The organism is Acinetobacter genomosp. 33YU (genome assembly GCF_001990725.1).
In the GTDB taxonomy this organism is placed as follows: domain Bacteria; phylum Pseudomonadota; class Gammaproteobacteria; order Pseudomonadales; family Moraxellaceae; genus Acinetobacter; species Acinetobacter seifertii.
The window spans coordinates 1-57671 of sequence record NZ_LFZQ01000001.1; the positions used below are offsets into that span (position 1 = coordinate 1).

At 38.0% G+C, this 57671-nt stretch carries 54 protein-coding genes, 1 tRNA gene and 1 pseudogene (1 of these 56 running past the window's edge); 25 read left to right on the forward strand and 31 right to left on the reverse strand.

The genetic code is table 11. The features are described from left to right. Window positions 1-107: 107 nt before the first annotated feature. Window positions 108-245, forward strand: a pseudogene (locus AC056_RS00005) (DUF2007 domain-containing protein); the annotation flags it as partial. A 55-nt stretch (window positions 246-300) separates the two neighbouring features. Here AC056_RS00005 and AC056_RS00010 read toward each other — a convergent pair. Then, a complete protein-coding gene (locus AC056_RS00010; RefSeq protein ID WP_039253035.1) occupies window positions 301-1674 on the reverse strand; it encodes a dihydrolipoyl dehydrogenase in 1374 nt (457 codons plus the stop codon). Between the two features lie 147 nt (window positions 1675-1821). Between AC056_RS00010 and AC056_RS00015 the strand changes: the two genes are divergently transcribed. After that, complete coding sequence (locus AC056_RS00015) at window positions 1822-3306, forward strand: Ig-like domain-containing protein (RefSeq protein ID WP_077162366.1); 1485 nt, start codon at window positions 1822-1824, stop codon at window positions 3304-3306. Between the two features lie 290 nt (window positions 3307-3596). Here the strand turns inward: AC056_RS00015 and AC056_RS00020 are convergent, their stop codons facing one another. Then, entirely contained in the window at window positions 3597-3932 is a 336-nt protein-coding gene (locus tag AC056_RS00020) for a TIGR01244 family sulfur transferase (protein ID WP_004705641.1), read from the reverse strand. A 192-nt stretch (window positions 3933-4124) separates the two neighbouring features. Here AC056_RS00020 and AC056_RS00025 point away from each other — a divergent pair, with 192 nt between their 5' ends. The 3 genes from AC056_RS00025 to AC056_RS00035 are packed head-to-tail and all read left to right on the forward strand — an operon-like array spanning window position 4125 to window position 5877. Further along, window positions 4125-5021, forward strand: a complete 897-nt coding sequence (locus AC056_RS00025) for an alpha/beta hydrolase (protein WP_039253040.1) — start codon at window positions 4125-4127, stop codon at window positions 5019-5021. Continuing rightward, window positions 5022-5459 carry a thioredoxin TrxC gene (gene trxC, locus AC056_RS00030; protein ID WP_002051446.1) on the forward strand — a complete coding sequence of 146 codons (438 nt, stop codon included), beginning with the start codon at window positions 5022-5024 and terminating at the stop codon, window positions 5457-5459. A 1-nt stretch (window position 5460) separates the two neighbouring features. Further along, window positions 5461-5877, forward strand: a complete 417-nt coding sequence (locus AC056_RS00035) for an acyl-CoA thioesterase (RefSeq protein ID WP_002051216.1) — start codon at window positions 5461-5463, stop codon at window positions 5875-5877. A 49-nt stretch (window positions 5878-5926) separates the two neighbouring features. On the opposite strand, the gene AC056_RS00040 is transcribed toward AC056_RS00035, so the two are convergent. The 3 genes from AC056_RS00040 to AC056_RS00050 form a co-directional block, all read right to left on the reverse strand. After that, a complete protein-coding gene (locus tag AC056_RS00040; protein WP_004705646.1) occupies window positions 5927-6433 on the reverse strand; it encodes an ester cyclase in 507 nt (168 codons plus the stop codon). A gap of 75 nt (window positions 6434-6508) precedes the next feature. Continuing rightward, a complete protein-coding gene (locus AC056_RS00045) occupies window positions 6509-7003 on the reverse strand; it encodes a DUF4442 domain-containing protein (RefSeq protein WP_049063462.1) in 495 nt (164 codons plus the stop codon). Window positions 7004-7038: 35 nt separating this feature from the next. After that, window positions 7039-7527, reverse strand: a complete 489-nt coding sequence (locus tag AC056_RS00050) for a YajQ family cyclic di-GMP-binding protein (RefSeq protein ID WP_002051423.1) — start codon at window positions 7525-7527, stop codon at window positions 7039-7041. Between the two features lie 91 nt (window positions 7528-7618). Here AC056_RS00050 and AC056_RS00055 point away from each other — a divergent pair, with 91 nt between their 5' ends. Beyond that, a complete protein-coding gene (locus tag AC056_RS00055; protein WP_019457454.1) occupies window positions 7619-7933 on the forward strand; it encodes a rhodanese-like domain-containing protein in 315 nt (104 codons plus the stop codon). A 52-nt stretch (window positions 7934-7985) separates the two neighbouring features. On the opposite strand, the gene mnmC is transcribed toward AC056_RS00055, so the two are convergent. From mnmC to AC056_RS00075, 4 genes are read right to left on the reverse strand one after another with little or no spacing between them, the layout of a single operon-like run. Continuing rightward, window positions 7986-9857, reverse strand: a complete 1872-nt coding sequence (gene mnmC, locus AC056_RS00060; protein ID WP_077162367.1) for an FAD-dependent 5-carboxymethylaminomethyl-2-thiouridine(34) oxidoreductase MnmC — start codon at window positions 9855-9857, stop codon at window positions 7986-7988. A 23-nt stretch (window positions 9858-9880) separates the two neighbouring features. Continuing rightward, complete coding sequence (locus AC056_RS00065) at window positions 9881-10360, reverse strand: hypothetical protein (protein WP_077162368.1); 480 nt, start codon at window positions 10358-10360, stop codon at window positions 9881-9883. A 4-nt stretch (window positions 10361-10364) separates the two neighbouring features. Continuing rightward, window positions 10365-10667, reverse strand: a complete 303-nt coding sequence (locus tag AC056_RS00070; protein ID WP_002051453.1) for a YciI family protein — start codon at window positions 10665-10667, stop codon at window positions 10365-10367. A 34-nt stretch (window positions 10668-10701) separates the two neighbouring features. Further along, window positions 10702-11316: a septation protein IspZ gene (locus AC056_RS00075; RefSeq protein ID WP_004705653.1), complete on the reverse strand. Its 615-nt coding sequence runs from the start codon at window positions 11314-11316 to the stop codon at window positions 10702-10704. 44 nt (window positions 11317-11360) lie between these two features. Here AC056_RS00075 and AC056_RS00080 point away from each other — a divergent pair, with 44 nt between their 5' ends. Then, the gene (locus AC056_RS00080) at window positions 11361-12212 is read left to right on the forward strand and encodes a PHP domain-containing protein (protein WP_077162369.1); all 852 of its coding nucleotides are present in this window, start codon (window positions 11361-11363) and stop codon (window positions 12210-12212) included. Window positions 12213-12219: 7 nt separating this feature from the next. Here AC056_RS00080 and AC056_RS00085 read toward each other — a convergent pair whose 3' ends face one another. After that, window positions 12220-13131, reverse strand: coding sequence for a bestrophin family protein (locus AC056_RS00085; RefSeq protein WP_019457460.1), 912 nt, complete (start codon window positions 13129-13131; stop codon window positions 12220-12222). 62 nt (window positions 13132-13193) lie between these two features. Then, complete coding sequence (gene radC / locus AC056_RS00090; protein WP_077162370.1) at window positions 13194-13913, reverse strand: RadC family protein; 720 nt, start codon at window positions 13911-13913, stop codon at window positions 13194-13196. Between the two features lie 100 nt (window positions 13914-14013). Here radC and coaBC point away from each other — a divergent pair, with 100 nt between their 5' ends. Further along, a complete protein-coding gene (coaBC, locus tag AC056_RS00095) occupies window positions 14014-15267 on the forward strand; it encodes a bifunctional phosphopantothenoylcysteine decarboxylase/phosphopantothenate--cysteine ligase CoaBC (protein ID WP_049063470.1) in 1254 nt (417 codons plus the stop codon). A 62-nt stretch (window positions 15268-15329) separates the two neighbouring features. Here coaBC and secF read toward each other — a convergent pair whose 3' ends face one another. The 7 genes from secF to queA all read right to left on the reverse strand — a co-directional run bounded on the left by secF (window position 15330) and on the right by queA (window position 22935). Further along, entirely contained in the window at window positions 15330-16295 is a 966-nt protein-coding gene (gene secF / locus AC056_RS00100) for a protein translocase subunit SecF (RefSeq protein ID WP_077162371.1), read from the reverse strand. Between the two features lie 8 nt (window positions 16296-16303). Then, window positions 16304-18205, reverse strand: a complete 1902-nt coding sequence (secD, locus tag AC056_RS00105) for a protein translocase subunit SecD (RefSeq protein WP_077162372.1) — start codon at window positions 18203-18205, stop codon at window positions 16304-16306. Window positions 18206-18256: 51 nt separating this feature from the next. Further along, window positions 18257-18586 carry a preprotein translocase subunit YajC gene (gene yajC, locus AC056_RS00110; RefSeq protein ID WP_000051669.1) on the reverse strand — a complete coding sequence of 110 codons (330 nt, stop codon included), beginning with the start codon at window positions 18584-18586 and terminating at the stop codon, window positions 18257-18259. Window positions 18587-18684: 98 nt separating this feature from the next. Beyond that, window positions 18685-19818 carry a tRNA guanosine(34) transglycosylase Tgt gene (gene tgt, locus AC056_RS00115; protein ID WP_002157357.1) on the reverse strand — a complete coding sequence of 378 codons (1134 nt, stop codon included), beginning with the start codon at window positions 19816-19818 and terminating at the stop codon, window positions 18685-18687. 243 nt (window positions 19819-20061) lie between these two features. Then, window positions 20062-20631: a LemA family protein gene (locus AC056_RS00120; protein ID WP_004705661.1), complete on the reverse strand. Its 570-nt coding sequence runs from the start codon at window positions 20629-20631 to the stop codon at window positions 20062-20064. Between the two features lie 84 nt (window positions 20632-20715). Then, complete coding sequence (locus AC056_RS00125) at window positions 20716-21744, reverse strand: hypothetical protein (protein WP_077162373.1); 1029 nt, start codon at window positions 21742-21744, stop codon at window positions 20716-20718. 153 nt (window positions 21745-21897) lie between these two features. After that, window positions 21898-22935: a tRNA preQ1(34) S-adenosylmethionine ribosyltransferase-isomerase QueA gene (gene queA / locus AC056_RS00130; protein ID WP_077162374.1), complete on the reverse strand. Its 1038-nt coding sequence runs from the start codon at window positions 22933-22935 to the stop codon at window positions 21898-21900. A gap of 182 nt (window positions 22936-23117) precedes the next feature. Between queA and AC056_RS00135 the strand changes: the two genes are divergently transcribed. The 6 genes from AC056_RS00135 to AC056_RS00160 all read left to right on the forward strand — a co-directional run bounded on the left by AC056_RS00135 (window position 23118) and on the right by AC056_RS00160 (window position 31302). Beyond that, a tRNA-Leu gene (locus AC056_RS00135) sits at window positions 23118-23204 on the forward strand. Window positions 23205-23432: 228 nt separating this feature from the next. Then, window positions 23433-24470: a DUF4747 family protein gene (locus tag AC056_RS00140; RefSeq protein ID WP_077162375.1), complete on the forward strand. Its 1038-nt coding sequence runs from the start codon at window positions 23433-23435 to the stop codon at window positions 24468-24470. A gap of 839 nt (window positions 24471-25309) precedes the next feature. Continuing rightward, window positions 25310-26581 (forward strand): sensor histidine kinase, encoded by a 1272-nt coding sequence (locus AC056_RS00145; protein ID WP_077162376.1) that lies wholly within the window; start codon window positions 25310-25312, stop codon window positions 26579-26581. Between the two features lie 67 nt (window positions 26582-26648). Beyond that, entirely contained in the window at window positions 26649-29399 is a 2751-nt protein-coding gene (gene glnE, locus AC056_RS00150) for a bifunctional [glutamate--ammonia ligase]-adenylyl-L-tyrosine phosphorylase/[glutamate--ammonia-ligase] adenylyltransferase (RefSeq protein ID WP_077162377.1), read from the forward strand. A 24-nt stretch (window positions 29400-29423) separates the two neighbouring features. After that, complete coding sequence (locus AC056_RS00155; protein ID WP_004705670.1) at window positions 29424-30350, forward strand: branched-chain amino acid transaminase; 927 nt, start codon at window positions 29424-29426, stop codon at window positions 30348-30350. A gap of 67 nt (window positions 30351-30417) precedes the next feature. Beyond that, entirely contained in the window at window positions 30418-31302 is an 885-nt protein-coding gene (locus tag AC056_RS00160) for a mitochondrial fission ELM1 family protein (RefSeq protein WP_077162378.1), read from the forward strand. Here AC056_RS00160 and AC056_RS00165 read toward each other — a convergent pair. Next, complete coding sequence (locus AC056_RS00165; protein ID WP_228144344.1) at window positions 31287-32861, reverse strand: phosphoethanolamine transferase; 1575 nt, start codon at window positions 32859-32861, stop codon at window positions 31287-31289. The two genes, AC056_RS00160 and AC056_RS00165, sit on opposite strands and share 16 nt — an antisense overlap. A 125-nt stretch (window positions 32862-32986) precedes the next feature. Here AC056_RS00165 and AC056_RS00170 point away from each other — a divergent pair, with 125 nt between their 5' ends. The 4 genes from AC056_RS00170 to AC056_RS00185 are packed head-to-tail and all read left to right on the forward strand — an operon-like array spanning window position 32987 to window position 36574. Beyond that, window positions 32987-34015, forward strand: a complete 1029-nt coding sequence (locus AC056_RS00170; RefSeq protein ID WP_077162380.1) for a glycosyltransferase — start codon at window positions 32987-32989, stop codon at window positions 34013-34015. Then, the gene (locus AC056_RS00175; protein ID WP_077162381.1) at window positions 34012-34767 is read left to right on the forward strand and encodes a polysaccharide deacetylase family protein; all 756 of its coding nucleotides are present in this window, start codon (window positions 34012-34014) and stop codon (window positions 34765-34767) included. The genes AC056_RS00170 and AC056_RS00175 overlap by 4 nt, the downstream gene beginning before the upstream one ends. Further along, window positions 34764-35528: a glycosyltransferase family 2 protein gene (locus tag AC056_RS00180; RefSeq protein WP_077162382.1), complete on the forward strand. Its 765-nt coding sequence runs from the start codon at window positions 34764-34766 to the stop codon at window positions 35526-35528. Before AC056_RS00175 ends, AC056_RS00180 begins: the two co-directional genes overlap by 4 nt. Before the next feature lie 11 nt (window positions 35529-35539). Further along, window positions 35540-36574, forward strand: a complete 1035-nt coding sequence (locus AC056_RS00185; RefSeq protein ID WP_077162383.1) for a glycosyltransferase — start codon at window positions 35540-35542, stop codon at window positions 36572-36574. On the opposite strand, the gene AC056_RS00190 is transcribed toward AC056_RS00185, so the two are convergent. Continuing rightward, complete coding sequence (locus AC056_RS00190) at window positions 36571-37458, reverse strand: hypothetical protein (protein ID WP_077162384.1); 888 nt, start codon at window positions 37456-37458, stop codon at window positions 36571-36573. The two genes, AC056_RS00185 and AC056_RS00190, sit on opposite strands and share 4 nt — an antisense overlap. Before the next feature lie 83 nt (window positions 37459-37541). Here AC056_RS00190 and AC056_RS00195 point away from each other — a divergent pair, with 83 nt between their 5' ends. Next, window positions 37542-38303 (forward strand): glycosyltransferase family 25 protein, encoded by a 762-nt coding sequence (locus AC056_RS00195; RefSeq protein WP_077162385.1) that lies wholly within the window; start codon window positions 37542-37544, stop codon window positions 38301-38303. 29 nt (window positions 38304-38332) lie between these two features. Here AC056_RS00195 and AC056_RS00200 read toward each other — a convergent pair whose 3' ends face one another. Together AC056_RS00200 and AC056_RS00205 are read right to left on the reverse strand one after the other, a co-directional pair. Then, complete coding sequence (locus AC056_RS00200) at window positions 38333-39106, reverse strand: glycosyltransferase family 32 protein (RefSeq protein ID WP_077162386.1); 774 nt, start codon at window positions 39104-39106, stop codon at window positions 38333-38335. Between the two features lie 26 nt (window positions 39107-39132). Further along, window positions 39133-39348, reverse strand: a complete 216-nt coding sequence (locus AC056_RS00205) for a hypothetical protein (protein ID WP_077162387.1) — start codon at window positions 39346-39348, stop codon at window positions 39133-39135. 201 nt (window positions 39349-39549) lie between these two features. Between AC056_RS00205 and AC056_RS00210 the strand changes: the two genes are divergently transcribed. Beyond that, window positions 39550-40578, forward strand: a complete 1029-nt coding sequence (locus tag AC056_RS00210; protein ID WP_213033459.1) for a stealth conserved region 3 domain-containing protein — start codon at window positions 39550-39552, stop codon at window positions 40576-40578. 55 nt (window positions 40579-40633) lie between these two features. On the opposite strand, the gene aspS is transcribed toward AC056_RS00210, so the two are convergent. Beyond that, on the reverse strand, window positions 40634-42418 hold the full coding sequence (gene aspS / locus AC056_RS00215) for an aspartate--tRNA ligase (RefSeq protein WP_004705679.1): 1785 nt from the start codon (window positions 42416-42418) through the stop codon (window positions 40634-40636). Window positions 42419-42588: 170 nt separating this feature from the next. Beyond that, window positions 42589-43353, reverse strand: a complete 765-nt coding sequence (locus tag AC056_RS00220; RefSeq protein WP_077162388.1) for a DUF4184 family protein — start codon at window positions 43351-43353, stop codon at window positions 42589-42591. A gap of 125 nt (window positions 43354-43478) precedes the next feature. Between AC056_RS00220 and znuD the strand changes: the two genes are divergently transcribed. Then, window positions 43479-45479, forward strand: a complete 2001-nt coding sequence (gene znuD / locus AC056_RS00225; RefSeq protein ID WP_077162495.1) for a zinc piracy TonB-dependent receptor ZnuD — start codon at window positions 43479-43481, stop codon at window positions 45477-45479. 74 nt (window positions 45480-45553) lie between these two features. After that, window positions 45554-47017 (forward strand): phospholipase D family protein, encoded by a 1464-nt coding sequence (locus AC056_RS00230; RefSeq protein ID WP_039253098.1) that lies wholly within the window; start codon window positions 45554-45556, stop codon window positions 47015-47017. A 272-nt stretch (window positions 47018-47289) separates the two neighbouring features. Here the strand turns inward: AC056_RS00230 and AC056_RS00235 are convergent, their stop codons facing one another. After that, window positions 47290-47736, reverse strand: a complete 447-nt coding sequence (locus tag AC056_RS00235) for a hypothetical protein (RefSeq protein ID WP_004705683.1) — start codon at window positions 47734-47736, stop codon at window positions 47290-47292. Window positions 47737-47899: 163 nt separating this feature from the next. Between AC056_RS00235 and AC056_RS00240 the strand changes: the two genes are divergently transcribed. Then, complete coding sequence (locus tag AC056_RS00240; protein WP_019457489.1) at window positions 47900-48262, forward strand: RcnB family protein; 363 nt, start codon at window positions 47900-47902, stop codon at window positions 48260-48262. Window positions 48263-48309: 47 nt separating this feature from the next. On the opposite strand, the gene AC056_RS00245 is transcribed toward AC056_RS00240, so the two are convergent. The 4 genes from AC056_RS00245 to AC056_RS00260 all read right to left on the reverse strand — a co-directional run bounded on the left by AC056_RS00245 (window position 48310) and on the right by AC056_RS00260 (window position 53334). Then, a complete protein-coding gene (locus tag AC056_RS00245; protein WP_004705685.1) occupies window positions 48310-48792 on the reverse strand; it encodes a phosphate-starvation-inducible protein PsiE in 483 nt (160 codons plus the stop codon). Window positions 48793-48911: 119 nt separating this feature from the next. Continuing rightward, window positions 48912-50693, reverse strand: coding sequence for an acyl-CoA dehydrogenase C-terminal domain-containing protein (locus tag AC056_RS00250; RefSeq protein ID WP_004705686.1), 1782 nt, complete (start codon window positions 50691-50693; stop codon window positions 48912-48914). Window positions 50694-50860: 167 nt separating this feature from the next. After that, a complete protein-coding gene (locus tag AC056_RS00255) occupies window positions 50861-52663 on the reverse strand; it encodes an acyl-CoA dehydrogenase C-terminal domain-containing protein (RefSeq protein ID WP_004705687.1) in 1803 nt (600 codons plus the stop codon). A 293-nt stretch (window positions 52664-52956) separates the two neighbouring features. Continuing rightward, window positions 52957-53334 (reverse strand): hypothetical protein, encoded by a 378-nt coding sequence (locus tag AC056_RS00260; RefSeq protein WP_077162389.1) that lies wholly within the window; start codon window positions 53332-53334, stop codon window positions 52957-52959. 132 nt (window positions 53335-53466) lie between these two features. Here AC056_RS00260 and baeS point away from each other — a divergent pair, with 132 nt between their 5' ends. After that, window positions 53467-55128, forward strand: a complete 1662-nt coding sequence (gene baeS, locus AC056_RS00265; protein WP_019457494.1) for a sensor histidine kinase efflux regulator BaeS — start codon at window positions 53467-53469, stop codon at window positions 55126-55128. 19 nt (window positions 55129-55147) lie between these two features. Next, window positions 55148-55834 (forward strand): response regulator, encoded by a 687-nt coding sequence (locus tag AC056_RS00270; protein ID WP_019457495.1) that lies wholly within the window; start codon window positions 55148-55150, stop codon window positions 55832-55834. A 70-nt stretch (window positions 55835-55904) separates the two neighbouring features. On the opposite strand, the gene AC056_RS00275 is transcribed toward AC056_RS00270, so the two are convergent. After that, window positions 55905-56486 carry a L,D-transpeptidase family protein gene (locus tag AC056_RS00275; protein ID WP_077162390.1) on the reverse strand — a complete coding sequence of 194 codons (582 nt, stop codon included), beginning with the start codon at window positions 56484-56486 and terminating at the stop codon, window positions 55905-55907. Between the two features lie 64 nt (window positions 56487-56550). After that, window positions 56551-57671: the 3' portion of a protein adenylyltransferase SelO gene (locus AC056_RS00280; RefSeq protein WP_077162391.1), read on the reverse strand. Its footprint extends 322 nt past the window's final position; 1121 of the gene's 1443 nt are visible here — the last part of the coding sequence; its start codon lies beyond the right edge, outside the window; it ends in the stop codon at window positions 56551-56553.

Below are 57671 nucleotides of genomic sequence, written 5' to 3' on the forward strand. Positions count from 1 at the left end.
GGAAGAAAAGCGGAAAGTTAACTCCTAATCCTTTAGAGATTAAATTTAATTCAATTTATAAAGAAATAAAGCTATTCTGAAACTATTCACCTTATTATAAATTTAATATGCAATGGATCTTAGTTAAAACTTTTTCGTTTCCGTATGAGGCACAAATTGCAAAAACTCAATTAGAGGCTTTTGGAATCCCTGCTCGTATTGAAAATGAACATACAATTAATATGGACTGGTTTTATTCAAATGCTTAATGAGAAATGAATAAGAGCTAACTTTAAAATTAAGAAAGCTCTTCTAAATGTATTATTTTAACTGTCTACGTGCATGTTTTAGAGCAGTGCGCAGACCCTCTTCGAGAGTGGGATGATAAAAAGGTTTTTCTAAAATGTCATTTAAAGTTAATTCTTCACCAATGATCCAGCTTAATAGATGAGCCATATGTTCTGTTGCTTCTGTAAATAACTCGGCGCCAAGTAGTTTTTGAGTTTCTCGTTCTATATAAACTTCAATAGCACCTTTATTTTTTCCGAGAACAATAGCTCTTCCTTGTCTTTCATAAGAAACTTCGCCCGTAACAAACTCTACTCCATTATCTTTTAGCTGCTTATAACTTTGCCCTACAATTGCCATTTCTGGATGACTGAATACTATTCCTAATGGAGTGAGGGTCTTAACTGGATTAACTTGTGGATAATTCAAACAGTTATAAACAACTTTTTTCCCTTCATGCGCTGCTTCATGTTGTAAGGGTGTTGAAGTATAAGCATCTCCTACAATAAAAATTGGATACTTATCTAACTGTTTTGTCTTTGCATCTATGGGTAACAACTTAATATCAATAAAAGATTTATCAATATTATCTAGCTTTAGGGTATCAAGTAGGCTTGAACGACCTGTTGCAGATAAAACATAGTCAGTTTTAATTGAATATTCTTTTTCGTCAACTTTATAATTTAATATAACACCACCAGAAGTAGACTTTACTTCGGTCGGTAATGTCTCAAATAAAATCTTTAATTCTTTCCCTAGTTCTTCTTGAGCAAGTTGCTGTAATTTAGAGCTAGTAAATATTCCAATTCTTTTACTACGAGCAAATATAGTTGTTTCTACACCCAAGCGATGCATGGCTTGGGCAATCTCTAGGGCAATTACTCCACTTCCAATAACGGCAATAGATTTAGGTAGAGTGTCTAATTCAAATATTTGGTCTGTAGTAATAAGGCGATCACCTAATTCTTGTTTCCATTTTTGATCATAATTAGGAGTGGAACCAACCGCCAGAATAAAGCTTTTTGATTGGTATTGTTTACCATTCACTTCAATAGTTTTTGAATCAATGAAACGTGCTTTACCTGAAATTCTATGTTCAGTCGGCCATTGTTCTATATCTTTTAGGGTAGCTTTTGTAAAACGGTTACGTAGAGTTTGTACATGTTGCATAACTTGGTCAGTATTGATATCTACTGAAGCACTCAATCCAACTTCTTGAGCATTTTGTATGTCATACATACGATTTGCTGTAGAGATTAAAACTTTACTTGGCATACACCCTACACGTGCGCAAGTGGTATCCCATGGCCCATCATTTATAATTAAAATATTGTTTGTGTATTTCACTGCTTCTTTATAAGCGCTAATACCGGCCGTACCTGCACCAATGATAATAATATCGAACATTATAAATCCCAATATTTATGAATTTTGCATTTAATAATTTACATAATAAAACACAATGTAATTTATGTTTACAGAGTGTGGCGAATATGATTACACTAATAATATAAATAATTAAAAAATCTTATACCTTTAGGAAAGATTGGGGAAATGAAAAGTATGTATAAAAAACAACTTACCTTGAAGTTGTCGGCTATTGCTGTATCAATTATGTTAGCAAGTTGTGGTGGGGGTGGTGGCGATGGCTATTATCAGAATGGTTCATCAAATAGCAGTAACTCCTCATCTGGAAGTGATAATAGCGGATCGCAGCAAGTAGCAAATGCTACAGCTTTAAAGATAGAACTAGATAAACTATCAGTTGCGGCAACGAATGATACTTTAACTGTGACCGTTAGAGCTTTAGATGCAAATAAAGGTGGCATTGCTGGCGCTAAAGTTACTTTGAACATAGATGATCCAACAAATAATGTAATTATAGAAGGAACATCGGTCCAAACTACAGATGCCGCAGGTAACGCTGTATACATTATAAAAACACCAAAAACATCGAGCTCAATAAATGATTTGGTGAAAAATGGTTTTAAATTAACAGCATCTACGAATAATGGTAGCCTTACTCAAGAGCAAACTGTAACTGTAACGGGTAGTAATAGTACTGCTGAAGCTGATACTACGAGTATTGTATTGTTTGATGCTACAAAAACCTCTCTAAATGTTAGAGGTGATCAAACAACTGTTACATTAACAGCTGTAGATGCAAATGGTGCAACTTTAGCAAACCAAGCGATCACCCTTAAGGTCACAAATTCAGTTTCAAATGGAGTTAGATTTACACCAAATGCGACTCGAACTGATGCAAATGGTCAGATCAGTTATACTTTATCTTTTAATGAAAATCAAAGATCTTCATTATATAGTGCTGCACAATTTGTGGCAGATGATCTTGTTTTAGAAGCTAATTTTGGTCAATCAACAAAAGTTTATACGTATAAACTCGATGTTGTTAATTCTGATGTACCGGTAGCAGTAGGTGCTATTTCTGTAGCATACAATCCGACAACAATGGAAGACTCGAGTGATGGAGTTTACTACTATAAAAATATCTCAGTACAAGTAACTGATGTTGACGGTAAGCCAATACCAAATCAAGATGTAACAATGGGCGTTAATGCACTTGCTTATTATAAGGGGCAATTTGCTTTTGTTGACACATCTACTCCTGCAGATGGTAAGCCAGATGAATATTTACCAGTTTCTAGAGTTGCTTGTACGTCACCAGTTCAAGCTGTAAATGTTAACGGTGAGGTTATTAATCAATTAAAGCCGCTTAAAGAAAATTCTACAGTCCAAGTTGTATCTTATATTAATAGTGCAGGTACTGCTGCAACTAATAATAAATACACAACAGATGGAAATGGTCGTTTTGATCTTAAGATTCAATACCCTAAAATTTATGCATCTTGGTTAACTGTTCAGTTAACTGCTAAATCTACAGTTTCGGGAAGTTTGCTTAAAGGATCTACATCTTTGACTTTAGGTTATTTAAATAAAGATGTTACTGTAAGTGATCTTATTGCTCCGAATATATTAAGCCCATATGGAACAGATCTAAACTGTTCAAATGGTAATTAATATAAAAAGAAGCAGCATTTAAGCTGCTTCTTTTTTAAAGGTGTGTACCCATACTTACACCGACTGTAGGTCGAACTTGCATAGATGAGCATGCACTAAGAATGAGACAACTTACCAGTAAGAATATAAGTTTATTCATAATAAAACTGAAAAATTTAAAGTGATTTGAATATTTTAGTTGAAAGGTAGTGATATATCTGTTGAATTGATGCAGTTATATATATTCTTTTATTAAAAAAAGGCTCTATTTTTACTCGAAAATAGAGCCTTTAATAATTGTATTCAAAGAATTAATCGTCTAACAAATCCATTTGTTTGGCTAATTGATAAAGATTGTTTGAACGGTTTCCTGTACGGCAGAACATAAGTACAGGTTTTGGAAGTTCATTATAGTGATTTGCAAAAGTACGGACATCAAGCTCAGTAATTTGACCTGCAACTACAGGTTGGTAAACGTAATCTAGACCTGCTTGACGTGCTGCTTCTTCAATTTGAGCACTTGTTGGTTGCTCTGGACCGCCTTCCATGTCAGGACGGTTATTTATAATAGATTTAAATCCTTTTTCTACAACTTGCTCCACATGTTCTGGACCAATTTGACCTGCGAAACCAACATTATCTGACATTTCGTCACTCCAAAATTTAATAAAACCTCTTATGCTGTATCATAGCATTAAGCTTAACCTGAGATACAAGACACTAAAACGTTGTTCCTACATAGATAAAAATTATGTAAAAGAACAGCTATAGATTTTTAAAAGGCGATCAGGATGTTTTTTGTAAATTCATTACTTCGACCATAATGCCACGGAGCACATATGCACGCTTATACGGTTGAGCCTTTATATGTTCCATGTGATCAGGAAATGATCGCAGCTGACTTTTATATTCCAAAAACAAATAATAAATCCGCGGTAATTATCATGGCACATGGTTTTGCCGGATTACGTCAATTCAAGCTTATCCAATATGCCCAGCGTTTTGCTCAGGCAGGCTATGCCGTTATTTTATTTGATTATCGATATTGGGGAGGGAGTACAGGTAAGCCAAGAGAGATGATTTCTATCAATTCTCAACTTGAAGACTGGAAGACCATTATTCAATACGCGTCTACCTGTAAATTAATAGATAATCGAAGAATTGTTTTGTGGGGCACATCTTTAAGTGGAGGATATGCTTTAAGTCTAGCTTCTGAACTGAAAAATATTCAGGCCATTATGGTACAAATTCCATATGTAGATGGTGCAGAAACTGCAAAACTATATCCCTTACAGCGTTACCCACAAGCTTTGAAGCTATCGAGCCAAGATTATATGGGTTCAAAAATGGGTCTTAATCCAAAGAGATTACCTGTTGTTGATCAACTTAAATTATGTTTTATGCCAACAGCAGATAGTTACTATGGGTATTTGTCGATTGTAAATCCAGATTATTATTGGAGTGGCGAAGTACCAGCACGTGTCTTTTTTAATTTGATGCGTTACCGTCCAATTCAACTCGTACGTCAGATTAATATTCCCGTTTTATTTATTGCTGCTCAGCATGATTCTTTGATCCCGATTGAGTCGAGTCGTGAAGCTGCGACTAATATTGCACCTTTTGTGAGTTATCATGAATGGGATATGAAACATTTTGATATTTATCATGGCTCATGGTTTGAAAAAGCAGTGACGACCCAATTAGAATTTTTACATCAGCATATAGGAGTGATGTAAATGATTATTGTATGTGCATCGTGTGGTGCAAAAAATAGAGTGCCAGAGGAAAAACTTAGCGCGCAACCGAGTTGTGGCCAATGCCATCAGCCATTACTTCCGCTTGCACCGATTGAGTTAAATGAACAAAACTTTAGTAACTACATCACAAATAGTGATCTGCCTATTTTGATAGATTTATGGGCAGAATGGTGTGGACCTTGTAAAATGATGGCGCCACATTTTGCACAAGTTGCAAAACAGAATCCACGTGTCATTTTTGCCAAGATTAATACCGAAGAGTCTCCTCGCTTAAGCCAAGCATTTAATGTGAGAAGTATTCCTACCCTTGTATTAATGAATAAAACCACAGAGGTTGCTCGAATGAGCGGTGCATTACGCGCGCCTGAATTGCAACAGTGGTTAGATCAACAACTTCAAACAAATTTCGGGAGCTAAGGTGTCAGAAGCTTATACCAAACCAGAAGGAATTTTATCCTTACAAACGATTGCCATGCCAGCAGATACAAACTGGAGTGGTGATGTGTTTGGTGGGTGGATCGTGTCACAAATGGACTTGGCTGGAGCAATTCACGCGGAACGCTTTAGTCGTGGACGTTGTGCTACGATTTCCATTAATCAGATGACCTTTTTGGTTCCGGTAAAAGTAGGCTTTGTGATTAGCTGCTATACCAAAATCTTAAAAGTGGGTAATACCTCTATTCAAATGCAAATTGAAGTTTGGGATAGTCATGATGATTCTCGTGCTCCAATTCGTATTACCGAAGGGGTCTTCACTTTTGTCGCTGTTGATGTAAAAGGTAACAAGCGCCAAATTCCAGAAGAGGCGAAACAAAAGTTTTTAGAAACTCAATAAAACGTATTATAAAGCCTGAATATCAGTATTCAGGCTTTAATTTTTGTCACTAAAACATTGTATTAGAGTTTTTACTTTGCTCTGGAATGTTTTGTATCACATCCCAATGCTCTACGATTTTTCCATTTTCTACCCGGAAAATATCAACAATTGCTCTGCCTCGATCTTTTTCGTTTTCAGTAGAATGGACATGTAAAACAACCAAGTTGCCTTCTGCGATTGCACGCTTAATTTCATTTTTTGCTTGTGGATTTTTCTGGAATTTCTCAGTAAAGAAATTAACGAATGGTGCTTTCCCATCAGGAACATTAGGGTTATGTTGTATATATTCATGACCAATATAACGGTCGGCATATTCTTTAACTTGATGTTTTAAAAAGACACCTTCATAGAAATCGGTTACGATTTTTTTATTCTGGGCGCTTATTTTATCTGCTGCTTCAGTTTTAGTTTGAATAATTTTACTGGTTTTGTTTGTAGGTTCGGCAGCTTGAGTAGCCACTGCTGTAAATATAAAACTGGTAAATAACGAGGATAGAATCAGTGTTCTTTTCATTGTGACCTCAAGATATAAATTTGTAGTTTTATATCTTGAGGTAAATAACAATCTAAAAATATTTTAAATTAGTTATCATTTCTTACGTTTAGGTAACCATGCCCAGAGCATTTGGCATTGGATTGGTTCGTTGCCTGCATCATCAATGACAGTAACAGGAATGACAAGTTCGCCTTTTTCATGATCAGCAATATATTTTTGCTGTTCGATAGAGAGCGTAGCCGTTGCTGTTAAACCACCTTCAACCACTTTTAAATAATCAACATGTAATGATTTGATTAATAAAATACGGTTATCAGGAATATGTAAACCCGTTAAAAAACCTGTTGCAGTCTCTGCTAAAAGTGCCATTGCAGCAGCATGAACACCTTTAATATGGTTCTGCATGTTTTTCTGGTTTTCTAAGCGAACAGTCACATGGTTTACATCTACTTCTAGATAGCGAATATTGGCTGTACCCACCATTGGCACAATACGGCCAAATGCCTTGCTCCAAAGCGTACTTCGAACACCTTTAGGAAATTTTGAAGTTGCTTTTACCAGTTTTAATAGTCGATTGGATTGAGACATGGGATTACCTTAACTTTGAATGTCACTAAAAGATATTAATCTTTAAAGTTATTAAACTGTAATGGCACACCAAATTGTTGTTCACGTAAAAAAGTCATGACTTGTTGTAAAGTGTCACGTTTTTTATCGGTTACACGGATTTTGTCGCCTTGAATAGAAGATTGCACTTTAACGCCGCTTTCTTTAATGGCTTTATTAATTTTTTTTGCTGTATCAGAGTCAAGGCCATCTTTAAGTTTAATGACTTGTACAAAATTTTTACCTGAAGCAGCAGCTTTTTGCGGATCTAGTGCTTGCACATCAATTTTACGTTTATAAAAATGGTTTTCTAACATGTTATAAACTTGTTCACACTGGAAATCGCTTTCAGTGCTGATTTTAATCTCTTTATTTTTTTCGTTTAGTTCGATAGAAACATCGTGACCACGGAAGTCAAAGCGTGTTGCAATCTCTTTTTGTGTGTTTTGAACGGCATGATTAACTTCAAATAACTCTAATTCAGAAACAATATCGAAAGAAGGCATGGTTTAGACCTTTACAAAGTGAAAGAATATTTGAGATGCTAAGAGGGTTTTCTTCATTTGCCAAGTGTTGTTTACATCAAAGGAGTGCACAATGATCCGTAAACAAGAAATTACAACATTTGAGTTCCCAGAAAATGCTGTTATCTGGGATGTCCGTGATTCAAGTGCTTATGCAGAAGGGCATGTTAAAGGTGCGATAAGTCGCCCGATTAATGATTTAAATGCTGATATTTTGAGCCAAGTCGCTGCGGATCAGCCGATTTATATTTTATGTGGTGGTGGTAGCAAAGCTCCTCGTGCAGCTGAGAAACTAGAAGACTTAGATGCCTCGCGTGAATATGTCGTGCTGATGGGGGGGACGCGTGCAGCTCGTGATGCAGGTTTACCTCTAGAGCAGGGCGCATAAAAAAAAGCACCTTCGGGTGCTTTTTTATTGGAACTAAATTTTCTCAAGCGTACTATTGAGATTTAAAATAAGGTTTCTTTGGTTTAACTTTCTTTTGAAAGCGTCGAGTACTTAATTTCTGTAATAGACTTTCCGGGACAGGACAAGTCTCTCCTAAAATTTGGGCGACAAGTACTTCACTGCAAAGCGGTGCAAATAGAAAACCTTTTGATCCTAACCCTGCAAAAGTTGAAATACGACTTTCACTCTGCATTTTACCTATCACAGGGAAATAATCTGGGCTTTGGGCCCGAACCGCTGCTCGACCTTGCCATTGTTCTACAGGTGGCAATTGTTTTGCATAAGTAGGGAAGATGCTGTGGATTAATTCAAAGTTATGCACATGGTCGTCGCTAAGTACATCTTGATCTTCTCGGTTCGGATAGAAAGATGCCCCTAAAATGAGTTGAGATGAGTCAAGCTGCATGCAGTAGCCACCATAGCTATATGCTTCATGCAAAGGTAGAGGTGCAAATGAGTTATTAACCCAGCTCACTTGTCCACGTATTGGCTTTAAAGGCGGGTAGTTCTCAAATAAAGCGGCACTTTCTCGGGCACAGCAGACCACAACATGATCTGCCTCTGCAATAACATCATTATTAGTCTTTAATTGAACTGTATTGTCAAAAGATGTGAGTGCCGTGATATTAGCAATTTTTAATTCAATACCTGAATGCTGCAAAATTTCATCACGTAACTGGTGTGGAGAAACTGCTCCAGCCTCATTTAATACAATATGGGGATAGTCTGATTCAAGTGAGCTTGTTTGATGCGTAACAATATCAGCATGATATTGATCAGCAAGATCGAGAAGATCTTGGGCATTTTTTAATGCCATTTGCTGTATTTGAATTGGGCGAAATGCCTGAAAGTTTTTATAGAAATTCAGCGCATGTTGCCAGCTTAAAGTCATTAGATGCTCATGACTTTGTTCAATTGGGCAGAGCTTTGGGTTGAGCAATGCTAGAGGGTTGCCAGAAGCTCCTGATAAAGGCGCTGTACGCTCGAATAGGGTAACTTGGTGCCCACGCTCAGCAAAAGCCCATGCTGTGCTTAAACCAGCAATTCCTGCGCCAATAACGGCAATATGCTGCTGTTTAAAATTGAAAGTATGGTTATCTGGTTCTAGTGCTGTGTCTTCACTTAACGGTGCTTTCCACACTGCTTTAAGCATTTCACGTTTATGCCCGAAGCCGCGTGGACGTGAAATATCAATACCATGAGCTTTTAGCCCACGTTTGAGAACACCCGCTACACTAAATGAGGCAAAGGTAGTGCCATAGTCAGAAAGACGAACAATATTGTTTAAAACGTTTTGTTCCCACATGTCTGGATTGCACGAAGGTGCAAAACCATCTAGGAACCAAGCATTCACTGCTTTCGTTTTTACCATACTTGGAAAAATATCTTGCGCATCTCCTAACCATAGGTCAATGCTAAAACGTTCCTCGGGAAAACTTAAACGATGGCAGCCAGCCAGAGGTAATGGATATTGTTCAATAAGTTGTTTAGCGAGCGGTTTAAGTTCATCCCATACATTCAGAGCACGAATGAGGTCTGTTTTACTTAATGGAAATTTTTCTACACTAATTGCATGTAAATGACTGTGGTTATTGGGGCGAACCTGTTGCCAAAGTTGCCAAAGTGCAAGAATATTTAAACCAGTTCCAAAACCGGTTTCTCCTACACTAAAATATTCAAAGTCTTGTAAATTGGCTAATCTTTCTGATAGGTCATTGCCATTTAAAAATACATGTCTTGTTTCAAGTAGACCATTATCTTTAGAAAAATAGACATCACCAAATTGTTTGGAAATGGGCACCTCAATACCATCAATAGATACCCAATCCAGCTCAGCAGTTTGTATACGATTTGATTTGTTCATTCGGTTTAATAAGTCGCTCAGGTTTACCACTGACGACGACGTTTTGTATGAATATAACTAGCGATAAAGAAACCAAGGAGTACGCCACCCGCTAGAGTTACCGCACCATATAGAAACATTTGTGCGCTACGTTCGCTCTGTAAAACTTGTACCTGAACAGACAAGTTATCATTTTTAAGCTGTAACTCTTGGTTTTGTGCAAGTGCTTCAAGGTTTGCATGTTCTAGCTGTTTAAGGCGAGATGCTTGATCTTGAACTAAAGCTTTGATTTTTGCATCTTGCTGCTGCTTATTCTTTGCGATTTGTTCTGCTGTAAGCGGCTGTGTTGTGGCTGCCGTCGTGGTAGCCGCAGGTTTAGCTACAGTTGCAGAAGTAGGTGCTGGTTTGGCCGCCTGAGTTGAAGGTGCAGTTGTTGGTGTTGCTGGTGTCGCAGCAGGTTCAACTGCGCCAGCAGTTGAACAGATCAAACACAAGCCAAGAAAGCTTTTGGTTGCAAGCTGCATGCGTTTACCCTTTTGGAAATGCTTTATTAAACGGTTTGACATCAATATGGCTATAGATACCTTCTTTCAAGAATGGTTCTTCTTTTAACCATTCATCTAAAGCTTCACGGCTATCAAACTCTACGATCATGGTACTGCCATAAAAACCAGCCTGAGGGTCATTCGGATCTTTAGGCATAGCTCCAGCGGCAACAAGACGACCTTCATCATCAAGCTTTTGTAAACGTTCGATGTGTTGAGGGCGAACTGCTAAACGTTTCTCTAGAGTTCCTTCGTTATCGGTACAGCTTAGAACAAAAAAAGGCATGTCATCGTATCTCTATAATCAAACCGAAATAACATTAAGCTTCTGGTGACTTAAAATGTTTACGTAAAATAATGAACTGAATAATGATAAATGAAAACATGACGATCATGTCACCAAATGCGGTAAATTCGCCCCAATATTTTCCGCCGTGAAATAAAAACGCGAAGAAAATATGTAAACCAGACATGACGACAAACATTGCAGCCCAAGCAAAATTTAAGTTTTTCCAAGCTTTTTCACTTAGGTCTAAAATCGGGTCAAATAATCGTTTAATAAGCGGCTTACGTTCTTTACCAAACCAAGGTGAAACCAAGAAAGCACCAGCAAATACCAAGTTCAAAATTGCAGCTTTTAAACGAATATAAAAATCATCGCTTAACATGAGCGTAATACCACCAAAAATAACGGTCATAAACAATACAAACCATTGTTGTTTATCTAGACGGAATTTTTGGAAAATAAATAAGGCGCCATATACCACAAGCATTGAAATAATTAAGCCTGTTGTTGCGACAAGAATATTATTGTTATTTACACCGCCAGCGGAACCGATCAGTTTAAGCAACGGGTGATGAGCATTTGCAGGATCAACAGTTTTATATAAATAGAAGAAAATAATTAATGGAACAAAGTCCAGAAGTGCTTTCATGTTAGAGTATCTGATCAGGTTTGGTGAATGGCATAGTATAAAAGATGCAAGGCATAGATTTACATACACATAGCAATATTTCTGATGGAACTTTGTCTCCGGAATTGTTGGTGCAAGCTGCTGTGGATGTGAAGTTGAATACTTTAGCACTCACGGATCACGACACAATGGACGGCTTGCAACGTGCGAAAAATGCTGCACAAGCTTATGATTTACAAATTATTTCTGGTGTGGAAATTTCAAGCCAATGGTCTAGACCAAGTACAAAAACAAGCTATGGTGTACATATTGTGGCTTTGAACATGCAGGATGAAGCACCAATTTTGGAAGCATTAGAACAACAAAAAAGAATTAGAGCACAAAGGGCTGAAGTTATTTGTGAACTATTAAAAAAGTGTATTGGTTTTGATATTTACCAAGATGTGCTTGATAAAGTTGAAAATCAACCAGACCGTATTACCAGAACCCACATTGCCAAAACCTTGGTTGAAAAGAATGTGGTGAGTCGTCCTCAACAAGCTTTTGATCGTTTTTTAAAAGAAGGTAAGCGCGCCTTTGTAAAGTTTGAAGGATTGGGCTTAAAAGAAACAATAGAGGTCATTCATAATAGTAAGGGTTTGGCAGTTTTAGCTCATCCAACTCGTTATGATTTGTCGGCAACCAATACGCGGTATCTGATTGAGTTATTTGCCAGTTGTGGTGGAGACGCTGTGGAGTTGCCGCCTCCTGTAGATCCATTATCTACTCGCCAAATGATTGATCGTATGATTGATCAGCATCATTTGGCTGTTTCAATTGGCAGTGATTTTCATGGTGAAAATATGCCATGGATTAAATTAGGTAATACCCCTAAACCAAAAAGTGACCAGCAGGGGATTTGGGAGCGTTTTCTCTAATACAGCTCTAGAGCAAGTTGTTATCTTGAGCTTGAATTGGAGGAGGTGTTGGTTTCCCCAGCGTTCCTAAGAGTTCAATTTCGATATTACGTACCATTGCATCTAAAGGTAAATCATTACTTTGAGTACCAAAAGGCTCTTCAATTTCAGAGCTTAGGGCATCTAGACCTAAAAATGTATATGCCAAAATTCCAACCAGTAAAGGTGTAGCTAATCCAAGCAAAGAACCCAAACTAAATGGCAGCATAAAACAGAAAAAGTAAACAGTGCGGTTGAGCAAAACTGAATAGGCAAAAGGTATAGGCGTATTTGCAATACGGTCACAGCCAGTCTGTACCACACTTAAATCTGCAACATTCTTATTCATTTGAGCATAAATAATATCTGAGATTTCGCCTTCTTTAAGCGCTTGTAATAATTCCCACTGAATAAGGCTAAGCGTATATTGTGGCGCGTTATTTTGTTGATATAACTGGGTTAATGCTTGTTGACTCATGCCACTAGTTTGAATTAACTCAGTTGGGTTGGCTGTTTGGCGGCGTAAACGGTCACGTAATACATTTGCAAAAACAATAACATGGTGAATGACACGTTCGCGGCGAGCCTGAGTTAAAATACGGCAGTCACGATCAAAATGACGTGAAGTCGCGATCAGGACACCCCATAGTTTGCGCGCTTCCCACCAACGGTCATAACATGCAGTATTTTTAAAACCTAAAAAAATAGAAATGACAACGCCAATTAGGGTAAAACTAACTAAAGGAATTTCTGGAAAACGGTAGAGATTGATATATTCAACTCCACCAATGATTGACGAGATCAACATGAGTACCCCTAAAGAGGGTAGAATTTTTGGTAATATCGTCCCTCGCCAAGAGAATAAAACTTTAAAAATACCAGGCTGTTCACGAACAATCATTTTATTTTAAACGTCGCTATTTTTGTTTTTGATATTCTAAGCTTAGTGAAGCTTTGTCAATATCATTGAACGGCTATTCGGATGGGGTTGAGCAGTTGTTGTTCAGCAAATGAAAAGCTACCTTCTGGTGAGATAATAAAATGATCCAGTAAAGGTATTTCAACCAACTGACAAGCCTGCTGAAGTTGCTGTGTAAGTTTAATATCTTCAGGAGAAGGCTGAGCGGAACCAAAAGGATGGTTATGTGCTATTACCAGTTGGCAAGCATGTTGTTGTAAGGCATAACGTAAGGTTTGATTCACTGAGACTGCACAGTGCTGAATTGATCCAAAAAATAATTTTTTAAAATGCAGTTTTCTTAATTCAGCATCTAAGCAAAGTACTGCGAAGACTTCTTGTTTTTCACCTTTTAATTCATAGCGCAAATAATCCAAAACTAAATCAGAAGAGTGAAGACTAAGATTATTTTTCTGAAAGTGATGATCGAGATAACGCCGTCCAAGTTCTTTTACGGCCAGTAATTGCGAATACTTGGTGGCTCCAATACCATTAAATTGAGTCAATTCATTTAAAGATGCATCAAAAACGGCATTCAGACTTCCGAATTGTTGAATCAGTAAGCGTGCGAGTTCAACTGCTGAATGTTGACGTGAACCTGAGCGAAGAAAGATCGCAAGTAATTCAGAGTCAGAGAGGCTTTGTGGGCCTTGTTGTAATAACCGTTCTCTTGGCCGTTCTTGTTCTGGCCAATTTTTAATAGAAGTATTCATATTCCCCAGCAATATTCTGCTTAAAATTTTATTTTGTTTGCCCAATCAATCTTGGGTCTGCGCGTATTTAATGCTATTGTGAGCGCCACTGCAACAGTAAGGTATCCTGTTCGTGAGCTTTGATTTAAGTGTTATTCCTCATAAAAACATTGTTTTAGCTGTTACAGGTGGGATTGCTGCCTATAAGAGTGCCATTTTGGTCCGTCGTCTTAAAGATTATGGCTTTGACGTTCGGGTTGTGATGACACACGGAGCTCAAGCATTTATTACCCCTCTAACGTTTCAGGCTCTTTCTGGAAATCCTGTACATACCGAGCTTTTAGACCCTGAGGCTGAAGCTGGAATGGGCCATATTGAATTAGCTCGTTGGGCTGATTTGTTACTGGTTGCTCCTGCAAGCTGTGACACCTTGGCTAAGTTTGCTAATGGTTTGGCAGATGACTTACTTAGTACTTTGTTTTTAGCGACTAAAGCACCTGTGTGGGTTGCTCCAGCGATGAACCAGCAAATGTGGGCTGCAAAAGCTACACAGCGTAATTTGCAAACGCTAGTTGAAGATGGCGTGCATGTGATTATGCCGGATTCAGGTGAACAGGCTTGTGGTGATGTCGGTTTAGGCCGTATGCCAGAACCAGAAGAAATAGCCCGTCAAGTGGCTGGTTATTTCCATCAAGCCCAACGTGCGATTGCTGAAAAATTTGGTTTGTTGGCTGGTAAGCGAGTTGTGATTACTGCTGGACCAACACGTGAAGCGATTGATCCGGTTCGTTATATTTCAAACCATAGTACTGGAAAAATGGGCTTTGCTTTAGCGGCTGCTTGTTATGCGGCAGGTGCAAAAGTCACTTTAATTGCTGGTCCTGTAAGTTTAGATACACCAAATGGTGTTCAACGTGTCAATGTTGCATCTGCACGTCAAATGTTAGATGTCAGCATGAACTCACTTGAGACTGGTTGCGACATTTTTATTGCGACAGCAGCAGTAGCTGATTATCGCGTTGCGGAAGTCGCTGAGCACAAGATTAAGAAAGCAGGGGATGAGCTGAATGTTTCCCTTGTGAAAAATCCGGATATTGTGGCAACCATTGCAGCTCAGGAAAAACGTCCATTTATGGTGGGCTTTGCTGCCGAAACGCAAAATGTTGAAGAATATGCAGCAGGTAAACTGGTTGCTAAAAAACTAGACATGATTGCGTGTAACGATGTTTCTCGTGCTGATATTGGTTTTGCTTCGGATGAAAATGCGATGACTGTTTTCTTTGCTGAAAGTTACCATATGAAAAAGCGTGAGTTAGAGAAAGCATCTAAGCAAGAAATTTCTCAACAATTGGTTGAAGCTATTTCGGATGCATTACGCCGTAAATAAATTTTGAGCTTAATAAAAAACCGCGAATAAATCGCGGTTTTTTTATAGGCTTATTTAGACAATCAAGGAATTTCATCTTCAAATTCAGGTTTAACCTGAACGATGAAGTCTTGACGGTTAAGACCACGCCACAACGCAAATGCTGTACCGATATAAATCGAAGAGTAAGTACCCACAAAGACACCCACAAACATTGCAACAGAGAACCAGTGTAAGCCATCACCGCCCAAGAACATCATTGCAAGTACAACAAGCAATAAGGTCATTGAGGTATGAACTGTACGACGTAAAGTCTCAGTTAAAGCAATATCCACGATTTCACGTGGAGTCGCGCCGCGAATCTTACGGAAGTTTTCACGGATACGGTCTGAAACAACGATGTTATCGTTAAGAGAGAAGCCAATCACCGCAAGTACCGCAGCTAAAACTGTAAGGTCAAATGGCCATTGGAATAATGCAAATGCACCAATAATGATGATGATGTCATGGAATAAAGACATTACAGCACCCATCGCGAGTTTAAACTCAAAGCGAATGGTCACGTAGATCAACATTAAGATAAGCGCAAGAGCAACCGCTCCAGCCGAACGTACATAAAGCTCATTACCCACTTGACCGCCTACAGAATCCACTTTATGAACTTCGGCAGCGTTATTTGGTAATTGCACAGCTTTGGTAATCGCGTTATTAAGATCTTCAACCTTAACTTCTTGTACCGGCATACGTACGAGTAAGTCTTTATTACTACCTAGCGTTTGTACAACCGCATCTTTAAAACCAGCTTTGTCGAGAGCCTGAATAACTTCAGTCTGATTTGCTGGTTGCGCGTAGTTAAGCTCGGCAGAAACACCACCTGTAAAGTCCAAACCTAAGTTAAGACCTTTAGTCGCGATAAAGAAAATACTCGCTAAAGTAATAAGGATCGAGAAGATTGCTGCTGGTTTAGCAATCTTCATGAACGGGATGATTTTTGCATCATCCGGACGACCATATTGTTTTGAAGGCTGTTGAGTCACTTTAGTCATCATAGATCTCCTTAAATGCTCAACTTTTTCAAATTACGGCGTTTACCATAAATGAGCTGTACGATTGCACGTGTTACTGTAATTGCAGTAAACATCGAACATACAATACCAATCATTAATGTTACGGCGAAACCTTTAATTGGGCCCGTACCAATTGCAAACAGAATGAATGCAACGAGGAACGTGGTTAAGTTCGAGTCAAAAATGGTGTTATAGGCTCGATCATAACCTGCCACAATGGCCTGCTTGGGTGAGGCACCCCAGAGCATTTCCTCTCGAATACGCTCACATATCAGTACGTTGGCATCGACAGCCATACCAATGGTAATAACGATACCAGCAATACCTGGTAAGGTGAGGGAAGCCCCTATCCAAGACATCACGGTTAAAATCATTGCCAAGTTAACAACAAGCGCAAAGTTCGCAATTAAACCGAATACGCGGAAGAACACGACCATCCAGATTGCAACAAGCAAGAAACCGATTTGAGTTGAAAGTACACCTTTATCAATGTTTTCTTGACCAAGGCTTGGACCAACAACACGTTCTTCAACGAAGTACATTGGCGCAGCTAAAGCACCAGCACGAAGCATTAATGCAAGTTCAGATGCTTCTTGAGGAGAACTTAATCCAGTAATACGGAAAGTTGAACCTAAAACAGCTTGAACTGTTGCAGCATTAATGACGACAGATTCGGTATATGGCGTACGAACTTCTGTTTGAGCACCAGTTTTTGGATCTGTAACGTAAGTAATCTTTTGCTTGTTTTCGATGAACAATACCGCCATGCGTTTACCAACAGCATTACGGGTTGCATCTGACATGAGCTTACCACCAGCACTGTCGAGTGTAATATTTACTTCGGCACCGCCAGAGTCTTGGCTAAAGCCAGAACTTGCATTTTGAACACGTTCACCAGTCAAGATACGGTTACGTTGCAACAAAAGTTGACGACCGCTATCTAAAGATTGATAAGCAAAAACTTCTGTACCCGGAGGTAACGGTTGGCCGTTATATTTACCTGTATACGGGTCAATATATTGATCATTTAAGTCAGATACCAAACGGAATTCGAGGTTAGCAGTACGGCCTAAAACACGTTTAGCTTCTGCTGTATCTTGAACACCCGGTAATTCAACGACAATACGGTTGCTACCCTGACTTTGTACTAATGCTTCTGCAACACCAAGTTCGTTAATACGGTTACGTAGTGTTGTTAAGTTCTGATTGACTGCATATGCCTGAATTTCTTGACGGCGTACATCGGTATAAGTGAGTTTTAAGGTAGAACCTGTCGTACTCGCTAATGCCTGTTGGGTATATTCATTACCATTACGGCGTAAAAAATCCATTGCTGCATCACGATCAGCATTGTCAGCAAATTGAACAGTGATCACATTATTATTTAACGCAAGGTTGTTAAATTTAATTTTGTTTTCACGGAACTGACGACGCAAATCAGTTGCAGAGGTTTCCATACGTTGGGAAATGGCTTTGTCCATATCTACTTCTAGCAAGAAGTGGACACCACCACGTAAGTCCAAACCAAGTTTCATTGGTTTAGCCCCAATTTTTTGCAACCATTCTGGTGTAGTTGGTGCAAGGTTTAGGGCAACAACATATTGATCACCTAAGTCACGACGTAATACTTCTTTTGCTTTTAACTGCGCTTCAGAAGAGCTGACACGCAAGAGAGCTGCATTATTTGTAAAAGTATTATCGTGGCTCGCAATATTTGCTGTTTTTAAAATTTGCTCTGCTTTTTGCACCACACTTTGATCAATTTGGGTGCCAGCTTTGGCACCGGAAATTTGAACTGCGGGCTCATCCGGATATAGACTAGGCAGTGCGTATAATGTACTGACTACCAGAACAACCAGAATCAGTAAATATTTCCATGCAGGGTAACGCATTCGCTTTCTTCTTAAATGAAAAAGCCGTGCTAAAGCACGACTGTTTTATGATTAAAGGTTATTTAGAGTGCCTTCAGGTAATACAGAAATTACGCTGGCACGCTGAATTTTTACTTCTACACCACGGTTAAGTTCAACAACCGCATAGTCACCTTCAAGTTTGGTTACTTTGCCCATTAAACCACCAGCAAAAACAACTTCGCTACCTACACCTAAGCTTTCGATTAAAGAACGGTGTTCTTTTGCGCGTTTTGCTTGAGGGCGCCAGATTAAGAAATAGAAGATTGCAACGAATACAACAATCATCAAAATGTTTGGCAAAAGACCCGGGCTTTGGGCTGCTGCTGGAGCTGCATGTGCAGTAGAAATGAACAAGCTCATTTTAATTTCCTAAAGTTAAAAAATATGAGTCAGATACCTGACATAATCCTAATTCGTTTTGCAATTTACCTTGTCTTGCGGTTGAGCGCAAATCTCGCTTATTCATCGACAGGGCAAGGTGGAACTTCTAATCCGCGGCGGGCATAAAAGTCCTGAACAAATTCATCAAAAGTGCCATTATCTAATGCATCACGCATACCTTCAGTTAAACGTTGGTAATAACGTAAGTTATGAATGGTACCGAGCATAGAAGCTAACATCTCTCCACATTTTTCAAGATGGAACAGATAAGCACGGGTAAAGTTCTTACATGTGTAGCAATCGCAGTGTGGGTCAAGAGGGCCTTGGTCATGGCGATATTTACTATTACGAATACGTACCAGACCATCAGTGACAAAATAATGACCATTACGTGCATTACGTGTTGGCATTACGCAGTCAAACATATCTACACCGCGGCGCACTGCTTCAACGATATCTTCAGGTTTACCTACGCCCATTAAGTAACGTGGTTTGTCCTGTGGCATTTTGTTTGGAAGATAATCTAAAACTTTGATCATCTCTTCTTTTGGTTCACCAACAGATAAACCACCAATTGCATAGCCATCGAAGCCGACTTCAAGTAAGCCATTTAAAGACTCATCACGTAAGTCTTCATACATACCGCCTTGAATAATGCCGAATAAAGCATTCTTATTTTTAAGTTCATCATGATGATGAGTTTTACAACGCTTTGCCCAGCGCAAGGAAAGCTGTAATGATTTTTGTGCTTCTTCATGTGTCGCAGGATACGGCGTACATTCATCAAAAATCATAACGATGTCAGAGTTCAATACATGCTGAATTTCCATTGAAATTTCAGGCGATAAAAATACTTTTGAACCATCGATCGGAGAGCGGAAAGTAACACCCTCTTCCTTAATTTTACGCATAGCGCCAAGACTAAATACTTGGAAGCCGCCAGAGTCAGTCAAAATTGGCTTATTCCATTTAATAAAGTCGTGCAATCCGCCGTGTTGCTTGATTACTTCAAGGCCCGGACGCAAATATAAATGGAAGGTATTACCTAAAATAATTTGTGCCTGAATATCTTCGATATCACGCGGCAACATGCCTTTGACTGTACCGTAAGTCCCCACTGGCATAAAAACAGGTGTTTCAACAACACCATGTTCTAAAGTTAAACGACCACGACGAGCACGACCCGACTGACCTAATTTTTCAAACTTCATCTAAAAATCCTGAACAATAGCAAGCAATACCGTAGGGCAGTGCAAGGGCGAAAAAACAGTTCGCTGCTAAATAAGGGCTATAACATGATGAGTTTTTAAACAGGAAGACCAATTTAAAAACACAAATAGCCCTAAAAATAAGAGGGCTATTTTCCTTGATTCTGCCAAGTAGTTCTACTACTAAATGTAGCTGGCTATAAAATAGGTCAATTTTCCGATTGAATGACCATTTTTTTATTTAGACTAAAAGTTAGGTTTGTAGTCAAAATTGTCTGTAGCCAAATTATCGCGGAAAGGACGAATTGCTTTTTTAGATAACGTCACTGTATTAATCAGATTATTTGGGAACACTTCAATCTGGTTGTTAAATACTTCGACGTTGCGGTTAAAAATGCTGATAGCAGCGCCAACATTTTCGTTTTGTTCCTGAATATCATCCATCATTTTGCTATAGAGCGTATCTGCTTTTAATTCAGGATAATTTTCAACCACGACATTTAAGCTACGGATCAGCTCTTTGCTCATTTTTTCAATCTGCTGTAATTGAGCAATATCAGTATGATCGACATTTAAACTGAGAATTTGCTGACGTAAAGCAGTCACTTTTTCTAAAGTCGATTTTTCAAACTGAGTATATTGATTTAGTGTGCTTTCTAGTGCTTCAAGTGTTTTTACTTTTTGGCGTTCGAAATTTGCAACCTCAGCCCAAGCGCGCTTGGTCGCGTTAAAATAACGGACTATGTTGTTACGAATGTGGATGCCCCACGCAATCAGTACGACGAAAATCCCCAAGAAAATGAATAAGCCTTTCATTTTTACTCCACTTATTTTTATTCCCTCATTGAGCCTTTTAACTTCTTATTTTTTATAAGTTGCTAGTTCGGCACTATGAGAGATTTATTTAATTAAATTAAGCATGAATTGTTGAAATTTTTCATATTGTGGCATGGTCATGGTACGTAAATGTCCACGTAATGCTGGAATATCATGAATTTCACTACGTTTGCTGGTGGTTTGAAAAAGATCTTGCTCACCGAGATAACATAATATTTGCTCTTCATGATGATAAATTAAATCACCTTTAAAATGTTGAAAAAAATCATGAAGTTTTAAAGTTAGACTTGGGCTAATTTCTTTAGCTAACTGGTGTTGGTCAGTACCGAAAATATTGAGCTCTTGGTTAATCAGAATGTCAGTACTTTGCCATTCGCTTAAGTACGGTGCAAAAAAGCGAGAACGTTGATTACTTACGGCAATACCTAAGGCTGGTATTTGAAAAATAAAAGCACCCCATAAATCTTTATGAATCTCTTTTACTATTTTTTTATCGCTGTTCTGATCTTGAAGAATAGGTAAGTTATTTACATAGTGATATTTAAATAGCAGGACTTGATGATCCGTAATGCCATCATTCCATGTCACTGAAGCAAACTCTGTAATTTCATTTGCTTCATTGCCTCGATTAAACAATGGGAAATATTGTTTTAGTCTGCTCAAGACTAAAATGGGTTGGGCTTGAATTGGAAGATAAGCTGGTAAGTGTTGAAACTGTAAGCCATAACGTAAAGCAGTCATACGCTGCTCTAAATAGTGAATGACTTCGCTTAGAGGTTTTTGCGGTTCATAGAGCAAATAGGCCAGAAAACCAGTTAAAAATGCCCATAGGAGACTTAAAATATATTGAATATGAGGATGAAAAAAGTATCCAAATAATAAAGTCGTAATACTGCAAATACCTAACAAATAAGGCAGTAAATTTACAAAACGAAGGTTATGATCTTCACGCCATGGATGTAACGCGTTTAAGAGCTCTTGATCTGTTTGTGACTTTTGCCCCGCATCCCAAAGTCGAGCAATATTACGAAAGACCTGTGTGTTTTTTTTACGTCTTATATGGAGTGCTTGTTGTACGGTATCAATTGGCATGAAATTAATGAGTTGATTATCATAAAGTGCTAACTCTAGATTATCTTTTAAATTGAAAGAGATAAATAGAAATATCAAGAGTATTTTTATTTTAATGATAGAGGCTGGGTTAAACCTAAAATTAACTTAGTAGGTTTAACCCATTTATAAATTTTAAACTTCTAGCTTATCAATCAGCATTGCATCGCCATAGCTAAAGAAACGATAGCGGCTTTTAACTGCATGTTCATAGGCAGCCAAAATGTTGTCTCGATTCGACAATGCTGAAACTAGCATGAGCAGGGTAGACTCAGGTAAATGGAAGTTAGTAATTAAACGATCTACGATACAGAATTCATAACCCGGATAGATAAAGATTTGCGTATCACCATTCCACGCTGCGATTTTTCCGCCGTGTGCTTGAGCTGCACTTTCTAAGGCACGTGTTGCGGTTGTACCGATAGCAATTACTTTATTGCCGCGCGCTTTAGTCGCCAAAATTAAATCAATGGTTTCTTGAGGAACGTCGCACCATTCACTATGCATGACATGATTGGTAATGTCATCAGTACGAACAGGCATAAATGTGCCAGCACCGACGTGTAAAGTCACAAAAGATTTTTGAACATTTTTTTGCTCTAACTTTGCTAGTAACTCTTCGTCAAAGTGCAAGCTTGCTGTTGGTGCAGCCACACTGGCAATTTTTTCTGGGTTATGGAAAACCGTTTGATAGCGTTCAGTGTCAATTTCTTCTGCTTCACGGTTAAAGTAAGGCGGAATAGGTAACTGACCATATTGCTCAAGTACAGGCAAAATTGGCTGCGAAAATTCAACGACAAATAAGTTTTCGTGACGGCCACGCACAATCACAGGAATATTATCTGCACCTACATAAAGCTCGGCACCAGCTTTAGGCGAGTTACTCGATTTGATATGACAATACGCAGTGGTGTGGTTCAACATACGCTCAACCAAAATCTCAATCGCACCGCCTGTCGAGCGTTTTCCTTTAAGTCGAGCTTTCATGACTTTGGTGTCATTCAGCACTAACAAATCACCTTCTTCAAACAGATCGATAATGTCTGTGAACATGTGATCGTGATATTGACCCTTTGAATCTAGGTGCAATAACCGTGAAGCACTACGTGATTCAAGTGGGTAACGGGCAATAAGTTCATCAGGTAATTCAAAGGAAAAGTCAGACAGTTGCATATTTGAGAAAAAACACCGCAAAAATTGGGCCTAGTATAAACTTTTTCGCTTTTTTATGGCTGTGCTTATAGTCTAAATCATGAAAAATGTTTAAGTGATCTAAAAGTGAACGATAATATTCACTTAGGGTTTGACAAGTTTTACAAACGCGCTAATATACGCAACACAAACATACTTCCTCTCCCGAGGTGGTGAAATTGGTAGACGCGGCGGACTCAAAATCCGCTGTCAGAGATGACGTGTCGGTTCGAGTCCGACCCTCGGGACCATATTCAGAATCGTAAGATTCTACGAAAACCCCTAAGCTAACGGCTTAGGGGTTTTTTGTTAAAATATTTTTATAAAAATTTATAATGCTTTAAATATAAAAAGACAGAAATCTAAGATTAATTATTAATAAGTGAGGTTTATGGTGAGTGAGAAATTGAAAATATTGCGATGAATGAAAGTAATATTAAAATAAGTTTTAAACTACTGATAATTTAAAGGTATAGGGCATGAGTGTTAATGCAGAGTTGGATTTAAATATAATTGTAAATAAATTGATTGGTAATACTTACGGTGTTGTTTTTCTTTGTTTAATTGGTGTTTTTATAATAATAGTTGTTTCTATTTATTTTGTAGCGAAATCAGGATTTCTTACTGAGGTTAGAGCATTTTTGGAATATAAAATTAAAAATGAAATTAATAAAATAAAAAATAAAGAAGATATTATGAATGAGCCAGCTATAAATTATATAAAAGAAGATATTCAATATCATAATAATGTTGAGAAACTTCAAAAATATTTAAATTTCAAACATCCAGATATAGATTTGCTATGTTATATTATTTCTTGTAGAAACAAAAAGGCAGCAATTCAATATTTTCAAGCTTCTTCATCTTGTCTTACTAAAGATAGAAATTTAAAAAAATATATTTTGAAGAAAGAATATAGCAATCATCGTATTAAGGTTCTTTATTGGATAGGAACAGTACAATATTTTGGTCTGATCGCAGCTTCTCTTTTTCCAACATACTGGGTTTTTTATATTTTATGGACAACCAATGAAAATATTAATAATTTGCCACCAGTATTTTTTGGATTACAATTTATATTGTCAATTGTTGCGATTGGAATAGCATTTATATTACTGGGCTTTTTCTTAAAGCCATGGAAGGCTAAACAGTTTTTAAAACTTGAAAAGGTTAAAAGTCCGAATAATAATGATATAGGTACACTTGATGATATTTTTAAAGTTAATAAAATTTTGAAATTGCATTTAGTGATTAATCGTCCAGAAGGCGATAGTTTGTCAACCTTTGAGAAAGAGGTTTTAGATAATATGGTGAAGAAAAATATTTATAAATATCAAAAGATAGTAGAATCAGGAGAAGGGGAGTTTATATCCTTGACTCAAGGTCTTATGGATGAAATAGTATTGGCTGCTAAATATGGTTACATAGAGTATAAGTCACAGAATGACCAAGGTTATACTTTTATTAAGAGTATTCATCCTTCAACCATAAATGAACCTGCCTCAAAAGTTATATAATTTTAGTAGGTAGAAAAAGAAAAATGGCGGTTAAACGCTATTTTTCTATTCAAAACTAGAAATGGATCTTATATAAACCTTAAAAATATAAAGCTTATTGATGCGAATTGAGAAATTGTTGCACCCTATCTGCAGATTCATCTTCTTGGTCATTTTTCCTTTTTCATGTAGCCAATTTGGTATTGGTCTAGCTATCTTTTATGATTATAAATAGCCGTTTGTAACTTACGATATTGATCTAGAAGTAAAACACTAGTTGTATTTTTTGAAATAGTACAGTCTATTAAGCTATTATTAATATCTCTTAATTTATCCATCTACTTTATTTGTAGTTCTCTATTTTAAAAATAGGTATATTATTAAGTACCTATTTATGCAGTTATAAAATTTAAGAAACTGCATGATAACCAGTAATTCGAGTCCGGGGGCGGGCTCGAATTTTGAGAAGCTAAGCTTGAGCTCCTAAGAAGCTTTAATTTTCTAAACTTAAGATGTACTGAGGCAAATTCAAAACAAGTTTAATAAAAGCTCAGTAATAATTGACCCTAAGTATGACTGAACATAAAAACTTTAAACCAAGTTGTACTTTTTACTAGTATTCTGAACTCGCATTTCTTACATCTTACAATTCTTCAGCTTCAAACATTTGTTGTATTTTTCTCAAGCATACCCACTTTATGTATCTGAAAACCTTTAATTGAAACTTCACATTTCTATTTTGAAAAGAACGTTGCTCTTTTTATGTACTGTGTTAAAGTTTGTATTAGATCATAATGATTATAAGTACATTTCTCGAAAGCGGTTCCGACCAACAACGACAAAATCTGTGAGGCGGGCAAATGACATTCCAGCGTTTAGAACTACATCAGATCGAGCAGTTAAGTGCTTGTAGAATATCACTATTACTTGGATTAAATGCCGAGCAGAACTATATCGAGCAATTTTTCCGATTTAGTCTTCGTCTGTTGAAGTGTCAAAAAGCCTTATTAACTTTTAATCAGGAACCTTACTTTTGGCACCGTTGCCCTGAAGGTATAACTGCAATTTCGTTTAAGCCTTCGAAACATTTGAAACAGTGCTTTGCTAAACAACAGATCATTAATCATCTGCATCCTTCCTATCAAAACTTAACCAACTATTTAAAAGAACTAAACATCGAGTGTGGTAGGGCATTGGCTGTACATCTTTTACATCCCGATAAGACTTCGATGGGCTTTGCTGTCTTTTTTGATGATGATGCAGCTACCTTTGAAGATGATGATATTCAATTGCTGCTCGATTATTGTTCTACGTTTATGCAACAGGTTGAATTGAAGTTTAACTATGAAGAATTAAACGAACTTTATGAACAACAGGTGGCAATTAATTCAAGTAAAACAAAATTTTTCTCGATTATTTCGCATGACTTACGTGCGCCGTTTCATGGGTTACTTGGTTTTTCCGAGGTACTTGCCAAAGAGCGCGAGACTTTAGATGAATCTAGTATTCAAAATATTGCAGATTATTTATATGAAACCTCGCAATCGACCTATAACTTGCTTGAAAGTTTACTGACATGGGCCATGGCAGAGGGCGGGCGTTTTGTATATCACCCAATTAACTTTAAGCTGAGACAAGTGAGTAATATTGTTTGTGATGTACTGCGTACCTTAGCGATAAAGAAAAATATTGAACTAGTGAATGATGTGCCGGAAGATTTAAAAATCTATGCCGATATTAATATGATGACTTCTGTGATTCAAAATTTGGTATCAAACGCGTTGAAATTTACCGATATTGATGGCTCAGGCAAAGTTTTTATAGAAGCTAGACAAGCTGATAAAAATATAGAAATAACAGTTCGAGATACTGGTTTGGGTATGACAGAACAACAAATCAAAAATTTGTTCCATCCACGTATTACAGCCAGCTTTAAAGGTACGGCAGGCGAGAAAGGCGCTGGTCTAGGTTTAAGCCTTTGTAAGCGTTTTATTGAAATTAACCAAGGGCAAATTAATGTTGGTTCCAAAGAGGGCGTAGGAACAACATTTAAGGTTTTACTACCTTCAGCTCAAGAAAGTCATGACGCACTGACCGAACATCATTCTTCACCAGAAGCAAAATTAGTCTAATCCCTTTTCCTACCACTACTCGAACTGCTATAACTAAAAAGAGAGTACGAGGAAAAGAGCTTTTTATATGAATGCGGAGCAGTTACAAAAAACATTGCGTGCTAGTCAGTACGCTGAACAAGTTTTAGGTTTGCATCAAGCTGTTTTAGAACAAGATTATCAAATAGATCAATTTGCTGCACCGCTCTCGACCGAACAGATTTATCAATTTGTCCAAACTACATTAAATGGAATTGCTGACGAAATATCTTGGATGCGTGTATTACGCATTTTACGTAGTCGTTTAATGTTTCGTTGGATTTGGCAGGATGCCAATCAGCTGACTGATGTTGTGACACTCACTCGTGAACTTTCTGACTTTGCTGATGCCAGTATTTGTGCAGCAAAAGACTTTGCACGTGTTGCACTTGTGGCGAAACATGGTGAACCTGTGGGCTACTCTGGCAAAGTTCAAGATTTAATTGTGGTTGCTATGGGGAAGCTTGGGGCGCAAGAGCTTAACTTATCGAGTGATATTGACCTGATTTTTGCCTTTGATGAACAAGGTGAAACCAATGGTCGTAAATGTATTGATGTACAGCAGTTCTGTATTTTATGGGGACAAAAACTTATTTATTTGCTTGAGCATATTACTGCCGATGGTTTTGTGTTTCGAGTTGATATGCGCTTACGTCCTTGGGGCGATGGCTCTGCCTTAGCGATTAGTCATGCCGCTTTAGAAAAATATTTAAGTCAGCATGGTCGTGAGTGGGAACGCTATGCGTGGATTAAAGCCCGTGTTGTGACTGGTGGCAAAGAAGGGCAAGACTTGTTAGAAATGACACGTCCTTTTGTGTTCCGTCGTTATGTTGATTACACCGCTTTTGCCGCTATGCGTGATATGAAAGCCATGATTGAGCGTGAAGTCCTGCGCCGACATATTGAAGATGATATTAAGCTCGGGGCGGGGGGGATTCGCGAAATTGAGTTTATTGTTCAGGTCTTCCAGCTTATTTACGGCGGATCTAAACGCGAGTTACAAGATCGTCAGTGCTTAGTCAGTCTAGAGCACATTGGCGAAGCAGGCTTGTTAGAAAAGCAGGCGGTATTCGAGCTTAAAGATGCTTACTTGTTTTTACGTCGTGTTGAACATGCAATTCAAGCGCTCAATGACCAGCAAACTCAGCTATTGCCAGAAGAAGTGGAGTTAAGACAACGCATTATAGATACCTTGGGCTTTGCAAGCTGGAATGAATTTATTGATGTTCTTAACGAGAAACGTCAAAAAGTTAAAGTTCAATTTAAACAACTGATTGAAGATACAAGTTCTAATGCTGCAACTGAAAATTTTGGGCAGTTAGAACAACAGCTAGATGAAGTGCTAGATGACAATGCGAAAAATTTGATTCATGAGTTTTGGCATGGACATGCACTTAAAAAACTTCCTTCAAATGCGGTGCAGCGTTTAAAAACTTTCTGGCCTCACTTGATTGAAGCGATCTTGCAGTCAGATCAACCGCAAACCGCACTGTTACGCTTAATGCCGCTCATTGAATCGGTGATGCGTCGAACCGTGTATTTGGTAATGCTGATTGAAAGTAAAGGGGCATTGCAACGCTTAGTGAAAATGGCGACGGTAAGCCCGTGGATTTGTGAAGAACTAACGCAATATCCGGTGCTGCTAGATGAGTTTTTATCGATGGATTTTGAGTTGCCAAAACGTAAGGACTTGGAAGACTCATTACGCCAGCAGTTACTTCGTATTGAAATTGATCAAGTTGAAGACCAAATGCGAGCACTTCGACTGTTTAAAAAGAGCAATGTACTCACTGTTGCGGCAAGTGATGTATTAGCTGAAAGCCCTCTTATGAAGGTATCTGATGCTTTGACAGATATTGCTGAAGTGAGTGTCAATGCAACCCTACATTTAGCTTATCAAACTGTGGCGAAGCGCCATGGTTACCCAAAGGATGTTGAAGGAAAGCGCTGCTCACTCGACTACAAAGCCTTTGCTGTTATTGGTTATGGCAAAGTGGGTGGCATTGAACTGGGCTATGGTTCTGACTTAGATCTTGTCTTTATCCATTATCTAGATGAACAAGCTGACACCGATGGAACTAAGGCTATTAGTGGCTTTGAGTTTGCCATGCGTGTTGCTCAAAAGTTTATGTCCCTCATGACCACTCAAACGCTTGATGGTCGTGTCTATGAAATTGATACACGCTTAAGACCTTCTGGTGAGGCTGGTTTATTAGTGACCAGTCTGAAAGCCTATGAACATTATCAGTTGAAAAGTGCATGGCTTTGGGAGCACCAAGCACTCGTTCGAGCACGCTCTATCGCTGGTGATGAAACGCTTTGCCAAAAATTTGAAATATTTCGCCGCGAGATATTGACTCAATCTAGAGATGAGGCTTATGTTCGTGAGGAAGTGTTGAAAATGCGTCAGAAAATGAAAGACCACCTAGGTTCGTCTTCTGAACAAAAAAAACATGGTATTTTTCATTTAAAACAGGACGCAGGTGGTATCGTAGATATCGAATTTATGGCACAGTATGCTGTACTTGCATGGAGCGGGACGAAACCCGATCTCGCCCATTATTCTGATAATGTAAGAATATTAGAAGATGCTGCTAAAGCAGACTGCTTATCCAGTGAAGATGCCACAGCATTAATTCGAGCCTATCTTAGTGAACGTGCCGAAAGCCACCGCTTAGCCCTTGCAAATCAATCCATGCAAGTCAGCGCAGCGGACTGGCGTAGTACCCGTGCGGTCGTTTGCAATTTATGGCAAAGATTAATAGACCCAACCGCCTCGGTTGAGTTGGATAGTGAATGATTTTATAACAATTTGGAGTGTTCCATGAATTTGGCTGATCGTGATGGTTTTATTTGGCAAGATGGAAAATTAATTGATTGGCGTGATGCAAAGATTCACGTTTTAACCCATACATTACACTACAGTATGGGCGTATTTGAGGGTGTTCGTGCTTATGAAACGCCTAAAGGTACTGCCATTTTCCGTCTTCAAGACCACACAAAACGTTTGTTAAATTCAGCAAAAATTTATCAAATGAAAGTGCCGTATGATCAAGCAACGCTTGAACAAGCACAAATTGATGTTGTTCGTGAAAATAAATTAGCTTCTTGCTATTTACGCCCATTAATCTGGATCGGTTCAGAGAAACTAGGTATTGCAGCAACAAATAACACCATTCATGCCGCTGTTGCCGCATGGGCGTGGGGTGCATACCTTGGTGATGAAGCGATGGCTAAAGGTATTCGCGTTAAAACTTCATCATTTACTCACCATCATCCAAACGTGACTATGTGTAAAGCAAAAGCATCTGGTAACTACACGTTATCAATTCTTGCTCACCAAGAAGTTGCACACTCTGGTTACGATGAAGCAATGCTCATGGACCCACAAGGTTATGTATGCCAAGGTTCAGGTGAAAACGTATTCTTGATTAAAGATGGCGTTTTACACACTCCAGATATCGCTGGCGGTGCACTTGACGGTATTACACGTCAAACTGTGATGACAATCGCTAGAGATCTTGGTTATCAAGTTGTTGAGCGCCGTATTACACGTGACGAATTCTATATCGCAGACGAAGCATTCTTCACAGGTACTGCTGCTGAAGTAACACCAATTCGTGAATATGATGACCGTCCAATCGGTTCGGGTACTCGTGGCCCAATTACCACTGAAATCCAAAAAACTTACTTTGATGCAGTTCAGGGTAGAAATCCGAAATATGAACACTGGTTAACTTACGTAAAATAAGTTAATCCGTTAACATAAAAAGGCGAACTTTAGTTTCGCCTTTTTATTTTTGGCTTAGGGAGCTTTTATGCATATTGTCTATGTCTCTGATGGTAAAGCAGGACATCGCTCACAGGCTTTGGGTTTATTTCAGGCGATGCAAAGACAGCAGGCAAATGCAACATTTGAAGAAGTTTCCATTCATGATTTGCCTATTTTTTCTTTAATTAATGCTTTTTTCTCTTCAAAAAAATCTTTGTTTAAACAAGTGCCCGATTTTATATTTGGAGTCGGAAGCCATACTCACTTTCGTGTCTGGTTGCTAGGCAAAATTTTCAAAAAGGCCAAGACCGTTATTTTAATGAAGCCGAATTTGCCGATTGCTTGGTTTGACTATGCCGTAATTCCCGAGCACGATGGTATTCCAGCAAATAGCCGTGTTATTGTTACTCGCGGTGCATTAAATCCAATTCGTAATGAAAACCGCCATCAAAAAGCCAGAATTTTAATTGCATTGGGTGGTTCATCTAAACGACATCAATGGAACCAAGAAAAAGTATTATTGAGTGTTCAACAAATTGTTGAGCATAATCCAAACTCTGAAATTATTTTAACGACCTCACGTCGTACCGCTGCAGAATTTATCGACATTTTAAGACAGCAAAGCTTCACCAAGTATTTACAGTTATGTCCGGTTGAGCAAACGCCTCAAGGCTGGATTTTTGAGGAAATGCAAAAAGCAGAAGCGGTCTGGGTAACAGAAGATAGTGTTTCTATGATTTATGAGGCACTTACTGCGGGTTGCCGAGTCGGTGTGATTGCAATGGATAGACTCAAACAAGACCGTATTACCAATTCGGTTGATGTGCTGCTAGAGAAAAAGTTTATAGCGAATGTATCTGACATAAACTTGCTTCCTGAAGGACAGCTCCTACAGGAAGCGGATCGGGTTGTGCATCAGCTCACTAAATGACATTGGCTATCATCATGACCTTTATCATAGTTGACCGTTTCTGATGTTGCTAAAATTTCTCTTGGATATGTTTTGAACTTTGCATTAAATAATGATCTGTCTTGAGAAATATTTTTACAGTGAATCCCTCGCATATCTAAAACTGTAGGTAATATATTAATTGAACTTATAGGATTGCTTTGTTCTTTAGAAAGAGTACTCGCCATTTCTGGATGATGTTGCTTCCAAGAGTTTGAACTCCACATAATTAAAGGGACATCAAAATTATTTTTCATGTCTAAATGCAGTGAGCTATTTTCTTTACATTCTCCAAGGTTTAATCCATGGTCAGATGTATAAATTAAGTTGGCATCTAGATTAGTTGCTTTTAATTTTTGAATGACTTCGTTGAGTAAGTAATCTGTATAAAGTACCGTATTGTCATAGGTATCTTTAAATTTATTAAATTGCGGTGGATAGCGTTTTGTAAAATCTGCATGTGAGCCGTAAAGGTGTAAAACAATGAATTTATGATGTTTTTTCTCTGCTAAAGCTCGGTCAAATGATTTGAGTAGCTCTTCATCGTAATGCGTTTCAAGTGATGCTGAATATGAATGTTGCGTCAAAAATTGGGTTTCTTGAGCAGAAGATGCATAGGCTGAGACAAGAGAATCATATTCACCATATTGAGCTTGTGCGCTAAACCAATAAGTTTTGTAGCCTGCTGCATTGAACGCATTTACAATAGAAGGACTTAAATTATCAGTTCCGTTGAGCTTTCCTGTTAGTAAGGTTGGTACAGACTTACTGGTCATATAAGAACCTGAAATCGTATTATTAAATAACCATAAATCTTTCTTATATTTTGCTAGATATGGTGTTGTATTATTTTTGGTATAGCCAAATAAACTTAAACGATCGCGTCGAGCACTTTCCCCAATAACCAATACTGTAATGGTAGGTCGAGTTTCTTTAACTTGTGTGCACTCAATTTCGTTTTGTGTGGCTATGAAGTCTTTTACACGATTTACTTCAAGGCTCGCTGCTGGTAAACCGAGCACTAAATTTAAAGGATAAGATTGTTTAAAATGACGATATACATTTAGGAAACCTTGCTGATGATCAGGTGCTTTAAGGTAGCGTTGAATTGGCGAAAAAATAAGACATAAAGCTAAAATACGTACCCATATTGGAGTGTTTAGTCTTTGATTTGGAATAAAATGATAAAAGAAAGCCAAAGGAATGATATAGGCAATAATCAAACCAATTGCTAAAGGAATATCTAGTGTCGATAAATAGACTCTACCTTCAGTTGTGGAACTTCCCAAAATTGTGAGCCATACTGAAATTTCAGTTGGGGCGTTATAGGTAATTTCGTAATAAAGTGCAAAAGGGGTTAGAAGGTAAATAGGTAAGCTAAGCCAGAAAAAACGGCGGTAGTGATAAATTAAAAAAACGAAAAAAATAAGCGGATATAAGGCTTTGAAAAAACCATCACTGGAAATAATGAGTGATGGAACAAGCAGCATAAAGCAATAAATAAAGAACCATAACTTTCCTGTTTTGAATCGAAAAATCACGCTAAGCTGTTCCAAGTGTAAAAGCGCGATATCATCCTATATTTCGCTAACAGGGTCTACATAAATTCAGGCATGATATAATATTTTAGTTCATCTCCAGAATTGATGGAATTATAGAGTTTAGAATGAAAATATTGCATATCGCAAATTTTGGCTTTAATAAACAAGGCGCACATTTTTACTGTACAGACCGTAAAATTTCTGCCGGATTAATTGAAAATGGTCATTTTGTTTATGATTTTAGCTTTCGTGATATGGCACGAATGGGGACGATTTTTAAAACAAAAAAATTGGGTGCCAATTGGGCCAATAAAGAAGTATTAAAAGTCGTCAATAATATTGAGCCTGATTTAGTACTTATTGGTCATAGTGATTTGATGAGTCCAGATGTTCTCAGACAAATTAAAGAATCTTATCCAAATACTAAAATAGCATTTTGGTATGTTGACCCGCTTTATTTAGAGAGCAAACTTGGTTTTGTCAAAGCATTCTCTCCGTATTTGGATGCTATCTTCTGTACAACTGGTGGTGAGTATCTACAGAAGTTAAAACAGCCTCATTTAAGCGTAGCTTATTTACCTAATGTTGGTCATCGTAATGTAGAAATTCTGCAACAGTTTTCAAACTCTAAGACTGACAAGACATTTATCTTCTGCGGTGTAGTCTATAAAGAACCTGAGCGTGAAAAGTTCTTAAAAGATTTGGCAGATGCTCTGCAACAAGGTCATGTAAACTATCAATATTATGGCTGTTTTGAACAACCAGGTGTTTACGGTAAAGCTTATTATAAGGTTTTGTCTGAAACAAAAATGGGACTTAATTACTCACGCCGTAATGACGTAACCTTGTATAGTTCTGACCGTATTGTACAGCTGACTGGTAATGGTTTACTCACCTTTAGCCCAAGAATTCCAGGTTTTGAGAAACTCTATACTGAGCAGGAAGTGGTTTATTTTGATGATCAGTTCGACCTAGCCAAAAAGATCCAATTCTTTGATCAAAACCCAGATCAGGCTGAAAAAATAGCGAAAGAGGGTTGGGAGAAAACACGTAAATCTTTCAATGCTAAGCGCATCACCCAGTTTATGGTTGAGGTGACATTTAAGCAGCCCCTTTCAGAAGATTATGAATGGTCACATGAGGTTTATGCATGATGTGGTTTTTGTACGTTGCGGTAGGCCTACTAGCACTTGCTGCACTGTTATATGTGCTGGGTAATTATACTTTCTGGCTTCCGTTCCGTTCGAACAAACTACCACGCATTGTGATGTTGCATCAGGTTACCCCTAAAGATGCGGCTTCTGGCATGAATATGCCTCCTGAAAAGTTTGAACAACTTTTACAGTTGTTGACGCGTAAAGGCACTACTTTTTGCTTTGTCTCTGAACTTGAACAATACCGTAATCAAAAGAATGTGGTTGCTTTAAGTTTTGATGATGGCTTTATGGATAACTATCTTTATGCCTATCCACTACTTAAAAAATATAATGCAAAGGCAACCATTTATTTGGCGACGCAAATTGAAGGTATTGAAAAGCTCACTCACGATCAAATCCACGAAATGGCCAACTCTGGTTTGATTGAGTTTGGTGCGCACACGCAGCACCATGTGAACTTGCTTAAGCTTGATGATCAAACGGCTTACAATGAGATGCTTCAATCTAAAAAAGATGTTGAAGCGTTAGTTGGAAAATGTCCGAGCTTTGCTTATCCATTTGGTCGTTTTAATGAAAAGCACCAGAAAATGGCTCAAGAGATTGGCTTTAAAAATGCTGTATCGACTCGTAAAAAAATCGAAGCTTACGAAGTAGTTAATCAATTTAATATTCCACGTGTCAGCACGCATGGTACCATGAATGCTTTACAGATGCGTATCGCCCTTGCTAAAGGACGTTATAAGTTATGAATAAAATTCCATGTAGTGTCTATATTGTTACTTTAAATTGTGGTGTTTGGTTAGAAAGAACTTTACAAAGTGTCAGTGAGTTTGATGAAGTCATTATTTTAGACTCAGGTAGTACTGATAATACTTATGAAATTGCTCAGCGTTTCGAAAATACGCAAATCTCTCATCAAGACTGGCAAGGTTATGCTGGACAAAAAAGTTTGGCTTTAGCAAAGTGCCGAAATGATTGGGTACTGAATCTAGATGGCGATGAAATCTTATCTAACGAGTTAAAACAAGAAATTGTTGAGACCATTCAGAAGAACAAGCTTGATGCTTTAATCACACCGATTAATGATGTTTTTTTAGGTGTTCCGAACAGTAAACATACTAAGAAACATGCAAAGGTGCGTTTTTTCCGTAAGTCTAAAGGGCATTATGATCTTGCCAATAAAGTCCATGAAAATGTGATCGTGGACGGTGAATCTCAGCGTGCTCAACATGAAATTTATCATTATGGCGAGTCGAGCATTTTCGTAAAAGTCGAAAAAAACAATCAATATTCGAATCTCAAAGCATTAGAGAAATATCAAAAAGGAAAGTCGCCAAGCATTGCAAAATTGGTTTTGGTAATGCCAGTGACTTTTCTAAAGTCTTACTTTATTCGCCGTAGTTTCTTAAATGGTTGGCGTGGTTTCGTAAATAGTATGATTAATGCCTTTTATGCATTTCTAAAAGAAGCCAAACTCTTTGAACACACCATGAATAAAGATAAAAAATAAGTAGGCAGGCTATGAAAATTGTTCAGGTATTGGCAACTAGTGGTGGAGTTGGTGGTTTAGAGCAGCACACTTTTAACCTTGTTAATGAGCTCGCTTTAAACCATGAGGTACATGTGATCGCACATCCTTGCTATCTAGACAAATTTAGCCAACAAGTAAATTTTCATGCTGTCAATTTTGCGCGTAGTCGTTGGAATATTTTTTTACTCTGGCAACTTAAAAATCTTATTCAACAAATCCAACCTGCTATTGTTCATGCACAAGCAGGAAAGGCGGCTGAGCTGATTGCCCGAATTAAGCCATTTTTATCTGGCCCAAAATTTGTAACGACGGTACACGGTACTAAAAAGAATAAATCTGCCTATTTAGCAGGTGATGCTGTTATTGCGGTGAGCCAAGCACTCACGCAAGACATTCCTGAGTCTAAAGCACACGTGGTTTATAACGGGGTATATCCTCAACCTGCTCTTACAACTGAAAATAAAGAAAAGCTACTTCAATCGATTCAAAAGGATTTTGCTGAGCTAGATACAAGCAAAAAAGTTGTTATGTGTATTGGACGTCTAGAGCCAGTAAAAAATATCAGTTTACTGATTGAGTCAATGCAACAGATTGATGCCAATTTATGGATTATTGGTGATGGTTCACTTAGAGCAAGTTTAGAAAAACAAGTCAGTGAATTAAACATGCAAGATCGGGTCGCTTTTCTTGGGTTTAGAACTGATGCTCGAGATCTGGTGCAATTAGCAGATATTGTTGTTTTATCATCAGATCGTGAGGGTTTTCCACTCGTTATGGTCGAAGCTTTACAGGCTGAGAAAGCAATGGCTTCAACCAAAGTGAATGGTGTGATTGAGTGGTTGCCAGAGCAATATTTAGCAGAAATTGGAGATGCACAAGGTTTGGCAAAAGCGATTAAATGTGCGCTTCAACCTGAAGCTCAACACGACTTTAGCCCTTTATATGCAAAAGCCAAGGCTGAACTGACTGTACCAGCCATGGCTGAGCAGACGCTTAACATTTATAAAGGCCTGCTGAAAACTTAATTATTTTTAGGAGTCAGGCGAATAGCATCTAGCACCACGAAGTTATCTTCGACATTAATGGTATGACAACCGTCATCTGCTTGATCCCAGTCTGGTAAAACTACTTCTAGTAATTTTTCTTCGTAAACTGTTGGGCTAAGCTGAGTAATCGCTTTTAATTCGATATTACCGCCATAACGTTTTAAAGAGTCTTGGCTTGGTCGAACCAATTGGCCTTTATAAATAAAAGGTTTACCCGCCATACGGAACTGCTGACTGCCTCGGCACACTGGGTTCATTGGGTGCTCTTGCCAGTTCGGATTTAAAATATCTTCGGTTAAGAATAGATCTAAACGGTCACCAAATTTCTTACAATCACGCCGTGTTGAAGTAAAAAGATACCATAAGCCTTCATGATAGAAAGGGGTGCTATCGACTGCTTCGATAATCTCGATCAGATTAGAATGCTTTTCCCATTTCAGTGGAAATTCAGTACATTTCCAAAGTTCAATCGTCTTGTTGGCAGAAGTCTCTGGGATCATGTACCAAGTGTCTTCTACTTTGAATATACAAGGATAAGAAAGGTGATAGTCAAGCTTTAGGATTGTCTCTGGTGGCGTATAGGTGCCATCTTTAAAGACTTCTAAAACAGAAAGAAAACCTACTGGATGTTCGTCATCAACTTCTTCAAAAAAAATGAAATGACGATCATTTTCATAAGCATAAAAGCTATCTGCAAATGTAAATTTTTTAGGGGAGTGGATCTCAAAGAGTGAATCTAGTTGCTCAAGTGTAGTAAACGGTTGTTCTAACCAGCCAAAGCGCATATACCAATGGGAGTCAAAAGTTTTCGCTTTTTTTGCTTGTTGGTACTTGTACCATTTTTTTTGGATTGAACGAATCATGACAATACAAGAAATAAAAAAGATATATTAAGTCTATTTTACATTAGATATCATATTTGCTGTTTAAAACGGGGGATTGCTTAATGAAAGTTTATGTTGTGAGTATTGAAGATGAAAAATCACAGAGATTGCAAAAATTCTTGAGTCAGTCTTTTTTTCAAGACAATGATTTTGTTTTCAGTCAAGTTGGTATTAAAGGAGTGGATCTTCCTACTAGACAATATTTTGAACAAGCTGTAAGAGGCAGAGCTAAGCCTCTTACTCCAGGAGAGCTAGGTTGTACTTTATCACACTTGAAAGCTTTAGATTTATTTTTAGCTACAGAAGATGAGTATGCGTTAATTCTTGAAGATGATGCGATTTTGCCTGAAAGCTTTAGTTATCAAAATTTAAAAAAGGAATTAATAAGATTAGCGTTACCTAAAAATATAATATTTAGTTTGGGGGGTATTCAAATGAAAGAATGTCGTAAAACTCGAGGAACCATCTTAGAGAAAAGTATTCTGGGACATAAAATATTGAAGGTTATTCCAGATTTTTATCATAGAGTTAACTATACAGTATGTTATGTAGTTGATAGAGCAATGGCTAAAACCTTAATAAATTATCATAAGCCTATGCGTAAAGCTGATGATTGGAGTTTCTTATTCGACTTTGACTCTACTGCACATATTTTTATGTCCTTTATTGTTGATCATCCGGTTATTGAAAGTGGTGAAATCAGTCAACAGTTAAGTTCCATTGAAGCTGAGCGAGCTGGACATTGTGAAATTAGAAAAAGTAAATATGGGACAGCTATCCGTAAAAATATTGCAAAACTTCTGAGCAGAACATACCCAGTTTAAAGAGAACCTGAATAACATTTATTTATATGCTATTCATATTTTTTGCTGATAAAATAACGGAGAAGATTAATTAAATCTTTAAAAGTCATGGTTTTAGCTAAAATTTTTAAAAAATTTTTATTATGAGTAATATCTTTTAATGATTCCAATTGCTCACAATAGTATATTTCAGATACATTTTCTTTATAACTTTTTATTTTATCAGGTAGCCATGAGCCATAAAAATGATGCGTAGCAAAATTTTTAGGTAAGTCTAAACAAAAATGTGAAGAAGGATATATGTGAATAGTATTAATAGAATCATTGCCAATTTGTAATGTGTTATTTAGAGGATTAATCATGTAATTTTCTTTTAATATTTCTGAGACTAAAAAAGTATTAGTATTTTCTTCAATAGAATAAAGACGATTATGATAATAATGTAAAACTCTTTTGGTTAAGCTATGATTAGGTATAGAACCCCAAACTGCTGTAAATGGTGAGCCTTTCTCTTCAAAGCCAGTAAAAGCCTGATGTTGTAAAAAGATATCAAAGTTCTCCTTTAGTTCTACATCTGTATCTAAATAAATTCCACCAAAATTATGTAAAGCGTAAGCTCTTACATAATCTGACACATAAGCATACTTTTTATGAGTATAAGCTGATAGTGTAAAAGGATGGCTTTTTATATCAAAAGACTCTTCATTCCAAAGTTTTATTTCATAATCTGGACAAAATACTCTCCATGAGTTCATATATTGAGTCAATTCCTGTGGAATTTTATTTGGGCCAAACCAACAATAATGTATAGTACGTGGAATCATATATAATATTTTGTGTATCCTGTATTTTATTTATCCGCATTTCCTTTAAGCACCATATAAATGAGTGCAACAAAAATAAGTAATGCACCTACTAGGCTACTTACGCAGAAATAAAGGATACGTTGGTTCGTTGTTAAATTGAATAATTCATGAGAAAGGATATAGCGCATAAAAAACCACTGCGCAAGAGAGAATACAATCACGACTAAAGCATGTCGACGAACTTCAGGACGCATTGCCATAATCAAATACCACGGGGAGAAAAGAGCAGTTATTATGCCACTTGCCTACTAGCATCTCAATAGAATCTGAATCGATGGCATTGTTTAGAAAAAATTAAAATATGGATGAATTATGAATTTTTATTAACATTAATAAATAGCAAAATCCCTTTTGTTTACTAATACTTTCATTACCTTGTTTATTTTGGCTTGGGGAGAATAATGCAGCCTATTGATTTCGTAATGATTTGGGTAGACTCAACTGATACTAGATGGCAGCAAGATTACGCATATTATAAATTAAAAGAAGTAAATAAACAGGTTACAGAACTCAGTGATGAGTGCCGTTATCGCGATTGGAACAATCTTCATTTCTGGTTTAGATCTGTTGAAAAATTTTGTCCGTGGGTCAGAAAAATTCATCTTGTGACATGTGGTCATTTCCCTGAATTCTTAGTCAAAAGTCATCCCAAGTTAAATTTAGTTACCCATAATCAAATTATAGAATCAAACTGTTTACCTACATTTAATTCTCATGCTATAGAAATTAATATCTATAAAATAGAAGGGCTTGCAGAGCATTTTGTATATTTCAATGATGATACTTTTATTAATAGACCCTTAGAGCCAGAATTTTTCTTTCAGAATGGACTACCTTGTGATGGTATTCGGCTACAGCCGTTGATGGTAGTAGGGGAGGAAAATTTTTTAGGCGCTGTTGCTTTGACTGATGTTGCAATTATTAATAAATATTTTGATAAGAGAAAACTATTTCGAAAAAATCCTTACGCTCTTTTTAATCATCGATATTCCATAAGCAACAATTGGGATAATTTTTTAAGTTTATATAACCGAAAATTCTCAAGCTTTTATAGCACTCATTTACCTCAGCCATTTTTGAAGTCGGTTTTTGAAGAGGTTTGGGAAAAAGAAGAAAACTATTTGAGAGAAGTATCAAGTCATCGCTTTAGACAACCTTTAGATGTTAACCAATATTTGTTTAGGCTTTGGCAGTTATGTTCTAATCGTTTTTGTCCTGTAAATATCTTTGAGCGCGGACAAAACTTTAATTTAAGATTGCAAAATCTCTCTGAAATTAATTATGTGATTAAGAATGAACAATTTCCACAAATTTGTCTAAATGATGATGAGCACGTGGTTGATTTTGAAAAATTAAAATTAGAAATTATTAAAATTTTTGAACAAAAATTTAATACAGCCTCAAGTTTTGAAAAAGAAATATCCCATTGAAACTACTTAATAAAAAACCCTGCTTAAGCAGGGTTTTTTATTTAAAATCTAAAAATTATTTAGATTCTTCAGCTTTTGGCTTTTCACGTAAACGAATGCCCAAGTCACGAAGCTGGTTAGCTTCAACTGGAGCAGGTGCTTGAGTAAGTGGACATTCAGCAGTTTTCGTTTTAGGGAATGCAATAACGTCACGAATAGAAGTCGCGCCAGTCATTAACATTACTAAACGGTCAAGACCAAATGCCAGACCACCGTGAGGAGGAGCACCGTAACGAAGTGCATTAAGCAAGAAGCTGAATTTCTCTTCCGCTTCTTCATCAGAAATACCAAGCGCTTCAAAAATCGCTTTTTGCATTTCTAATGTATAAATACGTAGAGAACCACCACCAACTTCAGTACCGTTCAATACCATGTCATAAGCAACTGAAAGTGCTTCACCTGGATTGTTCTTCACTTCTTCTACGCTTGATTTTGGTAGAGTGAATGGATGGTGAACAGAAGTCCATTTGCCATCGTCAGTTTCTTCAAACATTGGGAAGTCAACAACCCAAAGTGGAGCCCACTCACAAGTTGCAAGATTCAAGTCGTGACCAATCTTGACACGAAGTGCGCCCATTGCATCATTTACAACTTTAGCTTTATCAGCACCGAAGAATACGATATCGCCATCTTGCGCACCAACACGTTCCAACAATTCAAGTACGATTGGTTCAATGAATTTCACGATTGGAGATTGAAGACCTTCAATTCCTTTCGCGAGTTCATTAACTTTGATGTAAGCCAAACCTTTTGCACCATAGATGCCAACGAATTTGGTGTATTCATCAATTGCGCTACGTGGCAATGAAGCTGCGCCAGGAACGCGTAGGGCAACAATACGACCTTTAGGATCTTTTGCAGGGCCAGCAAATACTTTGAACTCTACTTCTTGCATTAAGTCTGCAACATCAACGAGTTTCAACGGAATACGCATATCAGGTTTATCTGATGCATAGTCACGCATTGCATCTGCGTAAGTCATACGTTGGAATTTATCGAATTTAACGCCAAGAAGTTCATCGAACATCTTCACAGTAAGGACTTCCATTAAGTCCATGATCTCATCGTCACTCATGAACGATGTTTCAACGTCGATTTGAGTAAATTCTGGCTGACGGTCAGCACGCAAGTCTTCATCACGGAAACATTTCGCGATTTGGTAGTAACGATCAATACCACCTACCATCAACAATTGTTTGAATAATTGTGGTGATTGTGGAAGTGCATAGAAACTACCATTTTGTACACGACTCGGTACTAAGTAGTCACGTGCACCTTCAGGAGTTGCACGTGTCAAAATAGGTGTTTCAACGTCTAAGAAACCATTATCTTCGAAATAGTTGCGAATAAGGTTGGTCAATTTAGAACGGAAGCGTAAACGATCCAACATTTCAGGACGACGAATATCCAAGAAACGATATTTCAAACGAATTTCTTCAGAAATATTGGTATTTTCATCATTTAAAGGGAATGGAGGTGTTTCTGAAGTGGCAAGAACTTCGATGTCTTTACCCAAAACTTCAATTTGACCACTCACCATATTGGCATTTTCAGTACCTTCATAACGGCGACGAACACGACCTGTAATTTTTAATACATATTCAGAACGTGCTTTATCTGCTGTTGCAAATGCTTCTGGAGTATCTGGGTCAATAACCACTTGAACGAGACCATCACGGTCACGCATATCAAGGAAAATAACACCGCCATGGTCACGGCGACGATGTACCCAACCGCATAATGTAACGGTTTGGTCGATTTGGGCTTCAGTTAAAGAGCCGCAGTAATGAGTTCGCATCATGATGAAGATTATCCAAACTATATTGGCTGAAAAGACGGATGCGTAAACCGCGCACCGTCAAAAAAGTAAGTTTTCGATTATGCCCTTTTGAGTGGCATGCGACAAGAACTAGATCAAAAAACAGCTATAATTTAGCTAAAAATGAGCAATTTGGCAGCAAGTTTACCTATTCATCCCATTCTTTGTTGTCTATCTAAAAACAAGAATAATAAGCATCCTAAACTAAAAGTACTTAACCAACCTTGCATGAACTCATTGATAGATCGACCTGTGAAATAATAGGTGTCGGTGTGCCAGACTTCATGAGGAATGTAACGGGCATAATCCCAAAGAGAAAATAAGCCTAAAAGTGTAGATAAAGTAAACAGGAACCAAGCAAAAATTTTAATTTTACGGCTTATTTTCCAGTGCTGTTTATATTTGTGATAGTAATGAATACTCATCCAGCCTAAAAAAGGTAGTGCTAGTGCAGAAGAACCGAGCTGAAGAAGGCGATGCAAAGGATACGGGCGGCCAAAGAAGTGAACCGTTTGGGATAAAAAATCTTGGAAGATAAACGTTCTAAAGTCAGAATGGGTGAGCCCATCCCAAATGAGATGAGTGGCAATACCGATAATGAGCGCGAATACAACTCCAATAAAAAAGTATATAAAACGTTTAATAGAGTCTAATTTCAAATCATGTTGAATGCCAAAAAAACGGTAAACCGCAGGCCTATATAAAACATACCAAATTGTGCAGAACAATAAACCTAATGCAAGGTTTGGATAGAGTAAACCTTTCCATTGATGCGTCAGCATACCTGATTGAACTGTAAATAGGCGATAAAGATCAGGTGTCATACTGCCAATCGCTAAGGCGGCAATAGGTAGTGTATTTCTGCTTAATTTGGCAATTGGTGGTGCAATAACAGCATGAGAGATTGTAAAAGGCATTGGAAACGGACGTTTCTCACATCATCAAAAACAACCAGTCTAACGAAACATACCTTGGGTTAATGTTTTTTATTGCAAAACGTTTGGAATGTTATAATATAACAGAAAAATACGGGTCATTCATTATGCAGCTCAAAACACAGCTTTTTGTTCTTTCATTATTATCATTTTCCATTCAGCAAGTGATGGCAGCGGATGATACAAATACTAAGGATGAGAAACCTGCCGAATTGGCAACAATTAAGGTTAAGGCAGAACCAGTTAACAACACGTCTTTGGCGGAAGGGGCAACAAGTATTGGTAATGCCTTAAATGGTCAGGCCGGAGTTTATGCGGCTCAATATACAGGTGGGGTGAGTCGACCAGTCATTCGTGGCCAAGATGGTACACGCGTCAAAATTGTACAAAATGGTGGCGATGTAATGGATGTTTCATCTGTATCGCCAGACCATGCTGTTACTGTCGATCCAAACTCTGCCCAAGATATTCAGATATTAAATGGTGCTGAAGCCCTACTATATGGTGCAGGTTCAGTTGGGGGATTGGTAAATGTTGTTGATGAAAAAATTCCAACAGCTATGCCAGATAAGGGTTACCAAGGTAAAGCCGGTGTTCGCTATAACTCGGGTAGTGACGAGTTGCTTTATTCGGGGCAAACAACAGTTGGTTTAGGCGACCATGTTGCGCTACGTGTTGGTGGTTTAAAGCGCGATGCGAATGACTATATCTTGCCTAAAGATTTGCAAACAGACGAGCGCCGTCAAGATAGCACTTTTGCCGATTCTAAAAATTATAATGCTGGACTGTCTTGGATTGGAGACCGTGGATTTATCGGTGCATCATTTAGTCAACGTCATGATCAATATGGCATTCCTGCTGAGAATGAGCTTTTTGGTTCATGTGAGCGTGATGGCTTGCATCTTGTGTGCGGTTCAGATGATCCAACCGATCATGGGCATGACCACGAACATGATGCTTCATGGATTAATCTCAAAGAAAAGCGTTATGACTTAAAAGGTGAGTTAAAAGATCCATTTGCAGGTTTTGCTAAAGTTGCAGCGCAAGCAAGCTATACAGATTATCAGCATGAAGAAATGCATGGTAGTGAGGTAGGAACAACTTTTAAAAGCAAAGGTGTAGACAGCCGAGTTACATTAGAAAATAATGCTTGGGCTGGTTGGACAGGGCAGATTGGCGCGCAATATACCCAACAAAAACTAAATATTGTTGGTGATGAGTCGATTATGGACCCAAGTAAAACCCAACGTTATAGTGTATTTGGTTTGCAACAAAAACAAATCAATAATGTCAATCTTGCAGTTTCTTCACGTGTTGACCACCAAACTATCGACATTGAATCAGATCAAAAGAATTACACGGGTACTGGATATTCGGTTGCTGGTACTGCAAGCTGGGAATTTGTTCCACAATACAAATTGTCCTTCACAACGTCACATCAAGAGCGTTTACCATTTGCCCAAGAGTTGTATTCAGATGGCGTACATATGGCGACCAATACCTATGAGTTGGGTAATGATGACCTGAAGAAAGAACGCTCAAATAATGTCGAGTTGGGTTTGCACTTTGATAATGACCTTTTGAAATACAATGTAAGCGTTTTCCACAACCGTTTTGATAATTTTATTTATGCCAATACCTTAGATGAGTTCCAAGGATTCCGCCTCATTGAATATAGTCAAGATGCAGCAAAATTTTATGGTGTCGATGCTGACCTAAGCTATCAAATTTCGCCTGTATATAATTTAGGATTATTTGGTGACTATGTCCGTGGCAAAATTGATAATGAAAATGCACCGCGTATTCCTGGTGGACGTTTAGGTACTAAAGTCAAAGCAGATTTTGGTGATGGTTGGGATGGTTCTGCCGAGTATTATCATGTATTTAAACAAGATGATATTGCTAATTATGAAACAAAAGGGCAGAGCTATAACATGCTGAACTTGGGCGTTGGATATAATGGTAAATATAGCAATATTGGCGATTATCGAGTGTTCTTGAATGCCAATAACTTGTTAGATAGTAAAATTTATCAGCATGAGTCTTTCCTCGCAAATGTTCCACAAGTCGGACGTAATTTTACTGTAGGTGTAAACTTTAGTTTCTAAGGCATAACACGAAACTAAACTTGAAAAATCAAGCCAAAAGACCTAATTTGAAATGATCAAGTTAGGTCTTTTTTATGCGTATTTTTCAGCGAATTCATCAAAAAATAAATTGGTCAGGGCGTCGTTATATGGCGGTATTACTTTGCGTTGTTGCTATAGCATATGTTGCATCGGCAATTTACCACACAGTAAAACCATTACCACAGGGCATTAACTTTAGTGGCAAGCTTAGACATGCCGATGTCAAATTTTTAGCAGATAAAACCTATCTGGATGCCAATGGTCAACAGAAACTTGATCAGCATATTTTCGATGAAATCTTGAAAATGATTGATGAGGCAAAGACTACTATTGTGGTCGATATGTTCTTATTCAATTCAGAGGTGGGGGATTCAAAAATAAAGCAAAGACCATTGATGCAAGAGTTAACCGATGCATTAGTGAGTAAGAAAAGACAAAACCGTCAAATTCAAATTGTACTAATTACTGACCCCATTAACTCGGTTTATGGTGGTTTAGGCCCTGAGCATTATCGTCAGTTACGTCAAGCTGGGGTTGATGTTATCGAAACGAATCTGATCCCTTTACGTGCATCTAATCCACTTTGGTCAGGGTTTTGGTATATCTGTTGTCAGAGTGTTGGAAATAACCCTGAAAAGGGCTGGTTACCTAACCCATTTGGTAATGAAAAAATTACGTTACGAAGTTATCTGAACTTATTTAATTTTAAAGCCAATCACCGTAAAACATTAGTTGTTGATACCGATGCTGGCTGGAAATCATTGGTTACGTCAGCAAATCCACACGATGGTAGTTCTAGACACTCTAATGTTGCGTTGGTGGTAACGGGAGCCACGGCTTCTGATGTTCTCCAGACAGAGGCTGCTGTTGCACAAATGTCTGGAAGTAGTTCACCCTCACTGATTTTAGGTGACTTTGAAAAAGATATAACCAAGCCTCAAGTTCAAGTGTTAACGGAAGGTGCGATCTATGAATCTGTGCTGAAATTAATTAACTCGGCTAAACCGAAAGAGCATATTGATTTAAGTATGTTTTATTTGTCTGAACGTAAGATTATTCAAGCTCTAAAAAATGCTCAAGCACGAGGTGTGATTGTTCGTGTTTTACTTGATCCAAATAAAGATGCATTTGGAAGACAAAAGAATGGTATTCCAAACCGTCAGGTTGCTTCAGAGTTACATGCTGCAGGCATTCCAATCCGTTGGTGTGACACGCATGGTGAGCAGAATCATAGCAAAATGATTGTGAAATATAACAACCAGCAAGCTGAGTTGATTGTAGGTTCTGCCAATTTCACTGCTCGTAATTTAAAAAATTACAACCTTGAAACGGATATATTGGTTATAGGCAAAGCTCAAGATCAAGTTTTTAAAGATGCTCAGGATTACTTCAATACTTCATGGTCAAACTTGCAGGGGAAACAGATGAGTGTCGATTACGCGAAGTATGCCGACGAGTCTAAAGTGAAATATTGGATTTATCGCTTTATGGAATGGTCAGGGTTATCGACTTTCTAATTCTATTTTTTATATAAACGTTGAAGTGATATGTTCACTACGGAGTCTTGCTTAGTTTGGTTCTATACTTGGAACTTATTCGTTGCCGTGATTTTGTACAGAATTGGCAAGGTGATTGGCGACATGGATGTCGCCGTTCCACTGTGTTGCAGGGAAGCAACATCAGTGGAACAAAGGTTTTTGTCACTTTTGACCTTTCAAAAGTGAGGCATTAGCCTATACAAAACATATTAGAACATCACTGTAAGTAAAGGCTGTTCCATAAGTCCGATTTAAGGCGCTGGCGGAATCAATTGATCTAAAGCCTTATCATCTAACTTTTCTATTTCACTCAAATCAGTCTTAATTTTCCATTGAGATTCATCATCTACCGGATTTGGTAAACGCGCCTCAAGCCAATCACAAACCACATCCGGATTAAACTCAGGGTGATTACACTGAATAATCCACGATAAAAAATCTTTGGCTTCACCATTCATATAAGGTGGTGGTGAAACAGGAAAGAATAATGTTGGTAGGCGTTCATTTGTCGAGAGATAATTTAAAACATGGCCGAGTTCTTGTACGGTTTGCCATGCAAGTGGGTGTTCTACATCAATACTGAACTTAAACCACCAAGCGTGTTCGCCATCTGCTCCATGCGCCATAATACGGGCTTCTTGTACACTTGGAACTTTGCAGAAAAATTGATGAAGACGTTCAAAACTGATTTCAGACACAGCAATTGACCTAGCTTGGAAAATGCTAATGGTAGCATAGATACAGATTCTTCATATTTTCTTTATAGTCATTACAAACAATATCAATCAAGCCTGTTTTATTCATGGTTTCTCCTTGACTCTCTTTTAATCTAGCTCTATATCAAGACAAAAAGGATGCACCATGAAAAAGCCAATCGTTCTTGTACTTTCAACTTTAATGTTGGGTATATCTGCTACTGCGATGGCGGATTCAAATAATCGCTGGGATAATTATCACGGCAACGATAATCGACATTATGATCAACGTTACGACCATCGCGATGAACATAGAGGACCGGGTTGGGTCAAAGCAAACCGTGGTGGTGAATATGTCGTAGTCAAGCGAGGGGAGCGTATTCCTGTAGAATACCGTGATCACCGTTACTTTGTTTCAGACTGGCGCGCACATCGTTTATATGAGCCACCACGTGGGTATCACTGGGTGAAAACGCCGAATCAATATTTATTAGTTGATTCACATCACCAAGTTTATCGTGTGCGTTAAGTGTAAAATATAGAATATTAAAAAGGCCTCAGTATCGAGGCCTTTTTTTATGCTAATTCATCATCTTGTGGCTGAGGAGTTTTGAGTGAGACTGGGGTCTTTGAATGCTTTTCTTTCATGACCGATGGATAATTCCATGAAGCAAAACGAACTACTAAAATTGAAATCGCTAAAATTAAAATTGAACCAGTAATAATGACTTGATCGATATCCGCTTTATGGTCATGTTGAATATCGGAAATGAGTAGGCGGGTTAAGGCTGTAATTGCGACATAAATAAGAAAGCGTACAGGCATGTGATTGGTTTTAAAGTAAATTCCAACCATTGCGCCAAGTTCTAGGTAGATAAATAATAGTAAAATATCATCAATTGATGCATATTTTTTGATAGTTAAAATTTCAAAAACAGTATGTGCCGCTGACCATGCCACCATACAGCCGATAATGAATAAAGCCAAATAATGAAAAGCTTCAACAGCATAGTGTCCAAATCGGTCGAGTGTTCTTTCAAACTTTTTAGGATCAGGCATAGTAAAATCTTTTTTGATATGTGTATGCCTAGAAAATAAACAAATTTTATGCCAATAGAAATAGTAAATACAAAATAAAAAACGCCTGAGTAATCAGGCGTTTTTTATGAAAAATTTAATTATGCTTGGTTGGTAAAGTAATCTTCACTAAAGCCCATAATTAAGTCAGCACCCGCTTTAATTTTAGCAATACGTGCATCAATATCTGGCAAGATACGTTCAACAAAGTATTGAGCTAAAGCAAGTTTGTTTTGGTAGAAATCACCAGACTTATCTTTAGCTGCAGCAGAAATTTTTGCAAACATATAAGCGAAGCTGAGTAAGCCCACTGCATGTAAATAATCAACAGCAGCAGCATTTGGGAAGTCTACGTTTTCAGCAGCTTGCTCAATAATAAACTGAGTAATCGCTTCAATTTCAGTTGCAGCATCTAATGTTGCATCTTTAATGAAGTTCAGATCTGTGTCTAGGTCATTTGCAAAGTCACGAATCTCAGTGATGTATTCAGCAATGAATGCGCCGCCACATTTAATAGTTTTACGACCAATTAAATCTTGAGATTGAACGCCGTTAGTACCTTCGTAGATTTGAGCAATACGAAGATCACGAATACATTGTTCCATACCCCATTCACGAATATAACCGTGACCACCAAATACCATCTGAGCATCTAAAGTTGCTTGGAATGCTGTATCTGTGAGGTAAGCTTTTGCAATTGGTGTTAAAAGCGCAACGCGATTATTGGCTTTTTTCACCGCTTCTGCATCAGTTGAGAACTTAGTGATATCGAGTTGTTGACCTACATAAACAGCAAATGCACGAGAAGCTTCGTTGTTGGCACGTACGTTAAGTAGCATACGACGTACATCACCATGTACTAAAATGCTGTCAGCAGGTTTATTTGGTGATTGAACGCCTGCAGCACTACGACCTTGTAAACGGTCAGTCGCATATTGAGCAGCATTTTGATAAGCAAACTCAGAAGCGCCTAAGCCTTGAATACCCATTGATAAACGTTCGTAGTTCATCATCACGAACATTGCAGCAAGCCCTTCGTTTTCTTTACCAACGAGGTAACCTTTTGCGCCATCAAAGTTCATTACACAAGTAGCAGATGCTTTGATCCCCATTTTATGTTCAATAGAACCTGGGCCAACATGGTTACGGTCACCTAACGAGCCATCTTCATTTACTAGGTATTTCGGAACAATAAATAGTGAGATACCACGTGAACCAGCAGGAGCATCTGGAGTTTTAGCAAGTACCAAGTGAATGATATTTTCTGCTAAATCGTTATCACCGCCTGTAATGAAAATTTTAGTACCAGTAATGTTATAAGTACCGTCTTCGTTACGTTCTGCTTTAGTTTTAATAATACCTAAATCAGTACCTGCATGTGGTTCAGTCAAACACATGGTACCTGACCATTCACCTGAATAAATCTTAGGTAAATAAGTTTCTTTTTGTTCTTGAGATGCATAGCTACTTAAAGCCATACCAGCACCCACTGAAAGAAGCGGGTAGAGCATGAAAGATGGGTTTGTCGCAAATAACATTTCATCGGCAAGAACGGTCAGCATTTTTGGCATGCCTTGACCGCCCCATTCTTCGTCTGCGCCTAAGCCAATCCAGCCACCTTCTGCATATTGACGAAATGCATCTTTAAAGCCAGCAGGAGTAAAGACTTCGCCGTTTTCGTAGCGAGCGCCTTCTTCATCACCAGTACGGTTTAATGGATGAGTCACGTTCTGAGCAAATTTAGCCATTTCTTCTAAAATTGCTTCAGCAGTTGCAGCATCTACATGAGCGAGTTTCTCATTAGACTGCCAAAATTGTTCTGCTTTAAATACATCATTTAAGATGAATTTCATATCAGCTAAAGGAGCATTGTAAATTGGCATAATCGTTCACCTTTTTTATGCACATCGACCTGTGCTAGATATCCTGTAAAACGAAATGGATATTGAATTTAAAGTCTAAATTTATCACTGATTTTATAAAAAAAGGACCGTCAAAACTGAGCAGTCCTTTTTTAGTTTTTAACATTGCATATCGCAACTAACTATGGTTAGAAAGCGAAATGTTCAGCATCTAATGACATCAATGGGTCTAGACCACCAGCAATCACGTCTACATGAGAACGTACGCGTGGCAAGATTTTCTTGAAGTAGAAGCGAGCAGTGGTAACTTTCGCGTTGTAGAAATCAACGTCAGTTGTACCTTCTGCCAATTTCTCTTGTGCTACAAGCGCCATACGAGCCCATAGATAACCTAAAGTCACGTAACCAGCGAAGTATAGGTAATCTACAGCAGCAGCACCCACTTCATCCGGATTTTGCATTGCACGCATACCGATTTGCATAGTGAGATCGCCCCATTCTTTGTTAAGCGCAGCAAGTGGCTCAACAAATTCTTTCATGGCAGCATTGTCTTTATTTGCTTCTACAAACTTATGAACAATCTTAGTGAAATCACGAAGCATTGCACCTTGAGTTTGTAAAACTTTACGGCCTAACAAGTCTAGTGCTTGAATTTCAGTTGTACCTTCATACAAGCAGGCAATACGTGTATCACGTACGATTTGCTCCATGCCATGCTCAGAAATAAAGCCATGACCACCGAAGACTTGAACACCATGCTTAGCAGACTCAGAACCTGTTTCAGTTAAGAAAGCCTTTGCAATTGGAGTCAATAAAGACAAGATGTTGTCAGCAAACTTACGCTCTTCCTCAGTTTCGCCTTTTTCAACGATATCTGCATATTGAGCGAGTAAGTAAACAAGTGCACGACCGCCTTCAGCAAATGCTTTTTGAGTTAAAAGCATGTTGCGAACAGCAGGGTGAACAATAATTGGATCTGCTTCTTTTTCTGGAGCTTTAGGACCAGAAAGTGAACGCATTGCTAAACGATCTTTCGCGTAAGTTAAAGCACCTTGGAAAGATGACTCAGACGCTGCTAAACCTTGAACAGCAGTACCAATACGTGCTGTGTTCATGAAAGTGAACATACAGTTCAGGCCACGGTTTTCAGGTCCAATCAAGTAACCTTTAGCTTGGTCAAAGTTAATCACACAAGTTGCGTTACCATGAATACCCATTTTGTGTTCGATAGAACCACAACGCACTGCGTTACGCTCGCCCACAGTTCCATCTGCATTTACATGGAATTTAGGAACGATGAATAACGAAATACCTTTAGTACCTTTTGGTGCACCTGGAAGGCGAGCAAGAACGATATGGATGATGTTGTCAGCCATGTCATGTTCACCAGCAGAGATAAAGATTTTCTCGCCAGAAATTGCATAGCTACCATCTGCATTTGGTTCTGCTTTAGTACGGATAATACCTAAGTCTGAACCTGCATGAGATTCAGTTAAGCACATCGTACCTGTCCAAACACCAGAAACAAGGTTAGGCAAGTAAGTATTTTTTTGTTCATCAGAACCATGATGTTCTAATGTACGTACTGCTCCGTGAGATAAGCCTGGGTACATACCCCATGCCCAGTTAGAGCTACCAACCATTTCTGAAATTGCGATACCTAAAGAGTTAGGTAGACCTTGACCGCCGTATTGTTCTTCTGCTGATAAAGACGGGAAGCCAAGTTCAATATATTTTTGATAAGCTTCTTTAAATCCTGTTGGAGTAGTGACTACACCATCATTCCAAGTACAACCTTCGCGGTCGCCAACTTGGTTTAAAGGAGAAAGTTCATTTTCACAGAAGTCTGCCGCAGCTTCTAAATATTGATCAACCAATTCACGGCTTACGTTACCTTGGAAATCAGGTAATTTTGCATAGTGCTCTTCTGCATTTAATAATTCATGCAAAACGAATTGCATATCACGTAAGGGCGCTTTGTATTGTGGCATATCGGGTTCCTCAATACTGGTGAAACCAGAGTTATAATCCTAATCTACGATAATGTGCCATAAGAGGCACCTTGAACCATTACATCGTGCAACAACTTGCATAACTGTACAAGCACCTCGGGGCCTTTACTTTGTGACTGCAAAGTCAAGAAAAAAATACTTGAACTATGTAAGTGCTTTGAGTGTAAACACTTTTAGTGAAGTTTAGATGAGACAAAATAGTCAAAATCGTAAATAGTTGTGTACATAAAAAAAGACGCTTAGAAGCGCCTTTTACTTTATTGCTTTAAGCTTTATTTTGCTTGAACTGCTGCTGGAGTAGGGGCATTAACTGGTGGTTGAGGGCGCTTTGGTTCAAAACGTAAGTTACAAGTACCTTCAAGTGTTCTATCTCCAACTTGAACATTTACAGCTTGACCATTTGCTTTACCTTCACATGCTTTTTGAATCTGTTCAAAACGAGCTTGACGCTCTGCGCGGTGCTGCTCCCACGCTGCTTTTTGTTCAGGGGTAAATTCACGGTGCTTCATACGGTGATGACCATCTCGTGGACCATCTTGCATCATGCCATGTTCTGGTTTAGGAGGTTGATTCATTGATTGACACGCAGCCAAACTACCCATAGTTACAATTGCTGCACTGAATAATGCGATTTTAGCAGTCATTTTCATATCTAAAGCCCTTTTAATGTTTGTTTCCACATACCTTAAAGATTAGATAATAAAGATGAAGAAACAATGGAGAGTTTTTCTTTTGGTTGTTAGTTACAATGAAAAATATAGGGTAAAAATGAGAGAGTACTTTTGAACGTACTACGTGTTCCAATTGCATTGCGGCTATTTTTAACAGTCTTGCTGACTACATTGTTAATTGCAACCGCAAGTTTGAGTGTTCTGCACTGGACGATGCAAAAGAACTTTGCCAAATATGTGGCCGATGTTGAAATGCAAAAGCTAGATAGGCTCATGACCAATCTAGGAAATGTGTATAGCGTTTATCATGATTGGGGAAATGCAATTCAGGCACAAATCTTACAAATTGAAGGAACGGCAGCGCCAGACGATTATGACCGTCTTTCGCAGTGGTGGTTAAGACGCCAATATGATATTGCGATTCAGCAGCATTCGTTCGATGAACACACGCTCATTAATGTTTCTCCAGATGGAGCGACAGCAAATAAAAATTCTATTTTTAGTGATGAAGAGCTACGCACACTTGAAAAGAACTTACCTTCTGAATATCAACCATTTGAAGGCTTAAAATTTCCATTAAGCGCAAACCAATTCCGTCCGCGTGATGATAAAAAAGGTACTTCAAAAAAAGGAAGTCTTAAAGATATTGAGACACAAAATGGCAAAAAGCGCTTTATTGCCTTACCTGACCGTCTAGGCTTAAGTTCTCGTTTATCTTTATATGATGCCAAACATCAATTTGTAGTTGGTGAACCTCCATCTTCAGATCAAATGTCTTACCGTCCTATTATGGTAAATGATCAGGTGGTAGGGTACTTAGGACTAAAACCAGTTCTAGATAAAGAAGATGCTTTAAGTATTAATTTCTTTAGTAATCAAAAGCGTTATTTACTTTTAATTTATGCTTTAACTTTACTATCGAGTTTAGTTGCAGCACTTTTAATGGCAACTTATTTTAAAAAGCCAATTCAACGTTTATTAAATGCAACAAAGGAGTTAACCAAAGGTAATTACCAACATCAAGTAGTGATTAAACGAAATGATGAACTTGGTGATTTATCAACTCAATTGAACCATTTAGCCGAGATTTTACATCAACATGAAGAATCACGCCGTCAATGGGTCGCAGATACGTCTCACGAGTTGAAAACACCGTTGGCTGTATTGCAAGCGCAAATCGAAGCAATGCAAGATGGTATTCGAAAGGCAACTCCTGAACATCTCGATGCCATGATGAGACAAGTTTCAAGCTTAAAGAAACTTACTCAAGACCTAGCAGATCTAGCACAGGCTGATGCTCAGCAACTTAAATGTTACTTAGGTTCAGTGAATCCGTGGGATGTTGTATTACAAGAAGTTGAAAACTTTAGACCTAAACTTGAGCAAGCAAATCTGGAAATTAAGGTTGAAGGTGAAGGGGTATCTTTACTGTTAGATCGTGATCGCTTTAAACAAATTATTGTTAATTTAATTAGTAATAGTATTCGTTACACAGAAACAGGTGGCAAAATTCATATTCATACAAGTCAAACTGCTCAAGAGTGGACTTTGTATGTTGATGATAGCCCGTTTGGTTTAAGTGATGAGCAACTATTACGTTTAGGTGAGCGTTTTTATCGAGTAGATGATTCGCGTACGCGTAGTACAGGTGGAACAGGATTAGGCTTGGCTTTATCTTGTAAAATTGCGCAAGCGCTTGGTGGTACACTAAGTTTTGAACACTCTCCGTTGGGTGGTTTACGCTGTGTACTTACCTTTAAAAAGCAGAGTTAAATAAAAGGAAAAATGGCCCATGAAGCATGTAATGTTGGTTGAGGATGAAGTTGAGTTAGCGCATCTGGTACGTGATTATCTTGAAGCTGCTGGTTTTGAAGTAAGTATGTTTCATGATGGTCAAGATGCTTACACGAGCTTTCAACAACGGAAACCTAATTTAATGATTCTGGACTTAATGGTTCCAAGAATGGATGGTTTAACGATTTGCCGTAAAGTACGTGAACAGTCAGATTTACCGATTATTATGGTGACTGCACGTACTGAAGAAATTGATCGAGTTTTAGGTCTCAATATGGGTGCTGATGATTACGTTTGTAAGCCATTTAGTCCAAAAGAGTTAGTTGCACGTGTACAGGCCGTTTTACGTCGTTTAGAGCGTAAGGCCGAGCCTGAACAAAATGATTCGTTCCGTATTGATAAAGCTCAGCAAAGAATTTGGTATCAACAAAAGTCGTTAAGTTTAACGCCGACAGAATTTCGCCTACTTGAGCTATTTTTAGAACATGTCGGACAAGTTTATTCACGTGCGCAATTATTAGACCATATCAATCCAGACAGCTTTGATGTTGCTGACCGAGTTATTGATAGCCATATCAAAAACTTGCGCCGAAAAATTAGTGAAGCAGCTGAAACTGGTAACCGTCATGAATGGATTCAAGCTGTTTATGGCGTTGGTTACCGCTTCGAGTATCCAGAAGAGTAAACTGTTCAGAAAAGTTATTCTGTGGATAACCACAATGTTATCCACAGAAAATGTGGATAGTTTTCAAAGATTATGGATAAATTATAATCTTGGTATGATTAGGGACTAATTGCCAAATTTCATCTATATCTATATTTCTAACCGCGATACAACCTAAAGTCCAATCTTTGTGTGGCATATAACTTGAACTAAAAGGTATCCATAAAAAGGACTTTGGGGCAGATCCATGGATCATGATATTCCCACCTGCCGACTGATTATGCTGCTTAGCATAAGCAATATCTTTCGTATCGGGATAGGAAATATGCAATGATTTATAGAAAGCACTTTTGGGATTGCGCCAGTCTATAGAATAAACACCTTCAGGTGTTTTACCGTCATTTTCAAAGTTTTTATGGCCTTCAGGGTTAAAGCCTAAGCGAATAGGGTAACGACGAATTACTTCCTGATCACTTTTAAGTAGAAGTATGCGTTGATTTTTAAACACTTCAATTGAGGTTACAGGTTTTGTCTTTATAAGGTGAGATATCTCATTACTTGTGAGTTCTTTATGAGAAGAGACAAAAGTAGGTAAATATTTTTCATACTTATAAAAAGCAATTCCAAGTGGAATGAATAGAAGTGTACAAATAATGATAGGTCTAATTTTCATATATTATTCTTTGATGTTTAAGAAACTCTCTTAAGCGACTTAAGAGAGTTTTAGTTTTTTAATATTAAGACGAACAGCTCACCGCTACATCAGGCACATCGCTTGGTAAAGGGCCTAAATCTTCTGGTTTTTCCAAGTCTGGCTGTCTTGTATAAGGATGATTGAGTAGTTTAAACAAACGGTCTACCTCACTAAAATCATCTCGCTCCGCTGCTTCAATCGCTCGCTGTGCCATATGATTACGTAAAATATAAACTGGATTTGCATGTTGCATGTTTGCATCAAGTTCATCTGTATCTTGATGTTCACGGATATTTTCATATTGGCTAAGGAATTCGTCAAACTGTCGAATATCGAGGCAATCATCACGTAGAGCCTTATACTCTTTATTTTGCAGTCTAATAAAACTTTGAGTGTAATCTAGCTGCTCGGTTTGTAAGATTCTTAAAAAAGCAAAACAACAATCAAGGCTATCTTTATGGAAATGAGGAAGTCCCATTTTTTGACACAATCCAGTGGTGTAGTACTCAATAAAGGTAGGCTCAAACCCTTCTAAGCAAGCAGCTAACTCTTCTTTGAATTGCTCTTTTTGTTCAGGTTCAGCAAGTGGAACTAGATTATTTAACCAAGTCCATAAATTCCAGTGTGCAATACTTGGCTGGTTTTGATAGGTATAGCGCCCTTGATAATCGGAATGGTTGTTAATCCAATTTGGGCGGAAACGTTCCATAAAACCATATGGACCAAAATCGAGTGTAGAGCCCGTAATATTTAAGTTGTCAGTATTCATTACGCCATGAGCAAAACCGACCAGCTGCCATTTGGCAATCATGATGGCTGTATTTCTAATCACAGCTTTAGCAAAAGCTAAAATAGGCTGTTCTTCTTTTTGGCATTCTGGATAGTGCCATTCAATACATTTTTGAGTGAACTCTGTTAATAACTCAGGTGCATATTGATTGATCCATTCAAAGTGCCCTAAACGAATATGACATTCAGAGGTTCTAAGCAGCATTGCGCCCGGTTCTAGTTTTTCACGCTGTACACCTTGAGCAGAGCTTGTAAAACCTACTGCATGACTCGAAGTGACTCCTAGAGCATTTAATGCATGACCTGCTAAATATTCACGAATAACAGAGCGTAAAACTGCTCGACCATCTCCCATACGTGAATAAGGGGTAGGGC

Excerpts from the sequence above, each read along its gene's own strand:
- AC056_RS00025 (WP_039253040.1), top strand. The coding sequence starts at position 4,125 with ATGCACGCTTATACGGTTGAGCCTTTATATGTTCCATGTGATCAGGAA.
- AC056_RS00125 (WP_077162373.1), bottom strand. The coding sequence starts at position 21,744 with ATGCCAATTGATACCGTACAACAAGCACTCCATATAAGACGTAAAAAA.
- AC056_RS00160 (WP_077162378.1), top strand. The coding sequence starts at position 30,418 with ATGCATATTGTCTATGTCTCTGATGGTAAAGCAGGACATCGCTCACAG.
- AC056_RS00055 (WP_019457454.1), top strand. The coding sequence starts at position 7,619 with ATGATCCGTAAACAAGAAATTACAACATTTGAGTTCCCAGAAAATGCT.
- AC056_RS00080 (WP_077162369.1), top strand. The coding sequence starts at position 11,361 with ATGCAAGGCATAGATTTACATACACATAGCAATATTTCTGATGGAACT.
- AC056_RS00045 (WP_049063462.1), bottom strand. The coding sequence starts at position 7,003 with ATGTCTCAATCCAATCGACTATTAAAACTGGTAAAAGCAACTTCAAAA.
- AC056_RS00205 (WP_077162387.1), bottom strand. The coding sequence starts at position 39,348 with ATGGCAATGCGTCCTGAAGTTCGTCGACATGCTTTAGTCGTGATTGTA.
- secD (WP_077162372.1), bottom strand. The coding sequence starts at position 18,205 with ATGCGTTACCCTGCATGGAAATATTTACTGATTCTGGTTGTTCTGGTA.
- trxC (WP_002051446.1), top strand. The coding sequence starts at position 5,022 with ATGATTATTGTATGTGCATCGTGTGGTGCAAAAAATAGAGTGCCAGAG.
- queA (WP_077162374.1), bottom strand. The coding sequence starts at position 22,935 with ATGCAACTGTCTGACTTTTCCTTTGAATTACCTGATGAACTTATTGCC.
- AC056_RS00145 (WP_077162376.1), top strand. The coding sequence starts at position 25,310 with ATGACATTCCAGCGTTTAGAACTACATCAGATCGAGCAGTTAAGTGCT.
- AC056_RS00065 (WP_077162368.1), bottom strand. The coding sequence starts at position 10,360 with ATGCAGCTTGCAACCAAAAGCTTTCTTGGCTTGTGTTTGATCTGTTCA.
- AC056_RS00210 (WP_213033459.1), top strand. The coding sequence starts at position 39,550 with ATGCAGCCTATTGATTTCGTAATGATTTGGGTAGACTCAACTGATACT.
- AC056_RS00185 (WP_077162383.1), top strand. The coding sequence starts at position 35,540 with ATGAAAATTGTTCAGGTATTGGCAACTAGTGGTGGAGTTGGTGGTTTA.
- aspS (WP_004705679.1), bottom strand. The coding sequence starts at position 42,418 with ATGATGCGAACTCATTACTGCGGCTCTTTAACTGAAGCCCAAATCGAC.
- AC056_RS00180 (WP_077162382.1), top strand. The coding sequence starts at position 34,764 with ATGAATAAAATTCCATGTAGTGTCTATATTGTTACTTTAAATTGTGGT.
- AC056_RS00250 (WP_004705686.1), bottom strand. The coding sequence starts at position 50,693 with ATGCCAATTTACAATGCTCCTTTAGCTGATATGAAATTCATCTTAAAT.
- AC056_RS00020 (WP_004705641.1), bottom strand. The coding sequence starts at position 3,932 with ATGTCAGATAATGTTGGTTTCGCAGGTCAAATTGGTCCAGAACATGTG.
- yajC (WP_000051669.1), bottom strand. The coding sequence starts at position 18,586 with ATGAGCTTGTTCATTTCTACTGCACATGCAGCTCCAGCAGCAGCCCAA.
- AC056_RS00240 (WP_019457489.1), top strand. The coding sequence starts at position 47,900 with ATGAAAAAGCCAATCGTTCTTGTACTTTCAACTTTAATGTTGGGTATA.
- AC056_RS00050 (WP_002051423.1), bottom strand. The coding sequence starts at position 7,527 with ATGCCTTCTTTCGATATTGTTTCTGAATTAGAGTTATTTGAAGTTAAT.
- AC056_RS00260 (WP_077162389.1), bottom strand. The coding sequence starts at position 53,334 with ATGAAAATGACTGCTAAAATCGCATTATTCAGTGCAGCAATTGTAACT.
- AC056_RS00075 (WP_004705653.1), bottom strand. The coding sequence starts at position 11,316 with ATGAAAGCACTTCTGGACTTTGTTCCATTAATTATTTTCTTCTATTTA.
- AC056_RS00255 (WP_004705687.1), bottom strand. The coding sequence starts at position 52,663 with ATGCCACAATACAAAGCGCCCTTACGTGATATGCAATTCGTTTTGCAT.
- AC056_RS00170 (WP_077162380.1), top strand. The coding sequence starts at position 32,987 with ATGAAAATATTGCATATCGCAAATTTTGGCTTTAATAAACAAGGCGCA.
- secF (WP_077162371.1), bottom strand. The coding sequence starts at position 16,295 with ATGATGACTAAAGTGACTCAACAGCCTTCAAAACAATATGGTCGTCCG.
- AC056_RS00070 (WP_002051453.1), bottom strand. The coding sequence starts at position 10,667 with ATGCCTTTTTTTGTTCTAAGCTGTACCGATAACGAAGGAACTCTAGAG.
- AC056_RS00200 (WP_077162386.1), bottom strand. The coding sequence starts at position 39,106 with ATGATTCCACGTACTATACATTATTGTTGGTTTGGCCCAAATAAAATT.
- AC056_RS00040 (WP_004705646.1), bottom strand. The coding sequence starts at position 6,433 with ATGAAAAGAACACTGATTCTATCCTCGTTATTTACCAGTTTTATATTT.
- AC056_RS00120 (WP_004705661.1), bottom strand. The coding sequence starts at position 20,631 with ATGAAAGGCTTATTCATTTTCTTGGGGATTTTCGTCGTACTGATTGCG.
- AC056_RS00155 (WP_004705670.1), top strand. The coding sequence starts at position 29,424 with ATGAATTTGGCTGATCGTGATGGTTTTATTTGGCAAGATGGAAAATTA.
- AC056_RS00220 (WP_077162388.1), bottom strand. The coding sequence starts at position 43,353 with ATGCCTTTTACAATCTCTCATGCTGTTATTGCACCACCAATTGCCAAA.
- mnmC (WP_077162367.1), bottom strand. The coding sequence starts at position 9,857 with ATGAACAAATCAAATCGTATACAAACTGCTGAGCTGGATTGGGTATCT.
- AC056_RS00230 (WP_039253098.1), top strand. The coding sequence starts at position 45,554 with ATGCGTATTTTTCAGCGAATTCATCAAAAAATAAATTGGTCAGGGCGT.
- AC056_RS00195 (WP_077162385.1), top strand. The coding sequence starts at position 37,542 with ATGAAAGTTTATGTTGTGAGTATTGAAGATGAAAAATCACAGAGATTG.
- AC056_RS00245 (WP_004705685.1), bottom strand. The coding sequence starts at position 48,792 with ATGCCTGATCCTAAAAAGTTTGAAAGAACACTCGACCGATTTGGACAC.
- AC056_RS00190 (WP_077162384.1), bottom strand. The coding sequence starts at position 37,458 with ATGATTCGTTCAATCCAAAAAAAATGGTACAAGTACCAACAAGCAAAA.
- AC056_RS00085 (WP_019457460.1), bottom strand. The coding sequence starts at position 13,131 with ATGATTGTTCGTGAACAGCCTGGTATTTTTAAAGTTTTATTCTCTTGG.
- AC056_RS00270 (WP_019457495.1), top strand. The coding sequence starts at position 55,148 with ATGAAGCATGTAATGTTGGTTGAGGATGAAGTTGAGTTAGCGCATCTG.
- AC056_RS00140 (WP_077162375.1), top strand. The coding sequence starts at position 23,433 with ATGAGTGTTAATGCAGAGTTGGATTTAAATATAATTGTAAATAAATTG.
- AC056_RS00010 (WP_039253035.1), bottom strand. The coding sequence starts at position 1,674 with ATGTTCGATATTATTATCATTGGTGCAGGTACGGCCGGTATTAGCGCT.
- tgt (WP_002157357.1), bottom strand. The coding sequence starts at position 19,818 with ATGAAGTTTGAAAAATTAGGTCAGTCGGGTCGTGCTCGTCGTGGTCGT.
- AC056_RS00175 (WP_077162381.1), top strand. The coding sequence starts at position 34,012 with ATGATGTGGTTTTTGTACGTTGCGGTAGGCCTACTAGCACTTGCTGCA.
- znuD (WP_077162495.1), top strand. The coding sequence starts at position 43,479 with ATGCAGCTCAAAACACAGCTTTTTGTTCTTTCATTATTATCATTTTCC.
- AC056_RS00275 (WP_077162390.1), bottom strand. The coding sequence starts at position 56,486 with ATGAAAATTAGACCTATCATTATTTGTACACTTCTATTCATTCCACTT.
- AC056_RS00015 (WP_077162366.1), top strand. The coding sequence starts at position 1,822 with ATGAAAAGTATGTATAAAAAACAACTTACCTTGAAGTTGTCGGCTATT.
- glnE (WP_077162377.1), top strand. The coding sequence starts at position 26,649 with ATGAATGCGGAGCAGTTACAAAAAACATTGCGTGCTAGTCAGTACGCT.